At 67.0% G+C, this 55,975-nt stretch carries 56 protein-coding genes (1 of these 56 running past the window's edge); 19 read left to right on the plus strand and 37 right to left on the minus strand.

Features of this window, described 5'->3' with window-relative positions; genetic code table 11:
- Nucleotides 1–90: 90 nt before the first annotated feature.
- Complete coding sequence (locus tag ACGFNJ_RS15525) at nucleotides 91–753, plus strand: phosphate uptake regulator PhoU (RefSeq protein ID WP_393447671.1); 663 nt, start codon at nucleotides 91–93, stop codon at nucleotides 751–753.
- Nucleotides 754–787: 34 nt separating this feature from the next.
- Here ACGFNJ_RS15525 and ACGFNJ_RS15530 read toward each other — a convergent pair whose 3' ends face one another.
- Entirely contained in the window at nucleotides 788–1,699 is a 912-nt protein-coding gene (locus tag ACGFNJ_RS15530) for a LysR family transcriptional regulator (RefSeq protein WP_393447673.1), read from the minus strand.
- Between the two features lie 70 nt (nucleotides 1,700–1,769).
- Between ACGFNJ_RS15530 and ACGFNJ_RS15535 the strand changes: the two genes are divergently transcribed.
- Entirely contained in the window at nucleotides 1,770–3,083 is a 1,314-nt protein-coding gene (locus tag ACGFNJ_RS15535; protein WP_393447675.1) for a TDT family transporter, read from the plus strand.
- 139 nt (nucleotides 3,084–3,222) lie between these two features.
- Here the strand turns inward: ACGFNJ_RS15535 and ACGFNJ_RS15540 are convergent, their stop codons facing one another.
- Together ACGFNJ_RS15540 and ACGFNJ_RS15545 are read right to left on the minus strand one after the other, a co-directional pair.
- Complete coding sequence (locus tag ACGFNJ_RS15540) at nucleotides 3,223–4,086, minus strand: RNA polymerase sigma factor (protein WP_393447677.1); 864 nt, start codon at nucleotides 4,084–4,086, stop codon at nucleotides 3,223–3,225.
- A gap of 148 nt (nucleotides 4,087–4,234) precedes the next feature.
- A complete protein-coding gene (locus tag ACGFNJ_RS15545; RefSeq protein WP_393447679.1) occupies nucleotides 4,235–5,110 on the minus strand; it encodes a haloalkane dehalogenase in 876 nt (291 codons plus the stop codon).
- 695 nt (nucleotides 5,111–5,805) lie between these two features.
- Between ACGFNJ_RS15545 and ACGFNJ_RS15550 the strand changes: the two genes are divergently transcribed.
- On the plus strand, nucleotides 5,806–6,537 hold the full coding sequence (locus ACGFNJ_RS15550; RefSeq protein WP_393447681.1) for an HNH endonuclease family protein: 732 nt from the start codon (nucleotides 5,806–5,808) through the stop codon (nucleotides 6,535–6,537).
- Here the strand turns inward: ACGFNJ_RS15550 and ACGFNJ_RS15555 are convergent, their stop codons facing one another.
- Nucleotides 6,538–7,557 (minus strand): NAD(P)-dependent alcohol dehydrogenase, encoded by a 1,020-nt coding sequence (locus ACGFNJ_RS15555; RefSeq protein ID WP_393447683.1) that lies wholly within the window; start codon nucleotides 7,555–7,557, stop codon nucleotides 6,538–6,540.
- A complete protein-coding gene (locus tag ACGFNJ_RS15560; RefSeq protein WP_393447685.1) occupies nucleotides 7,554–7,997 on the minus strand; it encodes a hypothetical protein in 444 nt (147 codons plus the stop codon). Before ACGFNJ_RS15560 ends, ACGFNJ_RS15555 begins: the two co-directional genes overlap by 4 nt.
- A gap of 129 nt (nucleotides 7,998–8,126) precedes the next feature.
- Between ACGFNJ_RS15560 and ACGFNJ_RS15565 the strand changes: the two genes are divergently transcribed.
- Nucleotides 8,127–8,918, plus strand: a complete 792-nt coding sequence (locus ACGFNJ_RS15565; RefSeq protein WP_393447687.1) for a helix-turn-helix domain-containing protein — start codon at nucleotides 8,127–8,129, stop codon at nucleotides 8,916–8,918.
- 284 nt (nucleotides 8,919–9,202) lie between these two features.
- Here ACGFNJ_RS15565 and ACGFNJ_RS15570 read toward each other — a convergent pair whose 3' ends face one another.
- The 8 genes from ACGFNJ_RS15570 to ACGFNJ_RS15605 form a co-directional block, all read right to left on the minus strand.
- Nucleotides 9,203–10,123, minus strand: coding sequence for a LysR family transcriptional regulator (locus tag ACGFNJ_RS15570; RefSeq protein ID WP_393447689.1), 921 nt, complete (start codon nucleotides 10,121–10,123; stop codon nucleotides 9,203–9,205).
- A gap of 203 nt (nucleotides 10,124–10,326) precedes the next feature.
- The gene (locus ACGFNJ_RS15575) at nucleotides 10,327–11,892 is read right to left on the minus strand and encodes a hypothetical protein (protein WP_393447691.1); all 1,566 of its coding nucleotides are present in this window, start codon (nucleotides 11,890–11,892) and stop codon (nucleotides 10,327–10,329) included.
- Entirely contained in the window at nucleotides 11,877–12,644 is a 768-nt protein-coding gene (locus ACGFNJ_RS15580) for an ABC transporter ATP-binding protein (RefSeq protein WP_393447693.1), read from the minus strand. The genes ACGFNJ_RS15575 and ACGFNJ_RS15580 overlap by 16 nt, the downstream gene beginning before the upstream one ends.
- 67 nt (nucleotides 12,645–12,711) lie before the next feature.
- Nucleotides 12,712–13,917: an FAD-dependent oxidoreductase gene (locus ACGFNJ_RS15585; protein ID WP_393447695.1), complete on the minus strand. Its 1,206-nt coding sequence runs from the start codon at nucleotides 13,915–13,917 to the stop codon at nucleotides 12,712–12,714.
- 186 nt (nucleotides 13,918–14,103) lie between these two features.
- Entirely contained in the window at nucleotides 14,104–14,763 is a 660-nt protein-coding gene (locus tag ACGFNJ_RS15590) for a PadR family transcriptional regulator (RefSeq protein WP_393447697.1), read from the minus strand.
- An 82-nt stretch (nucleotides 14,764–14,845) separates the two neighbouring features.
- Entirely contained in the window at nucleotides 14,846–16,879 is a 2,034-nt protein-coding gene (locus ACGFNJ_RS15595; RefSeq protein WP_393447699.1) for a DHA2 family efflux MFS transporter permease subunit, read from the minus strand.
- 79 nt (nucleotides 16,880–16,958) lie between these two features.
- Nucleotides 16,959–17,906: a sigma-70 family RNA polymerase sigma factor gene (locus ACGFNJ_RS15600; RefSeq protein ID WP_393447701.1), complete on the minus strand. Its 948-nt coding sequence runs from the start codon at nucleotides 17,904–17,906 to the stop codon at nucleotides 16,959–16,961.
- Between the two features lie 78 nt (nucleotides 17,907–17,984).
- Nucleotides 17,985–18,269, minus strand: coding sequence for a hypothetical protein (locus ACGFNJ_RS15605; RefSeq protein WP_393447703.1), 285 nt, complete (start codon nucleotides 18,267–18,269; stop codon nucleotides 17,985–17,987).
- A gap of 101 nt (nucleotides 18,270–18,370) precedes the next feature.
- Between ACGFNJ_RS15605 and ACGFNJ_RS15610 the strand changes: the two genes are divergently transcribed.
- Nucleotides 18,371–19,006 (plus strand): TetR/AcrR family transcriptional regulator, encoded by a 636-nt coding sequence (locus tag ACGFNJ_RS15610; protein ID WP_393447705.1) that lies wholly within the window; start codon nucleotides 18,371–18,373, stop codon nucleotides 19,004–19,006.
- Here the strand turns inward: ACGFNJ_RS15610 and ACGFNJ_RS15615 are convergent.
- Nucleotides 18,991–19,629 carry a TetR/AcrR family transcriptional regulator gene (locus ACGFNJ_RS15615; protein ID WP_393447858.1) on the minus strand — a complete coding sequence of 213 codons (639 nt, stop codon included), beginning with the start codon at nucleotides 19,627–19,629 and terminating at the stop codon, nucleotides 18,991–18,993. The genes ACGFNJ_RS15610 and ACGFNJ_RS15615 overlap by 16 nt on opposite strands.
- A 168-nt stretch (nucleotides 19,630–19,797) precedes the next feature.
- Between ACGFNJ_RS15615 and ACGFNJ_RS15620 the strand changes: the two genes are divergently transcribed.
- The 4 genes from ACGFNJ_RS15620 (at nucleotide 19,798) to ACGFNJ_RS15635 (ending at nucleotide 23,231) form a co-directional block, all read left to right on the plus strand.
- Nucleotides 19,798–21,204, plus strand: coding sequence for a lipase family protein (locus ACGFNJ_RS15620; protein WP_393447707.1), 1,407 nt, complete (start codon nucleotides 19,798–19,800; stop codon nucleotides 21,202–21,204).
- A gap of 90 nt (nucleotides 21,205–21,294) precedes the next feature.
- Nucleotides 21,295–22,170 carry an oxidoreductase gene (locus ACGFNJ_RS15625; RefSeq protein WP_393447709.1) on the plus strand — a complete coding sequence of 292 codons (876 nt, stop codon included), beginning with the start codon at nucleotides 21,295–21,297 and terminating at the stop codon, nucleotides 22,168–22,170.
- A gap of 99 nt (nucleotides 22,171–22,269) precedes the next feature.
- Nucleotides 22,270–22,719: a transcriptional regulator gene (locus ACGFNJ_RS15630; protein WP_393447711.1), complete on the plus strand. Its 450-nt coding sequence runs from the start codon at nucleotides 22,270–22,272 to the stop codon at nucleotides 22,717–22,719.
- A gap of 212 nt (nucleotides 22,720–22,931) precedes the next feature.
- Nucleotides 22,932–23,231: a DUF3817 domain-containing protein gene (locus ACGFNJ_RS15635; RefSeq protein WP_393447860.1), complete on the plus strand. Its 300-nt coding sequence runs from the start codon at nucleotides 22,932–22,934 to the stop codon at nucleotides 23,229–23,231.
- A 57-nt stretch (nucleotides 23,232–23,288) separates the two neighbouring features.
- Here the strand turns inward: ACGFNJ_RS15635 and rdgB are convergent, their stop codons facing one another.
- The 10 genes from rdgB to clpS all read right to left on the minus strand — a co-directional run bounded on the left by rdgB (nucleotide 23,289) and on the right by clpS (nucleotide 30,443).
- Nucleotides 23,289–23,897, minus strand: a complete 609-nt coding sequence (gene rdgB / locus ACGFNJ_RS15640; protein WP_393447713.1) for an RdgB/HAM1 family non-canonical purine NTP pyrophosphatase — start codon at nucleotides 23,895–23,897, stop codon at nucleotides 23,289–23,291.
- Nucleotides 23,898–23,899: 2 nt separating this feature from the next.
- On the minus strand, nucleotides 23,900–24,670 hold the full coding sequence (gene rph / locus ACGFNJ_RS15645) for a ribonuclease PH (RefSeq protein WP_393447715.1): 771 nt from the start codon (nucleotides 24,668–24,670) through the stop codon (nucleotides 23,900–23,902).
- A 65-nt stretch (nucleotides 24,671–24,735) separates the two neighbouring features.
- Nucleotides 24,736–25,500 (minus strand): cyclic nucleotide-degrading phosphodiesterase, encoded by a 765-nt coding sequence (locus ACGFNJ_RS15650; RefSeq protein WP_393447862.1) that lies wholly within the window; start codon nucleotides 25,498–25,500, stop codon nucleotides 24,736–24,738.
- A 150-nt stretch (nucleotides 25,501–25,650) separates the two neighbouring features.
- Nucleotides 25,651–26,388, minus strand: a complete 738-nt coding sequence (locus ACGFNJ_RS15655) for a rhomboid family intramembrane serine protease (RefSeq protein ID WP_393447717.1) — start codon at nucleotides 26,386–26,388, stop codon at nucleotides 25,651–25,653.
- Nucleotides 26,389–26,514: 126 nt separating this feature from the next.
- On the minus strand, nucleotides 26,515–27,477 hold the full coding sequence (locus tag ACGFNJ_RS15660; protein ID WP_393447719.1) for a cysteine synthase: 963 nt from the start codon (nucleotides 27,475–27,477) through the stop codon (nucleotides 26,515–26,517).
- Between the two features lie 6 nt (nucleotides 27,478–27,483).
- Nucleotides 27,484–27,756 carry a MoaD/ThiS family protein gene (locus tag ACGFNJ_RS15665; RefSeq protein ID WP_393447721.1) on the minus strand — a complete coding sequence of 91 codons (273 nt, stop codon included), beginning with the start codon at nucleotides 27,754–27,756 and terminating at the stop codon, nucleotides 27,484–27,486.
- 33 nt (nucleotides 27,757–27,789) lie between these two features.
- Entirely contained in the window at nucleotides 27,790–28,212 is a 423-nt protein-coding gene (locus ACGFNJ_RS15670; RefSeq protein WP_393447723.1) for a Mov34/MPN/PAD-1 family protein, read from the minus strand.
- A 207-nt stretch (nucleotides 28,213–28,419) separates the two neighbouring features.
- Nucleotides 28,420–29,463: a P1 family peptidase gene (locus tag ACGFNJ_RS15675; RefSeq protein ID WP_393447864.1), complete on the minus strand. Its 1,044-nt coding sequence runs from the start codon at nucleotides 29,461–29,463 to the stop codon at nucleotides 28,420–28,422.
- A 37-nt stretch (nucleotides 29,464–29,500) separates the two neighbouring features.
- Entirely contained in the window at nucleotides 29,501–30,070 is a 570-nt protein-coding gene (locus ACGFNJ_RS15680) for a DUF2017 domain-containing protein (RefSeq protein WP_069163118.1), read from the minus strand.
- Nucleotides 30,071–30,092: 22 nt separating this feature from the next.
- On the minus strand, nucleotides 30,093–30,443 hold the full coding sequence (gene clpS, locus ACGFNJ_RS15685; protein WP_069163117.1) for an ATP-dependent Clp protease adapter ClpS: 351 nt from the start codon (nucleotides 30,441–30,443) through the stop codon (nucleotides 30,093–30,095).
- A gap of 93 nt (nucleotides 30,444–30,536) precedes the next feature.
- On the opposite strand from clpS, the gene ACGFNJ_RS15690 reads away from it, so the two are divergent.
- Entirely contained in the window at nucleotides 30,537–31,889 is a 1,353-nt protein-coding gene (locus tag ACGFNJ_RS15690) for a nicotinate phosphoribosyltransferase (RefSeq protein WP_393447866.1), read from the plus strand.
- Between the two features lie 189 nt (nucleotides 31,890–32,078).
- Here ACGFNJ_RS15690 and ACGFNJ_RS15695 read toward each other — a convergent pair whose 3' ends face one another.
- Nucleotides 32,079–32,267, minus strand: a complete 189-nt coding sequence (locus ACGFNJ_RS15695) for a hypothetical protein (protein WP_393447725.1) — start codon at nucleotides 32,265–32,267, stop codon at nucleotides 32,079–32,081.
- Between the two features lie 194 nt (nucleotides 32,268–32,461).
- Between ACGFNJ_RS15695 and pncA the strand changes: the two genes are divergently transcribed.
- The 3 genes from pncA (at nucleotide 32,462) to ACGFNJ_RS15710 (ending at nucleotide 36,002) form a co-directional block, all read left to right on the plus strand.
- Nucleotides 32,462–33,028 carry a pyrazinamidase PncA gene (gene pncA, locus ACGFNJ_RS15700; protein ID WP_393447727.1) on the plus strand — a complete coding sequence of 189 codons (567 nt, stop codon included), beginning with the start codon at nucleotides 32,462–32,464 and terminating at the stop codon, nucleotides 33,026–33,028.
- Nucleotides 33,029–33,084: 56 nt separating this feature from the next.
- A complete protein-coding gene (locus ACGFNJ_RS15705) occupies nucleotides 33,085–35,130 on the plus strand; it encodes an ATP-dependent DNA helicase (protein ID WP_393447729.1) in 2,046 nt (681 codons plus the stop codon).
- A 176-nt stretch (nucleotides 35,131–35,306) separates the two neighbouring features.
- Nucleotides 35,307–36,002, plus strand: coding sequence for a class I SAM-dependent methyltransferase (locus ACGFNJ_RS15710; protein ID WP_393447731.1), 696 nt, complete (start codon nucleotides 35,307–35,309; stop codon nucleotides 36,000–36,002).
- Nucleotides 36,003–36,151: 149 nt separating this feature from the next.
- Here the strand turns inward: ACGFNJ_RS15710 and ACGFNJ_RS15715 are convergent, their stop codons facing one another.
- From ACGFNJ_RS15715 to ACGFNJ_RS15740, 6 genes are all read right to left on the minus strand, one after another.
- The gene (locus tag ACGFNJ_RS15715) at nucleotides 36,152–36,802 is read right to left on the minus strand and encodes a hypothetical protein (protein ID WP_393447733.1); all 651 of its coding nucleotides are present in this window, start codon (nucleotides 36,800–36,802) and stop codon (nucleotides 36,152–36,154) included.
- Nucleotides 36,803–38,466: 1,664 nt separating this feature from the next.
- Nucleotides 38,467–39,234: an ESX secretion-associated protein EspG gene (locus ACGFNJ_RS15720; RefSeq protein WP_393447735.1), complete on the minus strand. Its 768-nt coding sequence runs from the start codon at nucleotides 39,232–39,234 to the stop codon at nucleotides 38,467–38,469.
- On the minus strand, nucleotides 39,231–40,592 hold the full coding sequence (locus tag ACGFNJ_RS15725; RefSeq protein ID WP_393447737.1) for a hypothetical protein: 1,362 nt from the start codon (nucleotides 40,590–40,592) through the stop codon (nucleotides 39,231–39,233). The genes ACGFNJ_RS15720 and ACGFNJ_RS15725 overlap by 4 nt, the downstream gene beginning before the upstream one ends.
- On the minus strand, nucleotides 40,592–41,002 hold the full coding sequence (locus ACGFNJ_RS15730; protein WP_393447739.1) for a hypothetical protein: 411 nt from the start codon (nucleotides 41,000–41,002) through the stop codon (nucleotides 40,592–40,594). Before ACGFNJ_RS15730 ends, ACGFNJ_RS15725 begins: the two co-directional genes overlap by 1 nt.
- A gap of 26 nt (nucleotides 41,003–41,028) precedes the next feature.
- Nucleotides 41,029–41,607 carry a DUF3558 domain-containing protein gene (locus ACGFNJ_RS15735; RefSeq protein ID WP_393447741.1) on the minus strand — a complete coding sequence of 193 codons (579 nt, stop codon included), beginning with the start codon at nucleotides 41,605–41,607 and terminating at the stop codon, nucleotides 41,029–41,031.
- A 154-nt stretch (nucleotides 41,608–41,761) separates the two neighbouring features.
- A complete protein-coding gene (locus tag ACGFNJ_RS15740) occupies nucleotides 41,762–42,157 on the minus strand; it encodes a RidA family protein (protein ID WP_393447743.1) in 396 nt (131 codons plus the stop codon).
- A gap of 184 nt (nucleotides 42,158–42,341) precedes the next feature.
- On the opposite strand from ACGFNJ_RS15740, the gene ACGFNJ_RS15745 reads away from it, so the two are divergent.
- The gene (locus ACGFNJ_RS15745; RefSeq protein ID WP_393447745.1) at nucleotides 42,342–42,578 is read left to right on the plus strand and encodes a hypothetical protein; all 237 of its coding nucleotides are present in this window, start codon (nucleotides 42,342–42,344) and stop codon (nucleotides 42,576–42,578) included.
- 119 nt (nucleotides 42,579–42,697) lie between these two features.
- Here the strand turns inward: ACGFNJ_RS15745 and ACGFNJ_RS15750 are convergent, their stop codons facing one another.
- Nucleotides 42,698–43,231 (minus strand): DoxX family protein, encoded by a 534-nt coding sequence (locus tag ACGFNJ_RS15750; RefSeq protein WP_393447747.1) that lies wholly within the window; start codon nucleotides 43,229–43,231, stop codon nucleotides 42,698–42,700.
- A 151-nt stretch (nucleotides 43,232–43,382) separates the two neighbouring features.
- Nucleotides 43,383–44,744 carry an NCS2 family permease gene (locus ACGFNJ_RS15755; protein ID WP_393447749.1) on the minus strand — a complete coding sequence of 454 codons (1,362 nt, stop codon included), beginning with the start codon at nucleotides 44,742–44,744 and terminating at the stop codon, nucleotides 43,383–43,385.
- Between the two features lie 138 nt (nucleotides 44,745–44,882).
- Here ACGFNJ_RS15755 and ACGFNJ_RS15760 point away from each other — a divergent pair, with 138 nt between their 5' ends.
- Nucleotides 44,883–45,566: a hypothetical protein gene (locus tag ACGFNJ_RS15760; RefSeq protein ID WP_393447751.1), complete on the plus strand. Its 684-nt coding sequence runs from the start codon at nucleotides 44,883–44,885 to the stop codon at nucleotides 45,564–45,566.
- A gap of 84 nt (nucleotides 45,567–45,650) precedes the next feature.
- Here the strand turns inward: ACGFNJ_RS15760 and glgP are convergent, their stop codons facing one another.
- The 3 genes from glgP to ACGFNJ_RS15775 form a co-directional block, all read right to left on the minus strand.
- Entirely contained in the window at nucleotides 45,651–48,245 is a 2,595-nt protein-coding gene (glgP, locus tag ACGFNJ_RS15765; protein ID WP_393447753.1) for an alpha-glucan family phosphorylase, read from the minus strand.
- A gap of 138 nt (nucleotides 48,246–48,383) precedes the next feature.
- On the minus strand, nucleotides 48,384–49,247 hold the full coding sequence (locus ACGFNJ_RS15770; protein ID WP_393447755.1) for an alpha/beta fold hydrolase: 864 nt from the start codon (nucleotides 49,245–49,247) through the stop codon (nucleotides 48,384–48,386).
- A gap of 76 nt (nucleotides 49,248–49,323) precedes the next feature.
- Nucleotides 49,324–49,776, minus strand: coding sequence for a VOC family protein (locus tag ACGFNJ_RS15775; RefSeq protein ID WP_393447757.1), 453 nt, complete (start codon nucleotides 49,774–49,776; stop codon nucleotides 49,324–49,326).
- A gap of 80 nt (nucleotides 49,777–49,856) precedes the next feature.
- Between ACGFNJ_RS15775 and ACGFNJ_RS15780 the strand changes: the two genes are divergently transcribed.
- The 4 genes from ACGFNJ_RS15780 (at nucleotide 49,857) to glgB (ending at nucleotide 55,357) form a co-directional block, all read left to right on the plus strand.
- Nucleotides 49,857–50,453 (plus strand): TetR/AcrR family transcriptional regulator, encoded by a 597-nt coding sequence (locus ACGFNJ_RS15780; protein ID WP_393447760.1) that lies wholly within the window; start codon nucleotides 49,857–49,859, stop codon nucleotides 50,451–50,453.
- A 68-nt stretch (nucleotides 50,454–50,521) separates the two neighbouring features.
- Nucleotides 50,522–51,163 (plus strand): LysE family translocator, encoded by a 642-nt coding sequence (locus ACGFNJ_RS15785; RefSeq protein ID WP_393447762.1) that lies wholly within the window; start codon nucleotides 50,522–50,524, stop codon nucleotides 51,161–51,163.
- 37 nt (nucleotides 51,164–51,200) lie between these two features.
- Nucleotides 51,201–53,201 (plus strand): maltotransferase domain-containing protein, encoded by a 2,001-nt coding sequence (locus ACGFNJ_RS15790; protein WP_393447764.1) that lies wholly within the window; start codon nucleotides 51,201–51,203, stop codon nucleotides 53,199–53,201.
- Nucleotides 53,201–55,357 carry a 1,4-alpha-glucan branching protein GlgB gene (gene glgB, locus ACGFNJ_RS15795; RefSeq protein ID WP_393447766.1) on the plus strand — a complete coding sequence of 719 codons (2,157 nt, stop codon included), beginning with the start codon at nucleotides 53,201–53,203 and terminating at the stop codon, nucleotides 55,355–55,357. The genes ACGFNJ_RS15790 and glgB overlap by 1 nt, the downstream gene beginning before the upstream one ends.
- A gap of 351 nt (nucleotides 55,358–55,708) precedes the next feature.
- Here glgB and ACGFNJ_RS15800 read toward each other — a convergent pair whose 3' ends face one another.
- On the minus strand, nucleotides 55,709–55,975 hold the 3' portion of the coding sequence (locus ACGFNJ_RS15800; protein WP_393447868.1) for a tetratricopeptide repeat protein. The gene runs 582 nt beyond the window's last position; the window shows 267 of its 849 coding nt (coding positions 583–849); its start codon lies off the right edge, out of view; its stop codon occupies nucleotides 55,709–55,711.

Genomic DNA, 55,975 nt, shown 5'->3' on the forward strand with positions numbered 1-55,975 from the left:
AAGCGGATTCGGCATCATATGCGTAGTCATTTCGGTGACCAGGAGGGGATTCATGGGTCTGGACACGGGGATATAGGCGAGAATTTGCGCGTGCGCACCCAGTTCACTCGCGAGCTCGTCGCGTTGACCAATGACCTGACGTTGATGTGCAGGCTCACCCACGACGCGGCCGAACGGGTGACCGAGGCGCTCATCGGCGCCGATCTCACGGCCACCTACGAGGTTTTCGCGCTCGACGAACGACTACAGACGATGTACGGCGCGTGCGAGGCACGCACCGTCGTGCTGCTCGCGTTGCAGGCGCCGGTGGCGCGCGATCTGCGGCACGTGGTCACCGCCATTCAGATCGCGACCGAGCTGTCCCGGATCAGTGGGCTGGTCAGCCGGGTCGCCGAGCAGGTGTACCAGAGTCATCCGGGACATGTTGCCCCGCAGACCATTCTGGAGATCCTCGCGGCGATGGGCAGGCTCGCGGCGCACCACACCGCGCTCAGCGGCCAAGCCGTCGCCACCGGTCATCAGGAACAGCTCAGCGAGCAGGATTCCGGGGTCACCGCGATGGATGCCCTGCACCAGCAACTGCATACGGTGCTCGCCGACCCCACGGTGGCGCAGCCGACCACAACGGCCATCGATATCGCGCTGCTCGCGAATCATCTGGAACGCTGCATGGATCACACCGCTCGTATCGACAGGCTGATCCGGTTCCTGGACACCGGGATTCCGCCGACCGCCCAGCCGGTCGACTCTTGAGCTCGCCCGCCACGACCCACCGTCCTGCCACAGGTCAGGTGGTGTCGCGGCGGGCGATGGCGTATAGGTCGTGGGCCGGACCGGTCAGTCGATCGCCCGTCGGCCAGACGGCGCGAAGGACGCGCTCCAGGTCGAGGCCGGTGACCGTCGGCGAAACCAGGGTGCCCGCAGCGATTTCGGGCGCGACGGCCAGTGAACTGAGCACGGCAGGGCCCGCACCCGAGGCGACGGCGGTCTTGATGGCGGTGGTGGAGGACAGTTCCAGCGCCACCTCGGGTGACCAGCCCTTGCGCACGCGAGTGACCGCGTTCTCGAACCAGGTGCGGGTGCCCGAGCCGGATTCTCGTTGAATCAGTGGGGTTTCCGCGAGTTCGTCCAGGGTGACGGTGCCGCGGCGGGCCCAGCGATGCGAGGGCGCCACCACGACGACGAGCCGGTCGCGCGCGACCTGATGCGCCGCCAATCCCGGGAAATGCTGCGGGCTTTCGATGAATCCGATCGCGGCCTTCCGGTCGAGCACAGCCTTGGCGACCTCAACGGAGTTGCCGGACTCCAGCGCGAGAGCGGTGCCGGGCGCGGCGGCGCGCAACTGCATCAGCCACCCGGGGAACAGGTACTCGGCGATGGTTTGGCTTGCCGCGACGCGCAGCTGCGAGTGCCGCTGTGCGCGCAGCGTGTCGATGCCCGCGTCGAGCTGTTCGGCCGCGTGCACCACACCGCGTGCCCACTCGGCGATCAGCGACCCGGCCGCGGTCGGGCGGGAACCGAGGGTGGTGCGCTCGAGCACCGGCATCCCGACGAGCTTCTCCAGGTACCGGATCCGCGAGGACGCCGAGGGCTGGCTGATGCCGTGTGCCTGTGCCGCGCGACCGAGGCTGCCCAGCTCGATGACCGAAAGCAGCAGGTCGAGCGCGGACAGGTCGGGGACACGCGGCGACAACGGCATAGAACGAGTCTATGCATGCATAGGAATGTGCCCGCTACCTGACACGACAAGTTGCGGCGACGCTGGAGACATGACCGCCACCGTGACCTTCGAACCCGCCGCATCGCGGCGTCAGGTCGGCGAGGTCGACCACCCCGCCGAGTCCCGGGTTCAGCGCGCTGAGGAGCGCCGCGTTCCCGGCAATCATGAGCAGCGCGCCCATGGTGAGAACGCGCGCCGCGCCCAGCGCAACAACGAGCGCCGCGCCCTGCGCAATGACGAACACCTCGCCCTGCGCAGCAACGAGCACCGCGCCCAGCGCAACGACGAGCAGAGCTCCCTGCGGCACCTCGGGCCGAACTGGTTCGCCGCGGTGATGGGCACCGGCATCGTCGCCAACGCCGCGGTCACCCTGCCGCTGCAATTTCCCGGACTGCGCGGCGCGGCCACCGTCATCTGGGTGCTGGCCGCTGCCGTGCTTGTCGCGGTGAGCGTGGCATGGCTCGCGCATCGAATCCGGTTCGCCGACACCGCCCGCGACCATCGCGAGCACCCGGTGATGTCGCAGTTCTTCGGCGCACCGCCGATGGCGCTGCTGACCGTCGGCGGCGGCACCCTGCTGCTCGGCAGCGACGTGCTCGGGACGCCCGCCGCGGTCGCGATCGACTGGGTGCTCTGGACCGCGGGCACCGCACTCGGCCTGCTGACCGCCTTCGCCATCCCCTACCGGATGTTCACCCGGCACCGGGTCGCGCCCGACGCCGCCTTCGGTGGCTGGCTGATGCCGGTGGTGCCGCCGATGGTGTCGGCGACCATGGGCGCGTTGCTCATCCCGCACACCCCTGCGGGCCAGCCACGACTGACCATGCTTGTGCTCTGCTTCGCCATGTTCGGTCTCAGCCTGTTCGCGGCGCTGATCATCATCGCGATGATCTGGTCCCGCCTCGTGCATCACGGCACTCCCCCGGCGGGCATGGTCCCCACGCTGTGGATCGTGCTCGGCCCGCTCGGCCAATCGGTCACCGCCGCAGGACTTCTCGCCACCGCGGCCCCGTCCGTGCTGCCGGGCAGCTACGCCACCGGCATGCTGGTCTTCTCGGTCATCTTCGGCATCGTCACCTGGGGCTTCGCCATGCTGTGGTTGCTGCTCGCGCTCGCCGTCACGGTAAAGACCGCCCGCGCAGGCGAATTGCGCTTCAACCTGACCTGGTGGGGCTTCACCTTCCCGGTCGGCACCTGCGTTACTGGCAGTACTGTCCTCTATACCCACACCGGGGCAGACCTTTTCGCGATCGTCGCGGTCACCCTGTTCGCCATGCTCGTCGGCGCCTGGGCAGTGGTCGCTACCCATACCCTCCGCGGCATCGTGACCGGCGCACTCCTCCACCCCGCGACCGCAACCTAGCCGCACGTCGCGCAGTCAACCGTTTGCGCGCATCGGCACCGCAGCGTCCCACAAACCCTGTCCACTATTCACAGAGGGTGCGGCCCCTGTGAATAGTGGCGAGTCTCTGTGTATCCGCCGGATCGGCAGGCACTGGCGCTCAGTCGAGGAGCGGGAAGCGTCCTGAGTTCAGCAGACCTACGATCGCGTCCATTTTCTGTTGCGGCGCAGCGTAATCGGGGTGGGACCGGAGCACTGCCGCCGCGTCGTGGAGCTGGATCATCTGCTCTTCGGCCTTGATGGCGGTGCGGCCGCCCGGCGTCACCGGATGGCGGGCGAAGGTCGGGTTGCGCGGATCGACCCGGCCCAGTTCGACCGCCTTGTCGACGCGACGCGAGCATCGGCAGAACGCCTTCGAATCGGCCACGCCACAGGTCGAGGTAAGAAACGTGCCGAGACGTTTCTTGGCGCGCTCCAAGCGCTTTCGATATGCCGCAGGGGTGATGTCGAGGATCCAGGCCGCGTCGGTGGAGGTCATCTCGAAAACATCGCCGAGCACGAACGCGACACGCTCGTCGCGGGCCAGGCATTGCAGCATGGCCTGCGAGCAGTTCAGCCGGACCTCGGTGGCGAGCAGCGTCGCCTCCGGGCCGCGATAGTCCTCCTCGGCAAGGCCGTCGGCCAAGCCCTCGCGGTAGGTGTCCAAGCTCAGTTGCGCCGCCTCCTGCGGTGTTTGCCGTTGCAGGTTCAGCAGATAGTTGACGCCGATCCGATACGCCCAGGTGGTCAGCCGCGCCTCGGCCCGCCAGGTGCCGAGATGGCCGAGCACCCGCAGCAGGATCTCCTGCGTCGCGTCCTCGGCTTCGGCGGGCCGCCACACCATGCGCAGCGCCAGCCGATACAGCGGATCCTGTAGCAGGCGCACCACATCGGCGATCGCGTCGCGATCGCCCGCCACCGCGCGCCCGACCAGTTCCCGCTCTTCGGCCAGGACCTGCTCGCCCGCTACCGCATCCACACTCATCCAGCCATCTTTCGATGACCGGTCGGTTCGTGCAAGGTGAATTCGCCGCGGCCGAGCCGCCCGGCGCGGCATGTGTCCGGGCGGCTTGCGGCAGTTCACCGCGGCAGCGTCGGTCGAGCCGATCGACACCGCGCGGCCGACGACCGCCTCAGGACGCTGCGACCGACGCATCGAGGAGCGCATGCTTGCGCAGCCAGCCCGCCACCGCGACCCCGATCTCGTCCGGCCGGTCCTCGGGCACGTGATGCCCGGCAGGCCCGATCGGCGCGACCTCGGCGCTCGCGAACGTGGTTGCTGCCCAGTCGATCGTCTCGGGCGACCCCATGCCGATTCCGTTCTCCAGCGCCATCAGCAGCTTGGGCACCTCGGGCGTCCGCGCCGCCCACTCGCCGTAGTTCCGCACGATCGCCACTACGTCCTCGGGCACCCCGTCCAGCGGGAATTCGCGCGGCCACACCAACATCGGCTTGCGGGATTCCGGGGTCGGGTAGGGCGCGCGGTAGACGTCGTGGTCCTCGGGCGACAGGTTCACCACACCGTGGGGCAGGTTGAATTCGATGAACGTATTCTCCGCCAGCACCATTCGCTCCCCCTCTGCGCTACGGAACTTCTGGAACAGCTCTTGGCCGAGCGGCGGGAGTTCGTCCCAGCGCATCGGCCGCAGGAAGGTCTCGACCAGGGCGATGCCGCGCACCCGGCTGGGATGACGGGCGGCGAAGTCCAGGCCGAGCGCGCCGCCCCAGTCGTGTCCGACGATGACCACCTGGTCCAGACCGAGCGCGTCGAACCACGCATCCAGGTAGCGGGCGTGGTCGACGAACCGGTAGCCGATATCGGGCTTGCCGGACTCGCCCATGCCGATGAGATCGGGTGCCAGCGCCCTGGTCTGGTCGGTGACGTGCGGAATCACGTTGCGCCACAGGTGCGACGAGGTGGGGTTGCCGTGCAGGAACACCACCGGGATCGCGCCGGTGCCCGCGTCGCGGTAGCTGAGGAACGAGTCGAGAACGTCGACGGTAGCCATGATCTGTCCTTTCGAGGTCCGGCGTTGTTGCCTTCACCCGGTTGGACACACCGATGCGCTCCGTTGTGACCGGCGAGAACGTGACGCTCGTCATGCATTTTGAGCGACCTCGTACGTCTCGCAGACACGTCGCCGAACCCGCTACCGCCCGGCATATCCGTATACATCTAGTAGGTACCCGTACGTATGACCCGCCAGTCTGAAATGAACCTGAGAATACGACCGAATCAAGACCATCGGCTTGCCAAGGCCGCGCCTCGTTATCTACTGTCCTAATACGTAACAAGCAGCGCGATCGAGACGGAGAAACACGGTGCACAGGCGAGAGGCGAATCCCCAGTCGCGGGACCAACTCTCGGCAGACACCGATCGAATTCCGATCCGCCCCTGATCATCACGAGCGAGCCCGCCCCGCTGCGCGGCCCGACACCTCGGGATCTCCCTCATCAATCCTGTGGCGTCGGCCAGTGCGGAATCGGACTAGACAACCCCTCCGCGTAGCCGCGCGAAGCCGGGCGCTCTCCCTCGTGATCACGCCACCCCCGAGTCGGCGCCGGCACGGCGACTCGGGGGTGGTGTCATGTCCAGCCCACTTGGCTGTGCGGAACGTCATACCCGGCAATCACTTCCATAACGTCGACCTCCGGTTACGTTGTCGCCCGTTATAGTTCAGGTGGTTGGCGTTAGGAAGTTCGATGAAGTTCACAGCACAGCGAATCGCCCTGATCGGGTTGGCCATCGCGACATTCATCGGAGCTTCTTACTATCTCGTCAATCGGGCCGAGAACCCGAAGGCCAGCGCCCAGTGCACGAACGGATCCGCGCCTGCCTGCGCCGAAGCACCGGCCAGCGTCCCGAGCCGCGAGGCGCTCACACTGCTCGACACGCTCCGGGTCGCCGGGCGCGCACCCAAAACCGGTTACAGCCGTGAGGAATTCGGTCCCGCCTGGTCCGACGATGTGTCAGTGCCCGGTGGCCACAACAAGTGCGACACCCGCAACGACATCCTGCAGCGGGACCTGACCGAGGTGACCTTCAAGGACAACAGCAAGTGTGTCGTCGCCACCGGCACCCTGAACGACCCCTACACCGGCAAGACCATCCACTTCGTCCGCGGCCCGAAGACCTCCGACGATGTGCAGATCGACCACGTCATCGCGCTGTCGGATGCCTGGCAGAAAGGCGCGCAGCAGCTTTCGGCCGACCGCCGCCGCGACCTGGCCAACGATCCGCTGAACCTGCAGGCCGTCGACGGGCCGACCAACCAGTCCAAGAGCGACTCCGACGCCGCGACCTGGTTGCCGCCGAGCAAGGGTTACCGCTGCGCGTACCTGACCAGGCAGATCCAGGTCAAGGCGACCTACACGCTCTGGGTGACTCAGGCCGAGAAGGACGTCATGGCACGGGAACTCAGCACCTGCCCGTGATCACGGCATGGTGACAACGACCTTGCCGAACGGGTTGCCGTCGCGGAAGTGCCGGTAGGCCGCCACCGCCTCGTCGAGCGGAAAAGTGCGATCGATGACCGGTCGCAGCCGATGGTCGGTGATGGCCCGGTTCATCGCCTCGAAGTCGGTCCTGCTGCCGACGGCGATCCGACGGATCGCGAGATACGGCCCGACAAACGGATTCTCGAACTGCTGACCCTCCGGCAGCTCGGTCGCGCCGATCATGGTGATCATCGCGTTGTAGCCCGCGGACCGCACCGATGTCGCCAGCGTCGGCAGCCCGACCGCCTCCACCACGTGTTCAACGCCGTGATCCTCGGTGAGCTCCTGCACTGCGGCGTCCCAGTTCGGGGTCACGGTGCGGTCGATGACCTCGTCCGCGCCGAGCTTGCGCAGTCGCTCGGCCTTGTCCGGACTCGAGGTGATCGAAATGACCCTGGCACCCAGCATTTTCGCGTGCTGCACGGCGAACAGCGCGACCGTCCCGCTACCGACGGTCAGCACCGACGCGCCGGGCGCCACCGGCACCGGCTTCGTCAGCGCCGACCAGGCGACCACGCCTGCGCAGGTCAGCGTGGCCGCTTCGATATCGGTGAGGTGCGCAGGCACGTGCACCACCGAATCCTGCTCGAGCACCGCATAAGTCGCGAGCATCCCGTCGAAGGTGGCGCCGTACTGCTCGACCACCTGAGGCAGCCGCTGCGGTCCGTCGATCCACCGGACGAAGTAGGTACCGGTCACCCGGTCGCCGAGCGCGGCCCGAGTCACGCTGTCCCCGACCGCGATCACCTCGCCGACACCGTCGGAAAGCGGGACGATCCCCGGTGTGGCGGGCAGCGGATAGGTGCCGTCCATCAGCATCAGATCCCGCCGGTTGAGCGAGGCCGCCCTGACCCGGATCACCACCTGATTCGGCCCCGGCCGCGGAACTTCTTGCGGCACAGTGGTCAAGCCGTCGAGGTCATGCCTCGGCTCCAGCCGGTAGGCGATGCCACTCATCGCACGCCCTCGATGAACTGGTGGTCGGTCAGGATGCGTCCCTCGTCATCGAGGCCGATGACGTCGAAACCGCCGCCCGCGATCGAACCGTCGGCCTTCGTCACCATCGTCCAGGTCACACCGATGAGTCCGGCGGGCAGCCGGGTCGCGGCAGGCACGGCGAACGCGTATTCGCCTGGCTCGATGAACATCTCGAACGCGCGGGTCACCCTGCGATCCAGCGCGTCATGGCCGCGCACCTCCAGCGCGGGCAGCGCGAACTGCAGTTTCTCGACCTGCTCGCGCATCTCCACCGGCGGGTCGACCAGGGTCTGGGTCGCGGTGGGCGCCCAGAGTTCGCGGATCTGCTTGCGCCTGGCCGCCGCGTCCGACTCGTTCCACAGTGCGGCGAACTGCTCGGCGAAGCGGGCCAGTTCGGTGTCGTTCAGTTGCTTGCTCATGGGACAGAGTTTTGCGAGCGCGGCGATTCCGCGCGATTCCCGGCAGGGAATAGCCGAATCGCGCCGCGGCTGCTTGCTCATACCCTCCACGGAATAGCGCGGCCGTCGGTGCGCGGCCAGACTGAACGCATGACAACGGTGATCGAAGCCACTGGGTTCGCCCGCCAGCTCAAGCATTGGCGCACGCTGCGCCGGGTCAGCCAGCTCGACCTGGCGATCAAAGCGGACACCACGCAGCGGCATCTGAGCTTCCTGGAACAGGGGCGTTCGCGCCCCGGCCGCACGATGGTGGTGCGACTCGCCGAATCGCTCGATCTGTCGCTGCGAGAACGCAACGGGCTGCTGCTCGCGGCAGGCTTCGCGCCCGCCTTCCCCGAGTCCACGTTGGACACACCGGAATTGGCGCCCGTGCGGGAGGCATTGCGGAGCATCCTCGACGGCCACCAGCCCTACCCCGCGCTGGTCGTCCGGCCGCACGGCATCCTGCTCGCCGCCAACGCGGCCTTCGAGGTGCTCACCGAGGGCGCGGCACCCGAACTGCTGGAACCGCCGGTCAACGTGCTGCGCCTCGCGCTCCATCCGGACGGGCTCGCCCGGCGGGTGATCAACCTGCCGGAGTGGGGGCGCCACGTCACCGAGGCGCTGCACGCCCGCGTCGCGCGCAGTCCTGATCCGGTACTCGACGAGCTGATCACCGAGCTGGAAACCTATCTTCCCCAAGCCGATCCGGGCCCAGACCACCTCGGCTTCGCGGTGCCGCTGCGACTGCGCAGCGACGACGGCGAACTGCGACTGATCACCACCCTCACCTCCTTCGCCACAGCCACCGACATCACCCTCGCCGAGCTGCACCTGGAAGCATTCCTACCCGCCGACGCGCAAACCGCGGAAATCCTGCGCACCCGCGCCGCGCGCACCTGACCTCCGAGGACACCGAATCGCGCTCCCTGCGTGACGGAGACGGCACCGACTGCCTGAACCTGTACTGCCGCACGGTATTCGAGATCCGTCGCACCGAATCGCGCCCGACATTCGGTGCCGGTGTCGAAGTCCTAGTCGGATACAGCCGGGGCTGGACCGTGGCCTGGCAACGGGCGCGGAGCCGATATCGGGGTTGTCTCGGCTATGACGACAACGCGGCCGGGCGGCGAACCAGCCTCTGGGGGCACAGGCTGGGACTTCGACACCGGCTCTAGGCTTGCCGACTACCAGATTCGGGCCGCAGCGCGCAGTGTTGCGAACACTAGGTCGACGTGGGGGCGGGTGCGTGTGCCGGGGCGGCGGACCAGGAAGCCGGTGTTGATCGGCGGGTCAGGCGGCTCGAGCAGGGCCGCCAGTTTGCCCGAATCGAGTTGTGCCGCAACGAGGTAGCGCGGCAGCACGCTGATGCCCGCGCCTGCCGTCACCGCGGCGGCGACCGCGCGCAGGTCCGCGACGACCACCGACGCCTCGCCGATCAGTCGGATGCCGAACACGTGGCGCCAATACCGTCGCAGAATCGGTAGATCGCCCGCGTAGCTGACCAGCGGCACCCCGGCAAGCGCGCCGGGGCCTGCCGCCTGCAGCCTCGCAGTATCGATGCTTGCAGCCACTTCGGGTGCGGCGACCAGGACGAACTCCTCGTCGGACAGCGGCTCGGCCAGCACGGTCCGGCCTCGCGGCCGCATGGTCGACACCACCAGGTCGTAGGTCCCTGCGCGCAGTCCGGCCAGCAGATCCTCTGAGAGCCCGGCCGTCACGGTCAGCCGCACGCCACGCTCGATCAGCGGCGCGAGCGCGGGAAGCGCCTGCACCGCAAGCATTTCCGCGGGCCCGGCGAGCCGGACCGGCGGCTGCGGCACCGACTCGGTCGCCACGGACCGCCCGGCGACGGCAGTCAACGCATCCAACGGCTCGGCGATCCGCGCCGCCAACTCGGCCGCCGCCGCGGTCGGTGCGACCCCACGCGGCAACCGCTCGAACAACCGCCCGAGCCGCTTCTCCAATGCCTGCAACTGCGCCGTCACGGTCGGCTGAGACACCCCGATCAGCCGCGCACCAGCGGTAATCGACCCCGCCCGATACACAGCCAAAAACGTGCGCAACTGATTCAGATCCAAGCTGCCATCAGAATCCCTATCGCTCACCCCACCACCCTATTACTCCCCCGATCCGCCCTCGCTGCCCGTTCGAACCGGCCCACGAACCGAACAGCAGCTGGACGCGGCAGACGACCTGGTCCCTCGTGGGATCCGCACCCCTTCTACCAATCCGCACCGGTTATGGGCCTCCAGAACAGGTGCGGATCCCAAGAAGGAGTGCTGATTTCAGGAACAGCGTGCGGGTGGAGTCAGCGTGCTCGGACTGCTTCGAGGAGTTCGGGGCCTTGGGTGGCGAGGCGTTGCTCGGCTAGGCGGGCGCCGAGGAGGGCGGCGGTGATGCCCAGCGCGATGCCGACCGGGAGGGCCAACCATTCGATCAACTTCAGGTCGGTGAGGCGGCCGATGATCAGGATGATCAGGACCGGGAGCACCGCGAACATCTGACCGAAGACCATCGCCACCTGAATGAGTGCCTTGGCGCAACCGGGATTGCCTGACCCGGAGAACGGATTGCCGGTGCGCGGCGGCATGGGGTACGGCGCGATCACCGAGAGAATCAGTGCCGAGCAGACGCCGGTGCCGAGGGCCGCGGCATGCAGCGACAGCACCCACGGATACATGCCCCAGCGGCCGAGTGCACCGGGCAGGATCAGGGTGACCAGCAGCGTTGGCACGCCGATGACCACAAGCATGGCCAGCAGCCTGCCGCGGACATCCGCGCGCGCCGCACCCGGCGTGACGAGGGTCTGCCAGACGGCGGTGCCGTCGTAGCCATAGAGGTTGGCCCCGGCCAGCGCGGCGAACAGTGCCGAAGTCACACCGGCGAACGGCACACCACCGGAACTCCCGCCTTGGAAGACGGGGAACACCGGCATCATGATGCCGACCACGAGGATCGGCACCAGGGTGGCCCGACGACGACTGTCCCGCCACCACGCGTGCAACTCCTTGATCGCCACGGCGCCGGTCGGACCGGTTTGCCGCACCCGGCTGAGCAGGCCGGCGCCCGAGGTGCCCGCCGTCGAGTTCATCGGGGTGGCGAGCCTGCGCGCGAGCAACACCGACCACGCTTGCCACAGCCCGAGTGACAGTGCGGCGAGGCCGAGGATGCCGAGCAGCGCGATCAGCCAATTCCCTTGCGCCGCAGCCTCTACCGCAGCAGGCGCCCAGCCGAAGGGCAACCAGCGCAGCGCTGTCGCCGCCGCGGGCGGCACGTCCTGCAGGACGCTGATGTGCGAAAGCAACCAGCTCGCTGGGTAATACGCCAAGCCGAGCAGTCCGGCGAGCAGCACGCCGATGTCTTTGCCGCGCCGCGATCGCATGGCGGCGCCGACCCAGGCCAGCATCACCCTGGACAGCAGCACCACGAACACCAGCTGCAGCACCACCCCGACCGCGGCGACCAGCGTTGCCGCCCAACTCAATTGCGCAGCGAGCACGATAAGCCCGCCGAAGGCGATCAGGTTCACCACCGGCGCGGCGCCGGCGAACGACGCGGCCAACAGCCCGGTGGCCAGCTGGCGATTGCTGAGCGGCAGCAGTCGCAGATGTTCCGGCTGCACCGTCTCGTCGCTGCTGCCGATCAGCACCGGCCCGCACAGCCAGCCGAGTGTCCACACGCCGTACACCGTCGCGGCAACGGTGATCGCGCGTGACACGTCACCGTCACGCACCGAGAACCCGATCAATACCGCTGTGATGAGCGCGAAGACCAGCCCGACCACGATGCCGAGCACGAACGTGACGCCTTGCCACCCGTTGCGCAACGCGCGCTTGCTGAGCAGCAGGCGCATCCGGATCAGGACGCCAACCACGACAGCCCTTCTTCCCCGCCGACGCGCCCGCCGACCAGCCGGACGAACGTCTCTTCCAGCGTGGTCTCGCCGCGCACCTCGTCGAGGGTGCCCGCGGCGACCACCCGGCCCGCGGTGATCACCGCGACCCGGTCGCACATGTTCTCCACCAGCGCCATCACGTGACTCGACAGCACCACCGAGCCGCCCGCCCCGACGAAGCGCTGCAGGATGGTGCGAATCGTGCCCGCCGACACCGGATCCACCGCCTCGAACGGCTCGTCGAGCACCAGCAGTTTCGGGGCGTGTAGCAGCGCGGTCGCGAGGCCGATCTTCTTGCGCATGCCCGCGGAGTAGTCGACGACGAGAGTGCCTTCGGCACCGGTCAATTCGAAGACCGACAGCAGTTCCTCGGCCCGCTCGCCGACGGTGCGCTCCGGCATACCGCGCAAAAGCCCGGTGTAGGTGAGCAATTCGCGTCCGGTGAGCCGTTCCGGCAGCGCGAGCCCGTCTGGCAGCACCCCGGCCAAGGTCTTGGCGCGCACCGGGTCCGCCCAAACATCAGCGCCGAAGATCTCGGCGTGTCCCGCGTCCGGGCGCAACAGCCCGGTGGCCATCGACAAGGTCGTCGTCTTGCCTGCCCCATTCGGGCCGACCAGACCGAAGAAGGAGCCCGGCGGTACCGCCAGGCTCACGTTGTCGACGACCCACGGCCCGCCGAAGCGTTTACACAGGCCGGTCAGGTGCAGTGCGGGCTGGTGGTCGGGTTGCATTGTCCCCCCGTGTCCTCTCGGATCGATGTTCTCCAAGGGTACGGACCACCAGCCCGCGCGGTTCGAATCACACCGTGGCGAGTCCTGCCTGCACCGGCGCGTCCCAGTCGATCCGATAGCGCTGCTCGGCACCCATCGTCTTCTCCTGATTCATCATCTTGATGAACAGGGGTGCCGCGAGCGCCATCATCTTGCGCGCCACCGGACCGAGTGTCTTGCTGTGGTTGGCCTTCGCGGCACGAGCCGCGACGCCTTCCACCCGACTCCGGCGCAGCTGCTCATAGGCAGCGAACGCCGCTGTCGGCGTTGGCATGTCGCGCAGGCAACGCGCCACCTGGATTGCGCTCTCGATGGCCAGCGACGCGCCCTGACCGGAACTGTTGGACGGCGCGTGCACCGCGTCGCCCACCAGCACCATGCGGCCGCGAGACCAGTGCGGCACCGACGGCATGATGTGCAGTGCGCCGGTCACCTCCAACTGCTCCTCGGTGGTGCGCCTGGCGAACTCGCCGCCGGGTGTGTCGTCACCGTAGATCTCACGCAGGATGCCGAGCCAGTGCGACTTCGGGATCTCCCGTGCGGCGGTGAGCGACAGGTACTCCTTGTGCGGCAGGTTCGCGCCCCACATCACGCGGCCGTCACCGACCGAGCCGTACAGGTAGTAGGCCTGTTTGCCGAAGGCGAACGTCATCGATTCCGGCGCGACATCGCCGTCGTAGTCGTCGATGATCGCGCCGAAGCCGAGCATGTTGAGGTATTCGGGTCCCGGCGCGTTCGGATCGATCAGGTCGCGCACGGTCGACCGGATGCCGTCGGCGCCGACCAGCACGTCGGCGGTGGCGGTGCTGCCGTCGGTGAACCGGGCGGTGATGCCCGACTCTTCCTCGACCACGTCGACCAGGCGCTTGTTGTACTCGAAGGGCACACCGGCAGCGACAGCGTGATCGTGCAGCACCCGGTGCAGTTCGCCACGATCCACCAGTTGCAGCGGCGGCAACTCGGGCAGGCCGGGCACCGAGACCACCTTGCCACCGATCGACAGATTCATCGTCGAGATCGGCAGCGCGATATCGCGGACCGGATCACCGGCCCCGATGACATCAAGGGCGGCAATGCCGTTCGGCGCGAGCGCGAGCCCGCTGCCGATGTTGTAGGACGAGCCGGGGTAGGCCTCGTAGACGCGGGCGTCGATGCCCGCCTTGCGCAGTGCGGTCGCGGCGACCGGTCCGGCGATGCCGCCACCGATGACGAGCGCGGTACGTGTTTCAGACATGGGTGTCTCCAAGAATGTGCGATACGGGTTGTTGTTCGAATCCCCGAACCGACCCGTGCACCACGCACCCAGTTATCCTGTGGTTGCCAGCCTTGTAGCCGGGTGCGCGCATGCGGGCGCGGTTCGAGACTGTTCAATCGGGCTCGGCGGCGGTGTTGCCGCACCCCGCCGAGTCCGGTCTCGAGATCAGGATGGTTCCGGTCTGGTCATCCCCCTCTCCACGGAGGCGATGACGTCCGCGATCGGAATGTCGTCGGCGTGTATCTGCCGCCACCAGTCCACGCCGGGGAAGGTGCCCTCGGTGAGTTCCGCACGGAACGAACGAGCCCATGCCACTTCGGCTTCCAGCATCGCGATCCCGTATTCGGACTCGATGACGAACAGCCTGGGCAGTCCTGCGGCGACGGCTTCGGATGTTTCGGCGCGCGCGCCGTCGATCGTCCGACTCAGCGCATCGATGCGCTGGCCTAGCAGTTCGATGACCTCATCGGGAGGCAGCACCGAGAGTATGGAAAGTCCAGCGATGAACCTGGTCGACTCCCATTCCGGGACGGCGACCAATTCCCTTGTCCAGTCGGCGAGTTCGGCACGCCCGGTCTCGGTGATCTGGTAGATCACCCGCTCCGGCCGCGCGCCGTCGCGCTCGCTGCCGACGATCTCCAGGTAGCCGACCTTCTCCAGGTTCTGCACCACGGTGTAGAGCGAGCCCCATTTGATGGCCATGTCGTGCTCTTTGCCGCGATCCTTGAGCGTCTGCGCGATCTCGTAGCGGTGCTTCGGCCGGTCGATCATCACGGCGAGCACCGCCAACGCGAGCAGGTTGTTCACCTTGCGCTTCGTGGCCATCACACCTCCTTACTCGTCTACGAATATACGTGGACGAGTATTGCGGACGCAAGGGGCTACCGCGAGCCGATACGGCCGGATTTCAGACGCGGGCGGACTCGTGCTCGCGGGCCGCTTCCTCGAGCAGCTTGGCGGCAATGTTGTCCAGCGCCTGGTCGAACAGGGCGCGATCGGCAGGGTCGTCGTTGTTCCAGTCGTCGAGCCTGCTGTCCAGCCAGCGGCGCCACGCCGCCTTGACGCGATCGAGCTCGGCTCGACCGGAATCGGTCAGTCGCAGCGCCCGGCCGTCGTCGACGAGGTAGCCCTTGTCGGCCACTCTGCGATAGATCGGCTCGAGCACATCGTCGGGCAGCTTGTGCGCCTGCGCGACCGAATCCAGTGTGGCCGTGGCGTTTACCCGATCGCGCAGATATACCTGACCGAGCGCCCACGCCTCGCCCCTGCTGAGCGTGCTGCCCGCGTCCGCGAGTATGCGCGGCCCGATGGGACCTTCGGCATCGGCTTTGCGCATGGATCCGGCGATGGCCCGTTCCAGGTGCACCACCCGGTCGGCCGAATTGGGCACCGAAAACCCTTCGCCCACATCGCCTGCGCTCGCCTTGGCGCTATCGCGCAGCGGCACTTCTTTGAGGAACCAGGCGACCACGAAACCGACGAGTGCCACCGGAACCACCCAGATGAAGACGTGATCGATCGTTTCGGCGTAGGCATCGATGATGGGCGCCGACACCGCCTCGGGAACCGCTTGCAGCAACTGTGGATTCGCCGCAACCTCGGGCGGAACCACTCGCGCCTGAACCAGCGCCGCACTCAGATTGGGGCCGATCTCGTTGCTGTACAACGTGCCGAAAATCGCGGTGCCGAAGGTACTTCCGAGAGTGCGGAAGAAGGTGACACCCGAGGTGGCGGTGCCGAGCTGCGCGTAAGGCACGGTGTTCTGCACGACGATGGTGAGCACCTGCATGGTCAGGCCGATGCCGAGACCGAGCACGAGCATGTACAGCGACTCCTGCCAGAAGCCGGTATTGCGGCCCATGGTCGACATCAAATACAGGCCGAGCGCCATCACCAGCGTGCCGACGATCGGGAAGTAGCGATAGTGGCCGGTCTTGCCGACCACCTGCCCGGACAGGATCGACGTCACCAGCAGCCCGACGACCAGCGGCAGCGAACGCACGCCGGACATGGTCGCCGAAACCCCGTCCACGTATTGCAGATACGCCGGCAGGTAGGTCATCGAGCCGAGCATGGCGAAGCCGCAGATGAAGCTGAGGATCGAGCAGACCGTGAACACCCGGCTGCGGAAAAGCCCCATCGGCAGCATCGGTTCCGCGGCGCGCAACTCGATCACCACGAACGCCGCGAACAGCAGCACCGACGCCGCGAACAGCCCGAGGATCATCGACGAGCCCCATGGGTACTCCTGCCCGCCCCATTCGAGCCCGAGGATCAACGTCGAAACCGCAACGGCGACAAGCCCGATGCCCGCGTAGTCGATGATCGGCTTGATGGCCGCGCGCACCCGGGGAATGGTGCGGGCCGACATCACGATCATGATCACCGCGATGGGCACGTTGACGTAGAAGCACCAGCGCCAGCTCGCGTGGTCGGTGAACAGCCCGCCGATCGTCGGCCCGATCACCGTGGTGACGCCGAAGACCGCGCCGAGCGCGCCTTGATACTTGCCGCGCTGCCGCAACGGGATGGTGTCGGCGATGAGCGCCATCGCGGTGACCATCAACCCGCCGCCGCCGAAGCCCTGGATGCCGCGCGCGATGATCAGCATCGTCATCCCGTTCGCCAGGCCCGCGATCATCGAGCCGACGATGAAGATCAGCGCGCTGAGCTGGAAGATCAGCTTGCGACCGAACAGGTCGCCGAGCTTGCCCGCCAGCGCGGTCGCCACTGCTTCGGCGAGCAGATACGCCGTGATCACCCAGGCCATGTGCCCGGCCTCGCCGAGGTCGGCGACGATCGTCGGCAGCGCGGTCGACACGATCGTCTGATCGAGCGCCGCCAACAGCATGCCCAGCACAATCGTGGCGAACACCACATTGACCTTGGCGCGACTGAGCGGTTCCTGGACTTTCTCGGCGACATCGACTGCACCGGTCATTGACTCAGTATGGTCCGATTCCGCTGAGCTGTCCGTCCAGCGACACGCCAGCATCCCCGCGTCGCGCAGTGAGGTCGGCTCAGCCGAGCAGCCCCTCGAGCACCTTGGCCCGCCCCGGTTGCCGCAGTTTGGCCATCCCCTTGGCCTCGATTTGGCGGGCTCGTTCGCGGGAGACGCCGTAGGTCTTGCCGATCTCGTCGAGCGTCTTCGGTTCGGTGCCGTCCAAGCCGAAACGCAGCGCGATCACCCTGGCTTCCCGCTCGGTCAGTCCGGCGAGCACCCGGTTGAGCTGGCCGCGCACGGTGCCCGCGAGCACCGCCTCGGCCGGGTCCGGCGCCGTGTCGGGAATGAGTTCGCCGATCTCTGCGGCGTCGTCACCGAGCGGGGTGTGCAGCGAAACCGGTTCGCGCGCATGGTCCAACAGCTCGCGCACCTTCGCCGGGGTCAGGTCGAGCTCGGCGGCCAGCTCCGCGGGCGTGACCTCGCGGCCGAGTTGCTGCGCCATCGCGCGCTGCGTGCGAATCACCCGGTTCAGCACGTCGACCACGTGCACCGGGATACGGATGGTGCGGCCCTGGTCGGCCAGCGCGCGCCCGATCCCCTGCTTGATCCACCACGTGGCGTAGGTGGAGAACTTCAGGCCGCGACGGTGGTCGAACTTGTCCACCGCGCGCATCATGCCGAGGGTGCCTTCCTGCACCAGGTCGAGCAGCGACATGCCCGTCGGCGTCGGGTAGCGCTTGGCGATCGAAACGACCAGGCGCAGGTTTGCCTCGACCATGTGGGCCTTCGCGCGTTGCCCGTCGGTGACCTGGCGACGCAGCGCACGACGTTCGGCGACACCGAGTTCGGCGTCGTCGGCAAGTCGCGCGGCGGCCAGCGCGCCTGCCTCGATCCGCTCGCCGAGTTCGAACTCCTGGGTCGCGGTCAGCAACGGTGTGCGGCCGATGAGCCGGAGATAGTCCTTGACCTGGTCGTCGCTGACGGTGCCCGCGAGCCGGGCCGGGTGAGTGGTGCAGTACTGCATGGGCGAGTCCTTCCGAAGGGGGCGAACCGGCCGCCGACGCGTGCGCGCCGACGACCGGTGGGAGTGCTGCTCGATGCCTCAGCCGCGACCGGGAATCCGTCGCTGGTACTGCGCCTTGGCACGGAGGGCCTGGTTGCGCGGCAGCCCGACGCCCTTTCGTTCGATCCGTGCGGTCACGGGAAACCCGTTGCCGCGGCGATGCTTTCGGTTCGGCACCGGCGCTGCTCCCGGCGGCACGAGGCGGCCGAGGACGGCTTCGGTGGTGGTCTGCGCGGTGGTCTTGTCGGCCATGGTGGCTGGTCCCTTTCGGTCGATGGTGGAGCTGGTGCTGGCCGGGGTTGCCTCGACAAGTCCGAAATTCATACGCGGTGACGCTCCTTCGTTCTGAGTACGAGGACAAACTTAGATCAGACCTAAAAATATGTCAAGCATAAATTTTGGTCGATATCAGCTATGGTGATGCCATGGACACAGAGACGCTGGGGCTTCGAGACCGAAAAAAGCTCCAGACCAGGGAGAACATCTCCAACCAAGCGACCAGGCTCTTCCTCGAGCACGGCTTCGACAAGGTGACGATCGCCGACGTGGCGGCCGCCGCCCAGGTCGCCAAGATGACGGTGACCAACTACTTCCCGCGCAAGGAAGACCTGGCCCTGGACCTGCACGACGTCTTTGTCGACCAGCTCGCCCGCGTGGTCCGCGAGCGCGAGCCCGGCGAATCCGCGCTGGCCGCACTGCGCCGCGCGTACCTGACGGCGGCGGCCGAGCAGGACCCGGTGGTCGGCTTCTCCGGCCCCGAGTTCGCCACGCTGATCAACGACAGCCCGGCCCTCGTCGCCAGGCTCCGCGAATTCCACGACGAACGCGAACAGCTGCTCGCCGCGACCCTCGCCGCCGAGACCGCTACCACGGCAACGGATATCGCGCCGAGGGTGGCCGCGGCCCAGCTCGGCGGCGTGCACCGGGTGCTGTTCGACGAGACGATGCGCCGCACCCTCGCCGGCCAGTCGAACGACGAGATCGCCACGGCCATCACCGAATACATCGGCGTCGCGTTCGACGCGCTCGCGCCGTCACTCGGGCACTACTCGGTGCGCTGATCCGGCATTTCCAGCAGCGACAGCGCGATCGGCACCAGCAGTTCCACCAGCAGGTCCGCGGCCGGGCGCGGATCGGCAAGCACCCATTCGTGCGTCAGGCCGTTGATCGCGCCGATGAGCGCGCTTGCGCCCCAGGCACTTCCACCACGAATCCGAGCGCCGGGCGCCACTGCGGGCACCACGACGGAGTCGAGCAGCGCCGCCCAGCTGTGCCGCCGCTCGCGCCGGTGCCGCTCCATCCGGTCGCTGACGCCGACCACCTCGATGAAGGCGACCTTGGCGCGATACGGGTCCGAGCCGATCGACCCCGAATACGCCGACACCATCGCGGTCATCGCGGCGGTCATGTCGTAGCGCGGATCGAGGTCGGCCAGCGCGGCGAGCACGGCCGCCGCCGCGTCGTCCTGGATCCGATCGTAGGCGGCGACCAGCACGTCTTCCCTGGTCTGGAACTCCTCGTAGAACTGCCGCTTGGACAGGCTTGCCGCGGTGCAGAGGTCGGCGAGTGAGCAGTTCGCGTAGCCGCGTTCGGCGAAGATCCTGGTCGCCGCGACCAGGAAGCGCTGACGGCGTTCGGCCTTGCGTTCGGTGACGGCACGTCCGCCGTATTGCCTGCTCACCATCGTCACGCTTCCACCGTAGACGAGCGGGCGCGCAGCGGCCGTGACCAGGCGAGAGACACCTCTCACTGACCGCTGGTTGTGATCCGCGTCATGACGTTGCATACTCGACCACAGTCTGAAACCAACTGGGCTCACATAGCCGTGGCCCTGCACCAACGAGGTTGTTCTGTGGTCACACCGCGCAAGCACGCATCGAAGCTGCTGATAGCCCTCGCCGTGGTGGCGGCCGGGCTACCCTTCGCCCTCACCGGAGCGGCCGCCGCCGAACCGGGCACTCCCCCGGTGCAACCCGTGTTGCCGTTCCCGATTCCCCCGCTGCCGCCCGGCTTCGACCCGGCCTTCTACCGCCCAGCGCCGCAGACCTACGCGAATCTGGCACCGGGCCAACTGATCGCGGCCAGGCAGGTGCATGTGGCGAACCTGTCGCTGATCCCGGTCAACGTCGACGCCTGGCAGCTGTCGTACCGGTCCACCAACACCCGCGACGAGCCCATTGCCGCGGTGGCCACCGTGTTGAAGCCGCGCGGCTATATGCCCGATCGGCCGCTGTTCTCGTATCAGATCGCCGAGGACTCCACCGGCAATTACTGCATGCCGTCCTATCAGCTGCAGATGGGCTCCATCCCGGCGACGATCACCGGCTCTGTGCTGGTCGCCGGACAGTTCCTGGAGATTCAGGCCGCGCTCGCCCAGGGCTGGGCCGTGGTGGTGCCCGACCATCAGGGCCCCGATTCCGCCTATGCCGCAGGGCCTTTGGCTGGACGGATCACGCTGGACGGCATCCGCGCGGCGGCAAGCTTCGACCCGATGCAGTTGTCCGGCACCGCAACTCGCGTCGGCCTGATGGGCTATTCCGGCGGCGCCATCGCGACCGGCCATGCGGCCGAACTGAAGCGGAGTTACGCACCGGAGCTCAACGTCGTCGGCGTCGCCGAGGGCGGCATCCCCGCCGATCTGTCCGCGGCATTGCGGATGGCCAACGGCAACCTCTCCGCAGGACTGATCTTCGCGGGCACGATGGGCGTCGCGCGTGAGTACCCGGAGCTGCGAAAGTTCCTCGACGACAACATGAACGGCCTCGGCAAGCTGATGATGGCGGCCAAGGAGCAGTTGTGCGCGAGCTACCAGTCGATCTTCTTCCCGTTCGCCGACAACATCGGCATGCTCGGCAAGAACCCGTTCGCCGATCCGACGGTCCTCGCGGTGCTGGACAAGACCAAGATGGGCAAGGCGGTGCCGGACATGCCGATGTTCATGTACCAGTCGAACCCGGACTGGCTGATCCCCGTCGGTCCGGTCAACGATCTCGTCGGCTGGTACGCGCAGGATCCGAATGCCCGCGTCGAGTACACCCGCGACCACTTCAGCGAGCATCTGACACTCGACCCGATCGGTGCGCCTCGGGCCTTGCTGTGGCTTAAGGACCGCTTCACAGGCTTGCCGGTCGCGCCAGGCGTCCGCACTATCGACGCCGGTTCGATGCTGCTCGATCCGGCCACTTGGCAGGTGTGGAGCGAGACCGTCGGGACCACGCTCGCGGCTGCCTTCCAGCAGCCCATCGGCAGTGGTCGGTGAGTGGCGGTCATCACACTCTGTCTGAGACACTTTGGCTAGGATTCGAGTGGATCTCTTCCCTCGGAACTTACTCAAGAGTAAGGTTGTCTCATGGCGTGGAAACCTACTGAAATCCCGGATCAGACCGGGCGCACCTTTGTGATCACCGGCGCGAACGGGGGATTAGGCGCTATCACGACCGAGGTCCTCGCGGCCAACGGCGCAACGGTCGTCATGGCCTGCCGCAACGCGGAGAAGGCCAAGGCCGTCGCCGACGCGATCCCCGGCGATGTCCGGGTGGCCGAGCTGGATCTGTCCGATCTGGCCTCGGTCCGCAAGTTCGCCGACGCACAGGGCGAGTTCGACGTGCTGATCAACAACGCCGGGCTGATGAACGTCCCGTTCTCGCGCACCAAGGACGGCTTCGAGACCCAGTGGGGCGTCGACCACCTCGCGCACTTCGCGCTGACCGGCCTGCTGCTCGACCGCATCACCGACCGGGTGGTGACACTGGCCAGCATCGCGCACCGGCAGACGCCGAAGCTGTGGGTCGACGACCTCAACTACGAGCACCGCCGCTACCAGCGCAACCTCGCCTACGCGCAGGCCAAGCTGTCCAACCTGATGTTCGCGCGGGAACTACAGCGCAGGCTGACCGAGGCAGGCTCGGACAAGCGCTCGTACGCGGTACATCCCGGCGTGGCGGCCACCGACCTGTTCTCCAGGACCGAGACGCCGATCGACAAGATCATCAAGCCGTTCGTCGCGCTGGTCGGGCATGCGCCGCGTAAGGCCGTGCACTCCACGCTGTTCGCGGCCACCATGCCCGACGCCGACCCACAGGTCTACTGGGGTCCGCGCCGGTTCTTCGAGACCCAGGGGCCGGTCGCCGCAGCACCGTCCAGCAGGCTGTCGAAGAAGCAGGACCTCTGGAAGCGGCTCTGGGAAGAGTCCGAGCGCTTCACGGGCATCACCTACAAGTTCTGACCTCGGCGGTCCCGCCTGCGGGGAGGCGGGCGGGACGCTGAAGGGACAAGGCCCACCTGCCTCCTACGGATCGTGTAGTAGACGAGTACCGTAGTAGCCGTGTCCGCTTCACCTCGCCGCTCGGCACACAATCGGCCGGCCCTCATCGCGCTGGTGATTGTCGCGACGCTCGGCTGCCTCGCGTTGGCCTGGTGGCAGTGGGAGCGGTTCGAATCATCCAGCGGCACCGGCCAGAATCTGGGCTATGCGCTGCAGTGGCCGTTGTTCGCGGCCTTCGCGGTGTTCGCCTATTTCCGGTTCGTGCGGCTGGAGCGGGAATCCGAAGAAGCCGAAAACCCGAGTGGTACCCCGAGGCCTGCCTCGAAACCTGTTGCGCCGCGTGAGATTCCGGCAGGCATCCTGCCCGATCGCCCGAAAGCGGTGCGCGACGAAGACCCGGTACTCGCCGAGTACAACAGGTACCTGGCCGCACTGCACGCCCGAGACATCGATGATCAGGTCCGTGAGGCGGGTCTGCGCGCCCGCGACACCGAGAGGAGCGCCGGTTGACAACCCCCGGGAGTCCCACCGACAGCAGTTCGGCGATCGAGGCCGCGGAAGCGGCCGAGGAGCACATGCTGCACGCCAGCGACGCCACCGTGGCCTCGGCCGAGGGCGGCGCTCTCGCCGCCGCGGCGGCGACCGCGGCGCTGACCAACAACGCGACATCGTTCGCCGAGGAGGAGGCAGCGCAGAACACCAAGTTCGCGCCGACGGACAAGATCAAGTCCGCGCTGCTGCGCTACCGCGTGCTCGCGTGGATCACCGGTCTCTGGCTGCTGCTGCTCACCGGCGAGATGATCGCCAAATACGGCTTCGGCGTGCACACCCCGAACTGGATCGCCGTCGTGCACGGCTGGGTGTACTTCGTGTATCTGCTGTGCACCGCCGACCTCGCGGTGAAGGTGCGCTGGCCCGCACCGCGCACCCTCGGCACGCTGCTCGCAGGCACCATTCCGCTGCTCTCGTTCTTCGTCGAGCACGTCAACGCGAAGCAGGTCAAGCAGAAGTTCCTCGTCTAGACCGCCACAAACGTTCCCGCACACCGGATTCGGTGTGCGGGATTTTTGTGTCGCAGGTCAGTCCGCGAGCTCGGCCAGTGTGGGCAGCAGTTGGGTCAGCGCGCGACCACGGTGCGAGACCGCATCCTTCTCCGCAGGCGTCAGCTGGGCCGCCGAAGTGTCGCCGCCCTGCGGGATGAACAGCGGGTCGTAACCGAATCCGCCGTCGCCCAACGGTTTCCGGCCGACCGAGCCTGGCCATTCGCCGCGAACCACGATCTCGGGTCCGCCGGGCACGACCAGCGCGCAGGTCGAGACGAACCTGGCGCCGCGCCGCTCGTCCGGCACATCGCCCAGCTGCGCGAGCAGCAACGCGTTGTTCGCCGCGTCGTCGCCGTGCCGCCCGGACCAGCGCGCGGACAGCACGCCGGGCATCCCGTTCAACGCGTCCACTTCGATGCCGGAATCATCTGCGACACAAGCCAATCCGGTCGCCGCGGCGCCGTCGCGGGCCTTGGCGAGCGCGTTCTCCTCGAACGTCGCGCCGGTCTCCGGCGCCTCGTCGTAGGCGGGCACGTCGTCGAGCCCGACGATCTCGATCCCGGCGACCCCCGCGTCGGCGAGGATGCGCCGCAGCTCGTTCAACTTCTTCGCATTGCGGCTGGCGACCAGCACCCGACGTGCCACGACTACTTCTTCTTCGACTCGGACGGCTCAGGGAGCACACCCGGATACGGCAGCGCCAGCGCCTTCTTCTGAATCACGAACAGCTGATCACAGCCGGCCAGCGCGGAGTCGAGCATCTTGTCCAGGGTGGAACGCGGGAAGGTCGCGCCCTCGCCGGTGCCCTGGATCTCGACGAGTGTTCCGGTGTCGGTGGCAACCACATTCATGTCGACCTCGGCGCGCGAATCCTCTTCGTACGGCAGGTCGAGACGCACCCGACCGTCGACGACGCCGACGCTCACCGCGGCGATCGCGCAGGAGATCGGCTGCGGGTCGGCGAGTGCGCCCGCCGCGGCCAGGTAGGTCACCGCATCGGAGAGCGCGACATAGGCGCCGGTGATGGCGGCGGTCCTGGTGCCGCCGTCGGCCTGCAGCACATCGCAGTCGATCGCGATGGTGTTCTCGCCGATGGCAGCCAGGTCGATGCACGCACGCAGCGAACGGCCGATCAACCGGCTGATCTCCTGGGTACGACCGCCGACCTTGCCTTTCACCGATTCCCGGCCGCTGCGGGTATGCGTCGCGGCGGGCAACATCGCGTATTCGGCGGTGAGCCAGCCGAGCCCGGAGTCGCGGCGCCACGGTGGCACCCCCTCGGTGACGCTCGCGGTGCACATCACCCGCGTCTGGCCGAATTCCACCAGCACCGAACCTGCCGGATGCGTGGTGAAGCCACGGGTGATTCGGACCTCGCGGAGTTCGTCGTCCGCCCTGCCATCGGCTCGTCTAGACACGGGCACAGCCTAGGGGATGGCAGGCGACGCCGACGGGGTGGGGAAGAACTAGCCCCGATGACCGGTCAGAGGTCGAATGTCTCGCCCGGCGCGACGGCGTGCACCGGCCCGGAGAACTGCGCCTTGGCCTCGGCGATCACGTCTTCGCGCGACGTCCACGGCGGAATATGGGTGAGCAGCAGCTCTTTCACGCCTGCCTCGGCGGCGATCATGCCCGCCTCGGTGCCCGAAAGATGAATGCCGGGTGGCCGATTCGCCGGATCGTGGGTCCAGGAGGCCTCGGCCATCAGCACGTCGGCGCCCTTGGCGAGCTCGCGCACCGAATCACACATCGCGGTGTCGCCGGTGTAGACGAAGGTGCGCCCGGCGGCGGTGGTGATGCGCAGCCCGTAGGACTCCGGCGGATGGAACATCCGGCTGGCCGACACGGTGTGGCCAGGCCCGAACGCGACCTTTTCGCCGGCGATCCACGGTTGATGGTCGATCACGTCGGACCAGTCGTCGCATTCGCCGCCGACCTCGGCCGAGGCATTGCCGATCCGCACCGCGCTGTCCGACGGCCCGCGCACAATCGCGCGGCCGACCGGCGGTGTCGGGTGGTAACGCCGCCAGACCAGCAGGCCGGGCAGGTCGAGGCAGTGGTCGGCGTGCAGGTGGGTCAGGAAGATGTCGACCTCACCCGGGTCGGCATGGCGCTGCAACGCGCCGAGCACGCCAGGGCCGAAATCGATCACGACCGGCCGCATATCGGGCCCGGTCAGGAGATACCCCGACGCTGGGGAGTCCGGGCCGGACACGCTGCCCGAGCACCCGAGGACGGTTAGGCGCATTCCCCCATGCTGCCACGCTGAATTGTCACTCATGACACCACCTCGCTAACGCGCGCCGCTGCCCCGTGCGACAGCGCGGCTGCGTCCATTGTTCGCTCGCCCGGCCAGGTCGAGAGACCTATTCCCCATATTTCCCGGCGGGCCGCCCGATCACCGTGGCGACGCAATGACGCGAGCCCGATCCGCGCGACGGTGTCGTCGTTCATCACCAGAGAGTACCCAGCCGGCAAGCAGTCCACCCACCGCCCCGAAAAGGTGTCCCTGCCAAGAGATTCCGGGTTGACCCGGCAATACGCCCCACAAAAGCGACCCGTAAACCGCCAAGACGACGAGTCCGACGACGATCTGGCCGACATTGCGGGCGAACCAGCCGCGCGAGATCAGGAACGTCAACCAGCCGAACACGAGCACCGACGCGCCGAGGTGCACGCTGCCCGATGCGCCGGTCAGCCAGGTGCCGATACCGGCGACCACCCAGATGATCGCGGTCGCCATCAGCCCGCGGCCGATGCCTGCGAGCAGGGCGAGGAAGCCGAGGACGAGCACAGGCAGGGTGTTGCCGACCAGATGCGCCCAGTTGGCGTGCAGGACCGGTGCCCACAGAATGCCCCAGAGCCCGTCGGCGTCACGCGGGTGGATGCCCGCGTTGTTCAGGTCGTTGTTGTCGAGGTAGTCGACGCCCTCGATGCCGTACAGCAGCCCGACGAAGCCGGCGATGAGCAGCCCGGCGCGCAGCCACAGTTGTTTGATGGCGGCGAAGTTGTCCGACCTCGGCTTGGCGGGAACACCGGGCGTCGGGCCTGGCGCCTTCGCGCCGGGATTGCCCAGTTGCGCGCGGATCTGCGCGATCCGGTCGGGGTCGAATGATGAACCGATGCCGCCGGCCATCGCAGCCTCCTCGTCGAGCAGAAGATCCGACGGTCACGCATCGGCGTGCGCGCCGTCGTCCTGCCCCTCCGAGCGTACCGGCGCGGATGCTGACCAGGCAGCACTTGCGCGCGGCACGCGCCGAGGTCACGCCCAGAGCTGCCCGTCGAGGCGGTCCTCGGCCTCTTCGAGGGTGCCGTCGTAGGCCCCGGTCGACAGATACTTCCAGCCGCCGTCGGCGACCACGAACGCGATATCGGCGCGCGTGCCCGCCTGCACGGCCTTGCGCGCGACACCGAGGGCCGCGTGCAGGATCGCACCGGTCGAGATGCCTGCGAAGATGCCCTCTTCGAGGACCAATTCGCGGGTGCGCTTGACCGCGTCGTACGGACCCACCGAGAACCTCGTGGTCAGCACCGACTCGTCGTACAACTCGGGAATGAAGCCCTCATCGATATTGCGCAGCCCGTAGACCAGCTCGCCGTAGCGTGGCTCGGCCGCGACGATCTCGATGCTCGGCACCTTCTCGCGCAGGAAACGACCGGTGCCCATCAGCGTGCCCGTGGTGCCGAGACCCGCGACGAAGTGGGTGATCTCGGGCAGATCGGCCAGGATCTCCGGGCCGGTGGTCTCGTAATGCGCCAGCGCGTTCGCCGGATTGCCGTACTGGTAGAGCATCACCCAGTCCGGGTTCGCGGCCGCAATCTCCTTGGCCAGCGCCACCGCCTGATTGGACCCGCCCGCGGCCGGGGAATCGATGATCCGCGCGCCGAACATGGTGAGCAGCTGCCGCCGCTCCACCGAGGTGTTCTCCGGCATCACGCAGACCAGCTGATAGCCCTTGAGCTTGGCCGCCATGGCGAGGGAGATGCCGGTGTTGCCGCTGGTCGGTTCCAGGATCGTGCAGCCAGGCGTGAGCAGCCCGTCGACCTCGGCCTGCTCGATCATCCGCAGTGCAGGACGATCCTTGATGGAACCGGTCGGATTGCGGTCCTCCAGCTTCGCCCACAGCCGCACATGCTGCTCGCCGTCCCACCGCGGAGACAGGGTGCGCAGGCCGACCAGCGGAGTGTTGCCGAGGGTCGCGATCAGCGATTCGTAGCGAGCCACGGATCGTCAGCCGCCCGCGACGGCAGGCAGGATGGTCACGCTCGCCTCGGCGGGCACCTCGGCGTCGAGACCGCCGGTGAACCGCACGTCCTCGTCGTCGACGTAGATGTTGACGTAGCGGTTCAGCTTGCCGTCCTTGAGCAGCCGCTCGGCCAGGCCTGGGTGGTTCGCCTCGAGGTCATCGATCAGGGCGGCCAGCGTGGCGCCCTGCGCCTGCACGCGCTTCTCCCCTCCGGTCAGGCCACGCATGATGGTCGGGATGGACACGGTTACCGGCATGAGAACTCCTCGGTTTCACGAACAGGCATCGGTTCAGACGGTTTCGTAGGCGGCGACGACCTGCACCGGCTCCTCGGTGACCACGCCGTCGACGATCCGGTAGCTGCGCAGCTCGTGCTGCTCCGGATCTCTGGTGGAGATCAGCACGTAGTGCGCGAACGGCTCGGAGGCATAGGACACGTCGGTGCGGCTCGGGTAGGCCTCGGTGGCGGTGTGCGAGTGGTAGATGACCACCGGCGTCTCGTCGGCGTCGTCCATGGCACGCCAAACCCGCAGCTGCTCACCGGAATCGAAGCGATAGAAGGTGGGCGAGCGCTCGGCGTTGACCATGGCGACGAAGCGCTCCGGTCGATCCGAACCCTCCGGTCCCGCGATGATGCCGCACGCCTCGTCGGGGTGATCGGCACGCGCGTGCGCCACCATTGCCTCCACGAGGTCGGCTCTGATCACCAGCACTAGTCGAACCCTTCCCGCAATGCCGACCCATCGCAGTCGACAACGAGTCAGAATATTCGGCTATTCCCCCGGGCACCGCGCCGGTCCTGGTTCGGTGCCGTTGACCCGGCCGCTTCGGTGGTGGTCGGCGTGTCGCGGACCCGCGGAATCGAGGGGGTACTGATATAGGCATCGCGCGAGAAGCCACCTACACCAGTACCCCCTCGATCAATGCGGGAAGAGGTCCCGGTACGCGGGGATCCCGGCGACTGCCTTGGCCGACAGGATCGCGTCGACGATCGCGCGTTCCACGCAGACCGCTGCGGCCGTGCAGACCTCGTCGATCAGCATCAGATCCGGTGGAAAGGACGGCGGCAGCGGGAAGCTCGCCGACCACGGCGCGGTGCCCGTGCTCACCGCGAAAATGGTGTCGCCGTCCAGCGGTGAATGGGCAGGGCGGATCGCGCGGGCCAAGCCGTCGTGCGCCGTCGTCGCCATCCGCTGGCAGCCCATCGGATCCAGCGGCGCGTCCGTGGCCACCACGCCGATCGTCGTGTTGAGCACCGTGCCCTTCACCGCGAGCGCGTTGGCCTGCGCCAGCTGCGCCGCGGTCCCTGGACGCAGTCCGAAGTGTTCCGGGCCGTCGGTGCCGACGCCCCACGGCAGCCCCGTGCGTGGATCGAACACCGAGCCTGCGGGATTCGCCACGATCAGCGCGGACACCGTGACGCCGTCCTCGAGCACCACGCTCGCGGTGCCGACGCCGCCCTTGATCGAACCGGCCCGCGCACCGACGCCTGCCCCGACCACGCCGCGCTCGAAGTCCACCGCCGCGGCGGCCGCGGCGCGGTAGCCGAACTCCGGGGTCGGCCGAATGTCCCACGCGCCCACCGGAAGATCGAAGATCACCGCGGCGGGCACGATCGGCACCACTAGGTTCGCGTTGGCAGGATCCATCGGGATCCCTTCGGCGTGTTCCTCCAGCCAGCGCAGCACCCCGTCAGCCGCGCCGAGGCCGTAGGCGCTGCCACCGGTGAGCAGGATGGCGTTGGCCTGACGCACGGTGTTGGACAGGTCGAGGACGTCGGTTTCCCTGGTGCCGGGTCCGCCGCCGCGCACATCGACGGCCGCGTTCGCGCCGCCGGGGGCGTAGACGACGGTGCAGCCGGTGGCCGCGCCGGTGCCCATGGTGGCGTCCGCGTCGAGCACGTGGTGGTGGCCGACCAGCAGACCGGAGACATCGGTGAGCGAATTACGTTGTCCTGGATGCACTTTCACCGATTCACTCCTGACGTCAGGTTTCCGGAACTCAGGGTGCCAGCGCCTGCAGCAAGGAATCCTGCATCCAGGTGAGCCAGTGGTACACGTCCAGATGCGGGCCCCGCGGATCGTCGGGGCCGAGATGGTCCGGTGTGTCCGCGTCGATGCCGAGCACCGTGCCCAGCGCAAGCCGCACATCGGTCAGCGCGGTCAACCAGGCGTCGGCCTGCTCCGGGGTGAGCACGATCTTGCCGCCCGAAGACGGCAGCGTCTCCAGGATGACACTGCCCGCGGCCAGCTTGGCGTCGATGATCTCCGGCTCGTGCAGCCCGCGCAGCGCGCTGTTCAGATCGGCGCGCTCGGCATCGGGGGAACCGGGTTCATTGCGATGGAAATCCGGCAGCAGCCTGCGCAGCCGCGGATCGTCCGGCGGCGTGGTGTTGCCGGTGCGCAATCCGGTCAGCGCGGCCAGCTCGTCCTCCGGTGCGGCATCGGCTCTGTCGGTCAGCAGTCCGGAGACCGCGCCGACCAGCGAGCGCAGCACATTGGCCTCGCGTGCGTCCATCTCGGACCGCAGTTTGAGACCGCTCAGCGAGTTCTTCCTGCTCCACTTACGCACGGCGTCAGGGTAGTCGTCCTGGTCAGTCGTCCCGCTGCATGGTCGCCCAGAGCCCGGCGGCGTGCAGCCGCTGGACGTCATGTTCCATCTTGTCCCGCGAACCCGAGGAGACGACCGCCTTGCCCTCGTTGTGCACCAAGAGCATCAACTCGGTCGCCTTCGCTTTGCTGTAGCCGAACAGCTTCTGGAATATGTAGGCGACGTAGTGCATGAGGTTGACCGGATCGTCCCAGACCACCGTGACCCACGGGCGATCCTCCGCCTCCAAGATCTCGGTGTATTCGACCGCCTCGGGAGTCGCCTGTGCCGCGGACAGTGTCGCGTCCACGGCGTCCACCACGACGCCGCCTTCGACTATGTTGCACAAGGCCATAACGTCTAGGGTACGGCCCGACTCCGAATGAGCAACACCCGTTCCGCCCGGATTCGCGCATTTCCCGGCCCCATGGGCGGGCACGCGCCTATGATGCGCGGCCTCGCTGTCTACAGTGGGCTGGTGGACATCCGCGACGGCGTCAGCACAGCCCTCCTGACCGACCAGTACGAGCTCACCATGCTGGCCGCCGCGCTAGCCGACGAATCCGCCCACCGGCACTGCACCTTCGAGGTGTTCGCCCGCAGGCTCCCGCACGGCCGCCGCTACGGCGTCGTCGCGGGCACCGGCCGCGTACTCGACGCGCTGGAGCATTTCCAGTTCGGCGCCGCCGAGCTGGCTGTCATCGCCCATTTCCTGCCTGCCAAGACAGTGGACTGGCTGCGCGACTACCGATTCAGCGGTGACATCGACGGCTACACCGAGGGCGAGCTGTACTTCCCCGGCTCCCCCATCCTCTCGGTGCGCGGCAGCTTCGCCGAATGCGTCGTGCTCGAGACGCTGATCCTGTCGATCCTCAACCACGACAGCGCGATCGCCTCGGCCGCGGCGCGGATGGTGAGCGCGGCGGGCGGGCGTCGCATGATCGAGATGGGTTCGCGGCGCACCCACGAGCTCGCCGCGCCGTCCAGCGCACGAGCCGCGTATCTGGCCGGTTTCGACGCCACCTCGAATCTCGAGGCGGTGCGCCGCTACGGCGTGCCGGGGGCAGGCACCAGCGCGCACGCGTTCACGTTGCTGCACACCGGGGCGGCAGGCGACGGCGACGGCGAACACGAGGCGGTCGCATTCCGCAGCCAGGTCGACGCGCTCGGCATCGGCACCACCCTGCTGGTGGACACGTATGACATCACCAGGGGCGTGGCGACCGCGATCGAGGTCGCAGGCCCCGAACTCGGTGGCGTGCGTATCGATTCCGGCGACCTCGGCGTGCTGGCCAGGCAGGTGCGCGACCAGCTGGACAGCCTCGGCGCGACCAAGACCAGGATCGTCGTGTCCGGCGATCTCGACGAATACGCCATCGCGGCGCTGCGCGCGGAACCGGTCGACGTGTACGGCGTCGGCACCTCGCTGGTGACCGGCTCCGGCGCGCCGACCGCAGGCATGGTCTACAAGCTGGTCGAGGTCGACGGGGTGCCGGTCGCCAAGCGCAGCAGCCACAAGGAGTCGCGCGGCGGAACGAAGAAGGCGATCCGGCTGGCCAGGCCCACCGGGACGATCATCGAGGAGATCGTCTATCCGGCGGCCGGTCCCACACCCGCGGTCAACGGCTACGAGGCGCGCGAACTGCTCGTTCCGCTGGTGCGGGAGGGTAAGCCGGTCGCGGACCTGCCGACACTGTCCGACAGCAGAGACCAGGTTGCGCACGGGTTGATCAGCCTGCCGTGGGAGGGACTGAAGCTGTCCGCGGGCGAGCCTGCCGTGCCGACTACGTTCGTGAGCTGAGCGTCAGCGAAGCGAACCGAAGACACAGCGCGCCCCAGCGCGTGACGGAGCTGAGCGTCAGCGAAGCGGAGTCATGCGCTGAGCGTCAGCGAAGCGGAGTCATGCGCTGAGCGTCAGCGAAGCGAACCGAAGACACAGCGCGTGACGGAGCTGAGCGTCAGCGAGGCGGAGTCATGCGCTGAGCAGCGGTCAACGCTGCTTGGCGTAGCGGTTGAACAGCACAAGCCCCATCGTGAAGAGGATCGCGAACAACGCACCGCCGACGGTGAATCCGAGCCAGCCGCCGTCGGTGTTCGGGCGGTCGCCGAGCAGGAACGAGACGGCGAGATACGCGGTGGTGCTGATGATCACGGCGAGCGCCAGTTTGGTGCGGGACATGAGGTACTCCGTGCTGAGTGCTTGGGCGGTATGCGGGGCGGCCCTCGGATGAGAGGGGCACCAAGTAATCAGCGGACGGCGGCGCGATGTTTACAGTCCGGTCCGCGCAATGTCACCCCGGCCGAGCGCGACGGCCCGCCGCACGGGCGGCACAATGCACATCAGCACACAGTTCACTCCGCGGGAGGTCACCCATGACCCGAGCCCTGATCATCGTCGACGTCCAGAACGATTTCTGCGAGGGCGGCTCGCTCGCCGTGACGGGCGGCGCCGCAGTCGCGACACGGATCAGCGACCATCTCGCGACCACCGAGTACACGACGATCGTCGCGACCCGCGACTTCCACATCGACCCCGGTGATCATTTCTCCGCGCACCCCGACTTCGTCGACTCGTGGCCGCCGCATTGCAAGGTCGGCACGCCGGGCGCGGACTTCCACCCGAACCTGAACACGGCCGCGGTCGCCGAAATCTTTTCCAAGGGTGCGTATTCCGCCGCCTACTCCGGTTTCGAGGGCACCGCTGAGGACGGCACCGCGCTGGCCGACTGGCTGCACGACCGTGGCATCAATGCGGTCGACGTGGTCGGCATCGCCACCGATCACTGTGTCCGCGCCACCGCGCTGGACGCCAGGATCGAGGGCTTCACCACGCGCGTGCTGCTCGACCTGACCGCGGGAGTGGCGCCCGACACCACCGACGCCGCGCTGGAGCGGATGCGCACCGCGGGCGTCGACCTCGAAGGCAGCATCGGCGGGTAGCGGGCTCCCCCGCCAGGCCCTCGGTCGGTGTCGGTGCCGAGCAGTACGCTGCTCGGGTGCCCGAACTCCCGCCCGTCCCCGAACTTTTGGCCACCGCCGTCCAAGCGCTCGGCGGGAAAGAGCGCGTCGGGCAGGTGACGATGGCGACGGCAGTCGACCACGCCATCGACACCAAGGAGCATTTAGCGGTGCAGGCAGGCACCGGCACCGGCAAGTCGCTCGCCTATCTGGTGCCGAGCCTGCGGCACGCGGTGCGGACCGGCCGCACGGTGGTGGTGTCGACCGCGACGATCGCGCTGCAACGCCAGCTCGTCGATCGCGATCTGCCTCGGCTGTCCGAGGCGCTGAGCAAGCCGCTCGGGCGGGCGGCGAAGTTCGCGATCCTCAAGGGCCGCAACAACTATCTGTGCCTGAACAAGATCAATAGCGTGATTCCGGACGAACCGGCCGAGGCCGAGCTGTTCGACGCCTTAGCGATCTCCCGGCTCGGCAGGGAGGTGCAGCGGCTCAACGAGTGGGCCTCCGACACCGAGACCGGCGACCGCGACGAGATCGTGCCCGGCGTCACCGACCGCGCCTGGCGGCAGGTGAGCGTGTCCTCGCGGGAATGCCTCGGCAAGTCACGCTGCCCGTTCGGCCAGGACTGCTACGCCGAACGCGCCCGCGCCGAATCGGCGCAGGCCGACGTGGTCGTCACCAACCACGCGCTGCTCGCCATCGACGCGATCAGCGGCATCCAGGTGCTGCCCGAACACGATGTGGTGGTCATCGACGAGGCACACGAGCTGGTCGACCGGGTCACCGGCGTCGCGACGGCCGAGCTGGCCTCCTCGGCGATCAGCGCGGCCGCGCGCCGGTGCACCAAGCTCATCGACGAACAAGAGGTGGACCGCCTCGAAGGCGCCGCCGAAGCCTGGCACGAGGCGCTGGAGGACCTGCCCGCCACCCGCTGGGAGCGACTGCCCGACGGCATCGCGCCGGTGCTCGCCCTCGTCCGCGACGCGGCATGGAACGCACGCACCGCGCTCGCGCCGCAGGGCGGAACCACCCAGCAGGGTGATCCCGAGAGCGCCGCCGCCCGCACCCAGGCGCTGGCCGCGATCGACGAGGTGCACGACAGCGCGGTGCGCGCGCTCACCGCGTTCGACGAACCGGATCCGGCGAATCGGCGCGACGTCATCTGGCTGTCCGCCGACGAGATGCGCGGCGTCACCCGGCGGTCGCTGCGGATGGCGCCGCTTTCGGTGGGCGGGTTGCTGCGCAGCAGGCTCTTCGGCACCGCCACCGTGGTTTTGACCTCGGCGACGCTGCAGATCGGCGGCTCGTTCGACGGTCTCGCGATCACCTGGGGGCTGCCCGCGCAATCGTCGGCGCGCGGCGACACCGGCACCGCCAACGGCGCGGAGGCGCCCTCCGACGCGGACAAGGTGCGCTGGAGCTCGCTCGACGTCGGCTCGCCGTTCGACCACGCCAAGTCGGGCATCCTGTACGTCGCCAAGCATCTCCCCGCGCCGGGGCGTGACGGCCTCGCGCCCGCCTACCTGGACGAGATCGAGCGGCTGATCACCGCGGCGGGCGGGCGCACGCTCGGGCTGTTCTCCTCGATGCGCGCGGCCAAGGCGGCGACCGAAGCGCTGCGCGAGCGACTCGACACGCCCGTGCTGTGCCAGGGCGACGACTCGACCGGTGCGCTGGTGCGCAAGTTCGCCGACGATCCGGAGACGTCGCTGTTCGGCACGCTGTCGCTCTGGCAGGGCGTCGATGTGCCGGGCCCCTCGCTCAGCCTGGTGATCCTGGACCGCATCCCGTTCCCGCGCCCCGACGACCCGCTGCTCACCGCGCGCCAGCGCGCGGTGGAATCGCGCGGCGGCAACGGGTTCATGGCGGTCGCGGCCAACCATGCGGCGCTGCTGCTCGCCCAGGGCACCGGCCGATTGCTGCGCAGTGTCGACGACCGCGGCGTGGTCGCGGTCCTGGATTCCCGGCTGGCCACCGCCCGCTACGGCGGATATCTGCGGGCATCGCTGCCGCCGTATTGGGAAACCTCCGATCCCGAGGTTGTCGTCAAAGCGCTGAAAAGGCTCACCGCAAACGCAGTGTGATACCGCACACATTGGGGTCGCGCATAGTTCCGAACAGAAGTAAATTAACAGTGGTACTTCGGTGAACCCCAATTCCCACCGAATGTATCGGCGGTCCCCGCGCCAAGCCCTGCACGCGGCGCGGGGACACCACCGAATTCGCTTCACGCCAGGTCGATACATGAGACCGTTTTCGGATGAAGCACCCTGCACCCGATAATGATCTTTTGGGCGAATTCCTCATCAGCGCAAGATCATTCACCGAATATCGCGCCATATTCGCGCTCTCCGACGCCGACCTGCACGGCCGGATTCTCGACTGTCCCGGCGGGGCAGCGAGTTTCACGGCCGAAGCGAGTGCACTCGGCGCCACCGTCACCGCCGCCGATCCCGTCTACGCCCGCGGGCCCGACGACCTGCGGCGCCTGGCCATCACCGAAACCGATCGCGGAAGCAGCTGGGTGACAGCGCATTCCACGAGATACCGGTGGGACTGGTACGGCAGTGCGCACCGGTTCCGTGCCATGCGGCACGCGGCGGCCCACCGATTCGGCGTTGACCTGATCGAACATCCGAACCGCTATGTCGCCGCCGAGCTGCCGTCACTGCCCTTCCCCGACGACAGTTTCGATCTGGTCCTCAGCTCCCACCTGCTGTTCACCTACGCCGATCGGCTCGACGCCGACTTCCACCTCGCGGCCATGCTGGAGCTGGCCCGCGTTTGCGTCGGCGAAACCCGGCTGTACCCCCTGGTCGACCACATCGGTCGCCAGCTGGGCGACCTGGTCGCCTACCTACGAAAGGAACTCGAAGACAAAGGCATTCGGACCAGCCTCCGCGAAACCAGTTACGAATTCCATCACGGGGCGCACACCGTGCTCGTGCTGAACTGACTGCCGGCTGTGCGTCACCCCGCGGTCTGGATGTACTGAAGGTATAGAGCCCGCGCTATACACGCGGGCCCTATTGTCGGCTTCGGCCTGTTATTCATTGCGCGGCAACCGGATCGGATGATGGTCCGTCACCGCTGGGTTGACCGGAATTACGGACCGACGGTGATCGGCTGCGAGGGATCGGTCGTGTTGTTCAATGCGAACGTGGCCGATGTCGTACCCGACGTAGGCCTCGGGCACGCAGCATCGCCGCTGGCCTTGATCGGCACCGTGACGTTGGTGGCCTTGACCGTCGAGGGATTGCCGTTGGTGAAGACGCCCGCCACTGTCATGGGCCCGTCCGGCGAGAGCACGGCGGTGCAGGACAGCGAGCCGCTCGTCTTCAGCGTCACCCCGGCCGCAGGAGCCAACAGGCTGCCCGCGATCGGCGACCCGTTCTGCACCGACACCGCCCAGGCACCGGAGGTGGTGACCGTGGCTTGGACAACGCCGGGCAGGTTGGTCGTGCAGTCCTTGATGCTCGGCGCCGCGATCGGCAGCGACACCGCGCCGCTCGCGTTGTGGTTGCCCGGCGCCGCGGGCACGGAACCAGTGGTGGTAACCGTGTTGCAGGTGACCGTCACGAGGCCCGCCTTGAAGACGATCGGACCCTGGTTGGTTGCCGTGACTGCGGCTCCGGCCGGGGTGACCGTGGTCGAGCCTGCGGGGGCACCCTCGGCCGCGCCGCCGACCGCCATGGTGACCGCGGTACAGCTCATCGCGGCAACCGCCACCCGCGCGAAAAACAGCTTGCTCGCCATTACATACTCCTCAGGGAATGCGATAATCGAAAGAACAACCCGACAGCGAATCAAACAGGGGCTGTCGAATAAAAACGTTACGAACGATTCTTCGTTTCAGCAATGGTCCATGATCAGGCATTATTCTGCGTAATGTATCCAGTTGAACGACCTGCGTTTGCGATGAAAAGGCGAGATACACTGAGAGATTTTGAATTCCAGCGATGCAGTTCAATTCTTTCAATATTGTTCCAAATGGAAGGATGATGTGATAGCATTGAATACGTGGCGTGTGTAACTTTTTGACGCTGTTGCCGCCTCGCCGACAAACCTCGCCAGATGGCACATCCCGACGCCTCGGCGAAACTCTTCGATCTGCAACAATTCCGGCGTCAGCGCAACCCGATGAGCATTACGCGGCGCCGATGTTCGACATCAGCAAGCAGGACTCGACACCGAATATTTGTCGGTGACAAGTCATTTAAGCCGTGCTCGCCACAGCAATGTGAGATGCGTCACATGCGACCCATTTCGGCCAATTGGCGCACGAGTTACCGGGGCTGATTTCGGCCAGCCACCCGCGAACACCGACACCGCGAGGAAGAGCGCCTGCGTGCATTGGGCGCATGCGCCGAACTACTGCCCGACGCCGCGATACGGCACGTCATCGACGTCGAACCACGACTACGCCCGCCACGGTGCGGCCATGCACGACTCTTCCTATGGAGTGCGCGGATCGGCCTGAAACTGGTTCCCCGCAAGGGGCTTTCATCGCCGGCCACCACGCCTGGCACCGACCTGACCGCACCGATGAGCGCGAAGGCGCGGTTGCGTGCGGGAGAGATGCTCGACGCCTCGCCACCAACTCCGCCTGGGTGATCTACGCGGATCGCAGCCGAAAGATCCTGATGGGAACCGGGTTTGGGTTTCGATGTCGCCAGGACCGAGATCCAGCTCACCTCCAGACGCCCGTGAAGCGCTGGCAGGCTACAGGTTTGAGCACTGCGACTTCCGCTTCGACGCAGCGGCACCCATACATGACATGGCCACAAACCCCGCGAACCACGATCAACTAGAGGCGCATGCCAACCCGTCGGTAAGCATCGACGCAGGCCAGCAGGCCACCGACCAAGATTCGGACAAAATATGCCATATAGTATGTCAAGTTACAGCAACGTGATCTAGGTCACATGCGACTGTGACCATGGCGTGGCTCACTTCCGTGCTCTAGCATTTCCACACGGAATCGTGATCGCGATTCAAACAAAAGCTCATCACACAATGATGAAAGATGGGGACTGAAATGGAATCCGGCTCGTCGACATTTATTTTTCTGCTGAAGATCTTCGAAGCTCTGCTTGGGTCCGCTTAAGCTACGACTTCCAGTCCGACTACTCGCCGAAATCGTCGGGTCAGCCGCTCGGGCCGATGGCATCGTTGTCCGATCTGGCGACCATTGGCTCCGGGCTCTGACCTCCATTCCAGATGAAGTTCGGCGAGGCAATAACACACCGGTGGCGACCGCGGTGCGGTGCGCGCTCGATCGACCGGAAACGTCGAGCCCGAATGGCCACCGAATTCGGACGCACATTCCACCGCACCACGATTGACCGCCGCCCCCTCTGTGATCGGGTTCGCGAGACTTCGCCACGCCCCTCGAAACCGCACGTGCGCCGCGTAAGCGACTACCAGCTGTGCGCCACCGCACGGTAGGTGGCCTGGATGAGGACATGCAGCTGACGCTGAATCTCCTCCGCCGGCCCCGGCGTCAGCGCGAACTCGTCGGCGTCGCGGTTGTGCAGCAGGTAGCGGCCGTCCGCAGGCAGATAGTCCAGCCAGTGGAAGCCGCGGCCGTCGGTGGTCGGTCTGCTGTCGATCGCACCGCCGGCGAAAACCCCGACCTCGCCGAGCCCGGAACGCGGGCGCCGCACGATGCGGTTGAGCTGTTCGGTGTGCGACAGGCGGGTCGGATGCTTGGCATATTCGACCCTGGTCAGATCCGAACGGCGACCGTTGATCGCCGGATATCTTCCTGGCGCACAATTCGGCAGTTGCGCGGCGAGCTGCGCGGGCAATGCTTGCGGCGGACAACGGATCAGAATGATGTCGCGGCCGTATTCCTGTGTGGGGCCGGGTAATTGGACCGCAATGGTGGCCGACTGGCCGGTCATTCCGGCGTGCACGCGCACCACCTGATGAAAGTCGCGGCCGTAGAAGCCATGCATCTCGACCCGAACTCGCGGCTCCAGCAACACATTCAACGCGGCGAACAAATCAGGAGCCGCGAAACTCGACAGCTTCTGTGCAGCCTGCGCGCGCACCCGCGCATAGTCCTCGTAGGCTTCCACGCCCTCGACGGTGTAGCGCAATGGGTACGGCAACCGGTCACGGCCGAGCGCCTCCAGCGCCACCTCGAACATCAAACCGTCCAGGCGCCAGCGGGATTCGTTCATCCGCCGATGACTCCGCCCGGCGGGAGCGCGGGCGGCTGCGTGCCGAGCAGCTCAGAACCGCGATCGTAGATGAGGTAATCCGGGGTGGTGTGCTCGTCGTCGTCATCACCCTTGCCGCGAGCCCCGGGTGCACCCATGCCGCCGACACCGGAGGCGCCCGCTCGGCCCGTTGCGCCCGCGCGGGACGCGGTGGCCGCGGCGGCGGGGGTTGCGGTCGGGGTCCCTTTACTCGGCACGCTCGTGCCCGGACCCGCAGTTTTGCTCGGGGAACCGGGGACACCGGAGCGAGTGCTCGGGGTGCCCGGGGTGACGGTGGACGGGGTGTTCGTCGGCGTGTTTGTCGGGGTGTTGGTGGGTGTGGACGGGGTGCGCGACTTGCTCGGATCGTCGGTGCTGGTGGTGCTCGCCGGAGTTGTCGACGCGGTGGTCGTGCTCTGCTTGTCCGTCGTGTCGTTCGGATTCGTGGTCGCGTTGTCCGTGGACTGCTTGGTGGTGTCGTCGGACTTCGTCTCGTCCGAAGTCTTCTTGGTCGGGTCGTCGGTGGTGCCGGACGGATTGTTCGACGTCGGACCACCGGGGCCGCTCGTACCTGGGTTGGATCCCGGATCGCCAGTCCAGCCCTTGCCCACCGTGCTGGTCGGCTCAGGCAGGATCGGCGTGATGCCGTCGACCTCGTTGACGCCGGGACGGTAGTTATCGATCATGACGCGGCGGGCGTCGCTCTCGGCTTCTTGGGCGCGGTAGGTCGGACCTTTGACAGCGTTCTGGAACGGCAACTTGTCGATGAGCTTGTCACCGGTGGTGTAGTTGTCCGGCTCCGGTACCGACCCTTTGGCCTGAGCCAGGTGACCTTGGGTCAAATCCAGGCCGTGGCCGACCATTTGGAAGGAGGCCGCGAGCTTCTTAAAGGTCGTGGAGAACTCTTTGGTGGCATCGATCGCGCTACTGCCCGACTTGCCGTTCCAGAGCTCGGAGATGGACTGTGTTACAGCGTTAGAAAACTCATCGACCGCGGTCCTGCCGTTCGTCGCCAACTTGCGCCAGCCGTCCGCCAGGGTGTTGATCGCACCCGGATCCACTCCTTGGAGCGCGTCGTAAATCTCTTGGTGTGACATCGTCTCAAACGGGTCTTGCACCGTGATGGCGCGACCGTCGAACGTAGTGCTGCCGTACTCCGAGAGAAGCGACGCCCATTCGCCGTTGACGTCCGCGCGATCCTGATCCCACCTCGACTTTTCGTCGGTGGATTGCTGCTGGTCGTCATGCTTGTTCTTGTCGGCTTCGCGCCGCGAGTTAGTGATCGGGCTCGCAGCGACCCGACTCACGTCCTCGAGCCAGCCAGGGAATGACAGCCCCATTACGAATCCCCCGTGTTCAGTTTCGAGTACTGGCTAGCAGCAGACTGGTCGGACTCAGTCAGTTTGCCGATGGCGAGCTTGTAGGTCTCGCTCATCAAGGTGACGACCTCGATGCTCTGTTTCAACCGGTTGACGGCCGAATCGTCCCCCGCAGTCGCCTTCTTGGCGAACTTGTCCCGCAAAGCTTCAGCCGACTTCAACGTCCCGAAGCCAGCCTGGTGCTTGAGATCACCTGCGAAGTCCAACATCGTGTCGAGTTTGGTACGCATCTGATCAGCGTGATTGGCCAGGGCAGTTCCGATCTGCTCGTCCAGACGCAGCTCGCCATCCTCAGCCTGTTTCTTCAATGCCTGCCAGCGAGTCACCGCGGCTTCCATCTGGGCGTTTTCGCTCTGCTCAGACTCCGACATCGTCCCTCCTCACGAAACATCAACCGTCACTTCGGCAAAAAAGGTTCGAGTTCCTTTGCATGCCGAACAGCCAGATCACAAGGGGGCGACTGTGGTAACGACGCCCGCTCGCTATAGCGCCACCCGACAGTGACTTCGAACATGCCTTGCGCTGCAGGGAGACTGACGTAACACCGAAGCTTGTCGGTGTCGTCCTTGTCCTGATAAATCAGCGCCGACCGAGAGCCGACCTGTACATCACGCAATCCCGTGAGCTTGTCGTTCTTCCGCGCGTCGGCCTGCGTGTAGGTCATCGACGACACCGTGACGAAGTACGGTCCCTCGGTGGAGGTCCACTTGCAAATCCGCGCGGTAACCCCACCTGTCGGAGCGTCTGTGACGACAGTCTTCGACGCAGGATCCACCCGAGTACCCCGCAACGCCTCATCAGACAGCTCCGTGCACGGGTTGAAGATCTTCTGCTCACCGTTGGTCGGGCTCCCGCTCGTCGGCTTCGGATCCCCATCCTTCGACGGCGAACACCCCGTGACCAGCCCGGCCACCGCCACACCAGCCAGCACCGCCCCCATCACGACCTTCGCCGGCACAACCATGGCGGTTCGCATATTTCTCCTGACTCCGGATCAGACACCCCGTCACAGGATAGGACGCACAAGATCCCCGTTCGGTTCCAGTCCAAAACAAACTGCTCCAATTGGACCGTTCCACCCCGGTCACCGGGGACCTGGCACGCGTGCGAGGCCCCCGGCGGCACCGCGGTCAGCCGCGCATCGCGACCGCGTCCACCTCGAACTGCATCCCGGGCAGCGCCAGCGCGGCGACCCCGGTCAGCGTCTGCGTCGGCGGACGCTCACCCCAGATCTCGGCAACCTTCTTCCCGATGACCGCAAGCTTTTCCAGGTTGTGCTCGACGATGAAGGTCCGCAATTGCGCGACCTCAGCAAAGTCGAGACCGACTGAGCGCAACGCGATCCCGAGATTCGCAAACGCATTGTCGACCTGTGTAGCGAAATCGTCGCTGGTCGTATGCCCCTCGGCATCCGAATCGTATTGCCCCGCAATAAACACCAGCTCACCACTCACCCGCGCCACATGGCTGTACCCAAACCCCGTGGGATCGTGCAGTTCCGGCGGATTGCTGATCTCGATGCCCATCATCGTCTCCTTGTCACTCAACTCAGCACAACAAGACAACGACGACGCAGCATCCCCGACTGTGACATGACAACGATCACCGGCACGACTGCCATACAGCTGCCATGAATCGGCGCACACGCGTCGCACTGGGCGATATCGCCGTACGGTCGAGCTACGATTCATCGCTTCATCGGGAGGGAAAATGAAAGCGAAATCTACTGCTGCCGTGGTCGGTATCGCTGCCGCGATGTTCCTCGGCATCAGCGTCACGGCCAGCGCGAACCCGCCTACCCGTCCCGGGGTCAGATTCGTCGGTACCTATCCGACCGAGAAGGCATGCTGGGCAGCGGCCGCAGATGAGATGGGCCGAGACCCGACACACATCAACTACGAATGTGCCCTCACCCCACGAATCACCTGGAACTTGTGGATCTGGTGACAGCGAGACGAGTCCTGAGCTCCGAACAGGTACGGGACTTAGCGTGATCACCGAGTGTGACAAAAGGCGGTGCGGCGACCCAACAGGTCGCCGCACCGCGTGAGTGGCGGATCAGGAATTCAAAGCACCCATTTGAAGACCAGCGTGAGCACTGCGGCCGCCACGGCGAGGACGACAGCACCTACACCGAGTACGAAACTTTGCCGCTGCCACGGCCGACCAGCATCGAGCGAGAACCTGCCCGCACCGATGAAGGCGAACCCTGCGCCGACCGTGCCGAAGAGCAGCGGCAATTCCCAGCCGCCGATCAGGCCCTTCGACCATATGGCGACGATCGCGTTGATCATCGTACCGAGGATGATCGCACCGGCCAGCGGCGTCAGCAGACCCACGACGAGCATCAGGCCGCCGACGAATTCGCTGAGCCCAGCGAGGGTGCCGAAGATTTTGCCTGGGTTGTAGCCCATGCCGTCGAAGCCCTGGGTGGTTGCAGTCCAGCCGTAACCGTTGAACCAGCCGAAGAGTTTCTGGGCGCCGTGTGCAGCCATCATCCCGCCGAACACAACGCGGATGATCAGGAGTCCGATGTCGGCGGTGACACCGTCCAGTTCAGGATTGGCGGTCGTTCGTTCGAGTACTGATTTCGTGGTCATGCTGGTCCTCGTCCCTGCAAGTCGATTCCATACATCTGGGCTCTATCAGCCTCGGTGATTAATCGGACTACGGTCCAATTGCCACTCGAGTGGTGCCAACTTCCCGAGACCTCTTCCTATTCCGGTACTACGATTTCGCCCTGACCTGGGTTCATTCTGCCAGGAAGAAGAAATAGCCCAGGAACACGACGAGCAGTGCCCACATCGCCGGATGGACCTCTTTGATCCGGCCCTTGGCGACCATGACGATCGGGTAGAACAACATCCCCATGGCCAGGCCATTCGCGATCGAGTAGGTCAGCGGCATCATCACGATCGTGATGAATGCGGGCACCGAATATTCAAGCCGATTCCAGTCGATCTCGCCGAGTGACCGCGCCATCAGGACGCCGACCACGATCAGCGCAGGCGCGGTCACCTCCCCGGATCCCGCGACCACCGCGAAGATCGGATAGCAGAACATGGCGACCAGGAACCAGCCCGCGGTGGCGACCGCGGTCAGCCCGGTGCGCCCGCCCGCGGACACCCCGGCCGTGGATTCGACATAGGCGGTGGTGGTGGAGGTGCCGATCACCGCGCCTGCCATGGTGCCGACGGAATCGGCGGCCAGCGCGCTCGCGGCGCGCGGCAGCTGCCCCTTCTCGTCGAGCAGACCGGCCTGGTTGGCGACGCCGATCAGCGTGCCGGATGCGTCGAAGAAGTCGACGAACAGCATGGTGAGGATGACGACGGCCATCTGCCCGGTGAAGGCGTCGGGCAGATGGATGATCGCCTGACCGAAGGTGTGCTCCAGGCCTTTCGGCGCCGCGACGACACCGTTCGGCAGGTCGACCAGCCCACTGATGATGCCGACCGCCGCGGTCAGCACGATCCCGTACAGCACCGCGCCGTGCCAGCCGATGACGAGGAAGACCACGGTCACGACGAGCCCGAACAGCGCGAGCAGGGTGGTGCCCTTGGTGAAATCGCCCAGCGTGACGAGGGTGGCGTCGCTGTTCACCACGATGCCCGCGTTCTTCAACCCGAGGAACGCCACAAACAAGCCGATGCCTGCGCCGACCGCCAGCTTCATCTGCATCGGGATCGCGTTGAGGATCCGTTCGCGCACCTTGGTGACGGCGAGCAGGAAGAAGATGACGCCGGAAAGGAGGGTGCCCGACAGCGCGACCTGCCACGGAATTCCCATGCCGAGCACGACGGAGTAGGCGAAGAAGGCGTTGAGTCCCATGCCTGGCGCGAGCGCGATCGGATACTTCGCCCACAGTCCCATGACGAGGGTGCCGAACACCGCGGCGATGGCGGTCGCGGTGAACACTGCCTGCATCGGGATGCCCTTGGCGCCGAGCGCGCCCTCGTCGCCGAGCACCGACGGGTTCACCGCGAGCACATACGACATGGCCAGGAAGGTGACCGTGCCCGCCATCAGCTCGCGTTTCATGGTCGAACCGGTCGCGCTGATGCCGAAGAACGCGTCGATGCGACCTCGAGGCTCGGTCGGTGCGGCGGTGGCCATGGGCGATCTCCAGTCGGGAAATGGTACGGGCGTGCCCAGGAACGGTAGCCGACGGTTTACTGAATCAGACAACTCGGCTCAGCGGTAGCCATCTCAGACAGTTTGTCCTACGCTGACTCCGACAGAGGGGAACTAAAGGTGCGCAATAGTTTTCGTGATCCCGGCATCAAAGACGGCGAACTGTCCCGCTACGTGGTGACCATCGGTGATGCCCCTGCGGAGTATCGGGCGTCGTCGTTGGTCGAGCACGACGGTGACGACCGCTACCGGACAAACCTGAAGGTCGACCTGCCCGACGACTTCACAATGGAAGTCACCCAGGTCTTCGACCGCAGCGGCGGCGCGCTCGCCACCGTGAGCTACGTCGCGGAGAGCAAGCTGGGCGAGACTCTCGTCAGTCGCGAGGAGGGCAACTTCGCGGGCACCTCGCACCTGCAGTTCGGTGGCAAGGTCGAGCCCTTCCCGAGCCCGCTCACCTCGCTACTCGGCGGTGCGACCACCTTTCGCGGTCTCGACTTCCGCAAGGGCGCGAAGGCGACGATCAACCTGTGGCTGGCGTACTCGGTCCACTGGCCGGTGGAGGTCAGGGTGGACAAGCGCACCACCGTCGAGGTGCCCGCCGGGCGCTTCGATGCCTGGCAGGTGAAGGCGAAGCCGAGCTTCGCCCACATCAACGGCCTACTGGACAAGGTGATCCACGGGATACTGCCCGCGTTCACGCTGCACTTCGAGGCGGAGTCGCCGCATCGACTGATCCGGTTCAGCTTCCCGACCGGCCCACTGCCGTGGGACCCGAAGGGCCTGATGCAACTCAGCGACTAGCAGCCGCACACCTGCCGAGTTCGCGCACACCGACTCGCCGCACCGACACGCGTGCGCCTGTCAAAGCGTGTGCGGCGCTGATGCTTACGCGCTGGGCGCCGCCACCAGGCCGAGTTCGGCGTCGCTGGCGAGCAGTTCATTGTGCGGAAGCACCCGCACGGTGTAGCCGACGGCACCGGACAGCGGGACGGGCGTGTCCACCGCGAAAAGCTCTGCACCGGAATCGGATCCGGTGTGCGTCATCGCGACGGTGGTCACGTCGGACAGGTCGTCGGACGGCGACACCCGGCCGAGCACCGCCTGCACGACCACGTCGGACACCTGAAGACCACCCAGATCGATGCGCGCGGACAGCGACAACCGAGCGCCGATGATCGGGGTGTCCGGTAGTCCCGCACTGTCCACCTGGATCACCTTCACCGACGGCCACGCCGCTTCGACGCGACGTCGATAGTCGGCGATGCTGCGCGCGACCGCGAACTCGTCGGCCGTCGCCCGCTGGTAGGCGTCGGCGGCCGGCGCGTAGTACTCGACCGCGTAGTCGCGAACCATCCTGGAGGCCAGCACCTTCGGGCCGAGGGTCTGCAGGGTGTGCCGCACCATCTCGACCCAGCGCACCGGCATCCCGGCGGCGTCGCGGTCATAGAAGCGGGGTGCGACCGTGCGCTCGAACAGGTCGTAGAGCGCGGCGGCCTCGAGATCGTCGCGGCGGTGCTCGTCGGTGACGCCGTCGGCGGTCGGGATGGCCCAGCCGTTCTCGCCGTCGAACATCTCGTCCCACCAGCCGTCCCTGATGGACAGGTTGAGCCCGCCGTTGAGCGCGGACTTCATGCCGGAGGTGCCGCACGCCTCCAGCGGGCGCAGCGGATTGTTCAGCCACACATCGCAACCCCAGTACAGGTACCTGGCCATCGACATGTCGTAGTCGGGCAGGAAGACGATGCGATGGCGCACCTCGGGATCGTCAGCGAAGCGGACCACCTGCTGAATGAGCGCCTTGCCTCCGTCGTCGGCGGGATGGCTCTTGCCCGCGACCACCAGCTGCATCGGGCGCTGCGGGTCGAGCAGTCTGGCGCGCAACCGTTCCGGGTCACGCAGCATCAGAGTGAGCCGTTTGTAGGTCGGCACCCGGCGCGCGAAGCCGACGGTGAGCACGTCGGGGTCGAAAACGCTGTCGACCCACCCCAATTCGGCCTCCGCGGCGCCGCGATCCAGCCAGGACGCGCGCACCCTGCGACGCACCTCGGTTACCAGGATGGCGCGCAACGCATTCCGGGTCGACCACAGCTCACCCAGGTCGACGTCGCGCAGCCGCTCCCAGCCGCGCGCCTCCTCGACGAGCTCGGCGCCGATGTGCTCGCGCGCCTTGTCGAACCATTCGCGCGCAGCCCAGGTCGGGGCGTGTACGCCGTTGGTGACCGAGCCGATCGGCACCTCGGCCGCATCGAAACCGGGCCACAATCCGGCGAACATGGCGCGGCTGACCTCACCGTGCAGTTTCGATACGCCGTTGGCGCGCTGGGCAAGTCGCAGACCCATATGCGCCATGTTGAAGACCGACGGATCGGCTTCGCGCCCGAGTGCCGCGATCCGATCCACGGAAAGACCTGGCAGCAGGGCGGATTCGGATTCGCCGTGCGCGCCGCCGAAGTAGCGGCGCACCATCGGCATCGGGAACCGGTCGATGCCCGCAGGGACCGGGGTGTGCGTGGTGAACACCGTTCCGGCCCGGACCGCGGCCAGCGCGGTGTCGAAATCTTGTCCGGCGGAGACGAATTCACGGATCCGCTCGACGCCGAGGAAGCCTGCGTGGCCTTCGTTCATGTGGAACACGTCGGGGTCGGGCAGGCCGTTCGCGGTGGTGTAGGCGCGCACCGCGCGCACGCCGCCGATCCCGGCGAGGATCTCCTGCCGGATCCGATGCTCCTGATCGCCGCCGTAGAGCCGGTCGGTGACCGCGCGCAACTCCGGATCGTTCTCGGCGATATCGGAATCCAGCAGCAGCAGCGGCACCCGGCCGACCTGCGCGATCCACACCCGCGCCCGTAGCACCCGCTGATCGGGCATCGCCACGTGGATGAGCACCGGCGCGGCTTCCGCATCCGACCCGCCGTTGGTGGAGGTCAGCAGCCGCAGCGGCAGCCCTTGCGGATCGAGGTCGGGGTAGTGCTCGGTCTGCCATCCGTCCGCGGACAGCGTTTGCCGGAAATAGCCGGAGCGGTACAGCAATCCGACGCCGATCAACGGCAGCCCCAGATCGGAGGCGGCCTTCAGATGGTCGCCCGCGAGGATGCCGAGACCACCCGAATAGTTCGGCAACACCTCGGTCACACCGAACTCCATGGAGAAGTACGCGATCCCGCGCACCCCTTCCTCCCCGGCCCTGCGCTCGAACCAACTCGGCGCGGCGAGGTACGCGCGCAGGTCCGCAGCGGCGGCGTCCACTCGGCGCACGTACTCCGGGTCCGCGGCCAGTTCGTCCACACGGGCGGCAGGCACTTCACCGAGCATCCGCACCGGATCGTGCCCCATCTCCAGCCAGCGCCGCTGATCCATTTCCGCGAACAGATCCTGGGTCGGCGGATGCCACGACCAGCGCAGATTGGTAGCGAGCTCGGCCAGCACCGCCAGCCGCTCTGGCAGATGGGCACGGACGGTGAATCGACGCAATGCCTTCACCCGGCGAACACTACCGAACAGCGACCGTCTCGGCCGCCCTGCGGTGCGGCGGGCAACACGCCGTGCACGGGCGCGAGGACCCGGTTCACCATGGCGATTGCCGACTACCCCGCCGGCGAGTGCTCGGCTACCGCCACGTCATGCAAAGAATCGGCGTAGTTCGGCGGCGACGAGCTCGGGCTTCTCGTCGTTGAAGGATGCGGTGTGGCCGACATCGGGTAGCGTGACGCGGACCACGTCCGGCAGCATCGCCTGCAGCCGATCCAGCGCCGCAGCCAGGAAACCAGCGCTGCGACTGCCGCCGAGCAGAAGGACGTCGGGGCGCAACCCGGCTAGCCGGTCCCACACGTTCGCGCTGCCGCGGACCACCTCGATGTCGTAGCGGACGGTCGGCACCAGATCGCGCAGTGCGGTGCGCCCGTCGCCGCCCTTGTCCAGACGCAAAGCCAGAGCTATCGCAGGCACCAGCAGGAACCGAGGTACCGAGGCGAGGAACCCGCGGTCGGCGGTGCCCTTGAAGACGGTCACCAGCGCGGCCGCCAGTTGCTTCCTGCCGAGCTCACGCAGATAGCGCGGTGCCCAATGCAGCGACAACTGCGCGCCATCGACGACCAGCGGCGGCTCGTACAGCGCGAGCTTGTCGATCCGCGGAAACGCCAACGCCGTGCACAGCGCGATCGCCGCGCCGGAGCTCAACCCGAACACGTTGGGCGCGTTCGTTTCCCGGACCAGCGCGGACAGGTCGGCGATCTCGGTCTCGATGCCGAAGTTCGGGCCGAACGGACCGCTCATGCCGCGCCCGCGCCGATCGGGCACATACACCGTGAAGTCGGCGGCCAATGCCAGGGCCAGCCCCTCGAACAGCTCCGAGGTCATCATCGCGCCGTGCACGAGGACCAGCCCTGGCCCGTGCCCGATCCAGCGGTAACCGATCAGCGTGCCGTCATCGGACCGCACGGCATCACGCTGAAACTCCGCGGCCACCTGCGTTTTTCCACTCATGTACGCAGCATGACCCGCACCGGTTGCGCCACTCTTGCACCACACTGTCACCGATGCGCCGCCCCCGGCTCCTGCGTTACTCCCCTGATGTGCCGCCGAACTTTTCGGCCGCGTACTCGTCGCTGAACTGTTCGACATACGCACCGGCAGGCGGGATTTCGGTGATCACGTCGATCAGGACGCCGCTGGGGTCGGCGATGATGAAGTGGCGCTGACCGAATTCCTCGGAGCGGATTTCCAGTTCGGCCTTGTGACCGCCTTGGACGACGAGACGCTTCCACTCGGCGTCCACGTCGTCCACCTCGAAGTTCAGCAGCAGGCCCTGCACCGGCTTGCGATAGGCCTCGGGAACCGTGGGGTGGGTGTAGTCGAGCAGCGCGAGCTCGTAGGTGACGTCGCCCTTGCGCCGCAGGCTGATGTACCAGTCCGCCTCGAAGGTGATCTCGAAGCCGAACCACTGTGTGTAGAAGTCGCGCGCCGCCGCGATCTCGGGGGTGCCGATGACCGGGTAGAAGCCGCTCAGTTTCAACTCTCTCGCCTTTCACATACCGTTGGTATGCGAGCTAAAGTAGTTGGCATACCGCTGGTATGTCAACAGGAAGGTGGTCGATGCCGAGCAAGATCCGCACCCAGCAGCGGGAGGAGACCCGGCGCAGCCTGCTGCGCGTGAGCAGGCGCTTGTTCGCCGCGAAAGGTTATGCGGCCGTTGGCTTGTCGGAGATCGTCACGGACGCCGGGGTGACCAAGGGCGCGCTGTACCACCACTTCGACAGCAAGTCGGAGCTGTTCGCCGCGGTGCTGGAGCAGATACAGCACGAGGTCGGCGAACGAGTGCTGGCCGCCGCCGACGCGGTCGCCGATCCATGGGGCCAGTTGGTCACCGGCTGTGAAACCTTCCTGACCACCTGCCTGGATCCGGAGATCCAGCGGATCATGCTGATCGACGGGCCCGCCGTGCTCGGCTGGCACGAATGGCGAGCGCTGGACGCGGCCGCCTCCGGTCGCCACCTCGGCGACGCCTTGACCGTGCTGATCGAGGAAGGCGTGATCGACCGCCAGCCGGTCGCGCCGTTGACGCACCTGTTGTCCGGCGCGATGAACGAAGCGGCGTTGTGGTTGGCCACGTCGACCGACCCGCACGCGCTTGCCGATGCCACTGCGGCGTTGCGACGACTGATGTCCGCCTTACGGACCACAACGGACTAGCTGGACACCCTCCCGAACCTGGGAAAAATACAGTCGCGGAGGGAAGTTCGCCGTGACAGGATCGCGAGATGCCGCACTGGGTACAGGTTCTCCCCCAATTCCTGCTGGCCTCATTGATCCTGGCCGCGTTACCCGGACCCGCGACGGCCCTGTTCCTCCAACGCTCGGTGCGCGATGGCCGCAAAGCCGGGCTTGCCGCGGTGGCAGGCAACGAGATCGGCGTGCTCGGCTGGAACATCGCAGGCGGCGCCGGTCTCTCGGTGCTGCTGGTCGCCAACCAGTTCATGAACACCGCGCTGCATGTCATCGGCGCGGTGGTGCTGATCTGGCTCGGCATCCAGGCGTGGCGCGGAGCGCGCAGCGACGACGAGTTCGGCAGCACCATGACCAAGCTGCTGCCCTCGGGACGCACCCCCGCCGCGGCCTTTCGAGCGTCGCTGATCTCGATCGCGGCCAACCCGAAAGCGGCCGTCTTCGGACTGACCATCCTGCCGCAGTTCCTGCCGTCCACCGGGCCGGTCCTGCCCACCGTCGTCATCCTCATCCTGATCCAAACGGTGGTCGACACCGCGTGGTGCGTCGGCATCGTGCTCGCCGCGGACCGCGCGGGCAACTGGCTCCGCCGCACCGGTGTGCGGCAACGGGTGGAACGCGCACTCGGCGCGATCCTGGTCGCGCTCGGCCTCGGTCTCGCCGCGGACGCGCGCTGATCCCGTGCGTTGCCCGTCCTGACGGTAGGTTGGTCCCGTGACCGGCCGGATCGCTATCGATGACACTGCACCGTCCATCGCGGGCGGTCGGCCCGCCAAGGCCGTCGTCGGGGAGGTTTTCCCGGTGCGCACGGTGGTGTGGCGGGAAGGACACGATGCCGTCGCCGCGACGCTGGCGGTGCGCGCGCCCGGCTCGTCACGGCCGATCCGGATCCGGATGACGCCCGATCTGGAGCCGGACGTGTTCAACGCGATCTTCACGCCGAACCTGCCCGGCACCTGGACCTACCGCATCGAAGGGTGGAGCGATCCGATCGCGACCTGGCGGGCCGCCGTCGAGGCGAAGCTTGCGGTCGGGCAGAACGCGGCCGATCTGGCCAATGACCTGGAGATCGGCGCCAGGTTGTTCGAGCGGGCCGCGCAGGCCGTGCCGAAGACACCGTTCGAGCGGTTGCGCGCTGCCGCCGCCGCGCTGCGCAGCGACGAGCAGCTGCCCGCCAGGGTCGCGCCCGCGTTCGCCGAGGAGATCACCGAGATCTTGCGCGCAACCCCGTTGCGCGACATGGTGACCCGCGGCCCGCAGCACACGGTGCTGGTGGAACGCCAACGCGCGCTGTACGGCTCGTGGTACGAGTTCTTCCCCCGCTCGACCGGTGGCCGGGACAAGGCGGGCAAGCCGGTGCACGGCACCTTCGCCACGGCGGCAAAGGAATTGCCGCGCATCGCCGCCATGGGCTTCGACGTGGTCTATCTGCCGCCGATCCATCCGGTCGGAGAGGTCAATCGCAAGGGCCGCAACAACACATTGGTCGCCGAACCGGACGATGTCGGCTCGCCGTGGGCGATCGGCTCGAAGGACGGCGGGCACGACGCCGTGCATCCGCGGCTCGGCACCGAGACCGACTTCGCCGAATTCGTCGACACCGCCGCACAACTCGGCCTCGAGGTGGCGCTCGATCTGGCGCTGCAATGCGCGCCGGACCATCCGTGGGTGGCCGCGCATCCGGAATGGTTCACCACCCTGCCCGACGGCACCATCGCCTTCGCCGAGAACCCGCCCAAGAAATACCAGGACATCTACCCGGTCAACTTCGACAACGACCCCGACGGGCTGTACGCCGAGGTGCTGCGCGTGGTCCGGCATTGGATCGCGTTGGGCGTGAAGATCTTCCGGGTCGACAACCCGCACACCAAGCCTGCCGACTTCTGGGAATGGCTGATCGCGACGGTGCACGACACTCACCCCGACGTGCTGTTCCTGTCCGAGGCGTTCACCCGCCCCGCCCGGTTGTACGGGCTCGCGCGCCGCGGCTTCACCCAGTCCTACACGTATTTCACCTGGCGCGTGGCGAAGTGGGAGCTGACCGAGTTCGGCAACGAGCTGGCCGCCAAGGCGGACGAGGCGAGGCCGAACCTGTTCGTGAACACCCCCGACATCCTGCACGAAAGCCTGCAGCATGGCGGGCCAGGCATGTTCGCCATCCGCGCGGTGCTCGCCGCCACCCTGGCGCCGGCGTGGGGCGTGTACTCCGGATTCGAGCTGTTCGAGCATCAGGCCGTGCGGCCCGGCAGCGAGGAATACTTGGATTCGGAAAAATACGAGCTGCGCCCGCGCCCGTTCGCCGAGGCACTGGCGCGCGGGGAATCGTTGGAGCCGTGGATCACTCGGCTCAACGAGATCCGCCGCCTGCATCCCGCCCTGCAGCAGTTGCGCTGCATCCACTTCCATCACGTCGACAACGACTCGCTGATCGCCTACTCGAAGATCGATCCGGTCAGCGGCGACGCGGTGCTTGTCGTGGTGAACCTGAACCCGTTCGGCGCCGAATGGGGCATGGTGTCGCTCGACCTACCCGCCATCGGACGCGAATGGCACGACCGTCCGGTGGTGTACGACGAGGTCAGCGGCGAGGAATACCACTGGGCACAAACGAATTACGTGCGGCTCGATCCGTCGACCGCGGTCGCGCACATTCTCGCGCTGCCGCCGGTGTCGCAGCAGGCTCGCACCGAACTCGCGTATCGGAGCACCTTCTGATGCGCCGCCGTGATCTGATGCTGCTCGCCGCGGGCACACACGCCGACCCGCACACCGTGCTCGGCGCACACCCCCATCCGGACGGCACCGAGGTGAGCGTGCTTCGCCCGCACGCAGATTCGGTGGCCGCGCGGGTCGGCGGGGTCGACCATCCGCTGAAGTCGCTTGGCCACGGGATCTTCGCAGGAGTGCTGCCCTACCCCGATCTGATGGACTACCGCATCCTCACCAACTATCCAGGCGGGCAGACCATCCTCAGCGCCGACGGCTACCGCTTCCTGCCGACGGTCGGCGAATTGGACCTGCACCTGATCGGCGAAGGCCGCCACGAACACCTGTGGGAGGTGCTCGGCGCGCATCCGCGCCGCTACACCACCCTCGACGGCGAGGTGTCCGGCACCTCGTTCGCGGTGTGGGCGCCGAATGCGCGCGGGGTCACCGTGTTCGGCGACTTCGACCGCTGGGGTGGACACACCGCGCCGATGCGCTCGCTCGGCACCTCCGGGATCTGGGAGGTTTTCGTGCCCGGCGTCGCACCGGGCACCAAATACAAGTTCCGGGTGCACGGCGCCGACGGCCGCACCGTCGATCACGCCGACCCGATGGCGTTCGCGACCGAGCTGCCGCCCGCCACCGCGTCGGTGGTGACCGAGAGCAAGCACGTGTGGCACGACCAGGCGTGGCTGGATACCCGGGCGAGCACCGATCCCGCCCGCGCGCCGATGAGCGTCTACGAGGTGCACCTCGGTTCGTGGCGGCCCGGCCTCGGCTACCGCGAATTGGCCGACCAGCTGGCCGATTACGTGCGGGCGGCGGGCTTCACCCACATCGAGTTGCTCCCCATCGCCGAGCACCCGTTCGGCGGTTCCTGGGGGTATCAGGTCACCTCGTATTACGCGCCGACCGCGCGCTTCGGCACGCCGGACGACTTCCGTGCCTTCGTCGATCGACTGCACGCCGCGGGCATCGGCGTGCTCCTGGACTGGGTGCCCGCACACTTCCCGCGCGACGAATGGGCGCTGGCCCGCTTCGACGGCACCCCGCTGTACGAGCACGCAGATCCCCGCCGCGGCGAGCAACTCGACTGGGGCACCTACGTTTTCGACTTCGGCAGGCACGAGGTCCGCAACTTCCTCGTCGCCAACGCGCGCTACTGGATCGAGGAGTTCCACATCGACGGCCTGCGCGTCGACGCCGTCGCCTCCATGCTCTACCTGGATTACTCACGCCCCGAAGGGGGTTGGGAGCCGAACGTGCACGGCGGGCGGGAAAACCTGGAGGCCGTCGACTTCCTGCAGGACCTCAACGACACGGTGCACCGCCATCATCCCGGCGTGCTCACCATCGCGGAGGAATCCACCAGCTGGCCCGGCGTCACCGGCGGCACCGACGTCGGCGGGCTCGGCTTCACCATGAAATGGAACATGGGCTGGATGCACGACACCCTCGGCTTCCTGGCCCGCGATCCGATCCACCGCTCCTGGCACCACAACGAGATCACCTTCTCGCTGGTGTACGCGTGGAGCGAGAACTTCGTGCTGCCGATCAGCCACGACGAGGTCGTGCACGGCAAGGGCACGTTGTGGACCAGGATGCCCGGCGACGATTTCGCCAAAGCCGCTGGGGTGCGGGCACTTCTGGCTTACATGTGGGCGCATCCCGGCAAGCAGCTGCTGTTCATGGGCCAGGAATTCGGCCAGTTCCGCGAGTGGTCACACGACCGAGGACTGGACTGGGCAGAGCTGGAAAACCCACTGCACCAGGGGATCACGACCGTCGTGCGGGATCTCAACACGGTCTATCGCGACCGTCCCGCGTTCTGGACTCAGGACACCACGCCGGGCGGCTACTCGTGGATCGAGGCGAACGACCAGGCCAACAACGTGCTGGCGTTCCTGCGCTACGGGTCGGACGGGTCCGTCGTCGCATGCGTGTTCAACTTCTCCGGTTCGGTGCACGGCGAGTACCGGGTCGGCCTCCCGTTCGCCGGGCAGTGGACCGAGATCCTCAACACCGACGCCGCCGAGTACGGCGGCTCCGGCATCGGAAACATGGGCGCCGTCAAGGCCACTGACGAATCGTGGCACGGGCGTCCCGCCTCGGCCGCGATCGCCTTGGCGCCCAACAGCGCGGTCTGGTTGGCCCCGAGCAGCTGACGCCCGGATAAGCCGTACGGCCAGGATTCAGTGGCCGGACGGCTGAAAAGAACAGCCGGGTGGCTGGCGCTGGGCCGAAAGCGACCTATCGGCTCGGCCGGCTCGCCCGATCTGCCCGCATCGTCCGATCCCCCGACCTGGACCGTCCCTGCGCGCCAGTCGAATCCGCACCCCTCCTGCGAATCCGCACTCTCTCCGTGGATCCGCACTGGTTCTGGGCCTCCGGAACCAGTGCGGATCCACAGAGTAGGTGCGAATCTCAGCCCTCAGCAGCACGAGACCGCCCAATTCAGCAGCAGGCCGTTGGCGTTCGGAAACCTGCGAGGAAGCCCGGTTCGACCGGGCCGTCGGTCAGTAGAGCGCGGCGGCGAGCTTGCGACGGGCCGCGACAACGAACGGCTCGGCCTGGTCGAACAGCTCGAAGAGCTCGAGCAGCCTGGTGCGCACCTTGGTCCGGTCATCGCCCGCAGTGCGCTTGACGGCCCCGATGAGGCGGTCGAACGCGGCCTCCGGCTGCTGGTTCATCATCTCGACGTCGGCGGCGTCCAGCGCGGCGTCCACGTTGGCGGGATCGGCGTCGGCGGTCGCGATCGCGGACTCCGGAATGCCCTGCGCGCG

This window comes from Nocardia sp. NPDC049149 (assembly GCF_043197455.1).
Taxonomy (GTDB): Bacteria; Actinomycetota; Actinomycetes; order Mycobacteriales; family Mycobacteriaceae; genus Nocardia.

What these genes read in the sequence shown, in the direction of transcription:
- ACGFNJ_RS15690 (WP_393447866.1), top strand. Translation starts at nt 30,537, where the DNA reads ATGCGCGGCCTCGCTGTCTACAGTGGGCTGGTGGACATCCGCGACGGC.
- ACGFNJ_RS15615 (WP_393447858.1), bottom strand. Translation starts at nt 19,629, where the DNA reads ATGGTGAGCAGGCAATACGGCGGACGTGCCGTCACCGAACGCAAGGCC.
- glgB (WP_393447766.1), top strand. Translation starts at nt 53,201, where the DNA reads ATGCGCCGCCGTGATCTGATGCTGCTCGCCGCGGGCACACACGCCGAC.
- ACGFNJ_RS15585 (WP_393447695.1), bottom strand. Translation starts at nt 13,917, where the DNA reads ATGTCTGAAACACGTACCGCGCTCGTCATCGGTGGCGGCATCGCCGGA.
- ACGFNJ_RS15560 (WP_393447685.1), bottom strand. Translation starts at nt 7,997, where the DNA reads ATGAGCAAGCAACTGAACGACACCGAACTGGCCCGCTTCGCCGAGCAG.
- ACGFNJ_RS15555 (WP_393447683.1), bottom strand. Translation starts at nt 7,557, where the DNA reads ATGAGTGGCATCGCCTACCGGCTGGAGCCGAGGCATGACCTCGACGGC.
- ACGFNJ_RS15715 (WP_393447733.1), bottom strand. Translation starts at nt 36,802, where the DNA reads ATGGCGAGCAAGCTGTTTTTCGCGCGGGTGGCGGTTGCCGCGATGAGC.
- ACGFNJ_RS15710 (WP_393447731.1), top strand. Translation starts at nt 35,307, where the DNA reads ATGAAGCACCCTGCACCCGATAATGATCTTTTGGGCGAATTCCTCATC.
- clpS (WP_069163117.1), bottom strand. Translation starts at nt 30,443, where the DNA reads ATGGCCTTGTGCAACATAGTCGAAGGCGGCGTCGTGGTGGACGCCGTG.
- ACGFNJ_RS15665 (WP_393447721.1), bottom strand. Translation starts at nt 27,756, where the DNA reads ATGCCGGTAACCGTGTCCATCCCGACCATCATGCGTGGCCTGACCGGA.
- ACGFNJ_RS15750 (WP_393447747.1), bottom strand. Translation starts at nt 43,231, where the DNA reads ATGACCACGAAATCAGTACTCGAACGAACGACCGCCAATCCTGAACTG.
- ACGFNJ_RS15755 (WP_393447749.1), bottom strand. Translation starts at nt 44,744, where the DNA reads ATGGCCACCGCCGCACCGACCGAGCCTCGAGGTCGCATCGACGCGTTC.
- ACGFNJ_RS15565 (WP_393447687.1), top strand. Translation starts at nt 8,127, where the DNA reads ATGACAACGGTGATCGAAGCCACTGGGTTCGCCCGCCAGCTCAAGCAT.
- ACGFNJ_RS15655 (WP_393447717.1), bottom strand. Translation starts at nt 26,388, where the DNA reads ATGGCCGGCGGCATCGGTTCATCATTCGACCCCGACCGGATCGCGCAG.
- ACGFNJ_RS15650 (WP_393447862.1), bottom strand. Translation starts at nt 25,500, where the DNA reads ATGCGCCTAACCGTCCTCGGGTGCTCGGGCAGCGTGTCCGGCCCGGAC.
- ACGFNJ_RS15595 (WP_393447699.1), bottom strand. Translation starts at nt 16,879, where the DNA reads ATGACCGGTGCAGTCGATGTCGCCGAGAAAGTCCAGGAACCGCTCAGT.
- ACGFNJ_RS15740 (WP_393447743.1), bottom strand. Translation starts at nt 42,157, where the DNA reads ATGGGCATCGAGATCAGCAATCCGCCGGAACTGCACGATCCCACGGGG.
- ACGFNJ_RS15730 (WP_393447739.1), bottom strand. Translation starts at nt 41,002, where the DNA reads ATGTCGGAGTCTGAGCAGAGCGAAAACGCCCAGATGGAAGCCGCGGTG.
- ACGFNJ_RS15545 (WP_393447679.1), bottom strand. Translation starts at nt 5,110, where the DNA reads ATGGCTACCGTCGACGTTCTCGACTCGTTCCTCAGCTACCGCGACGCG.
- ACGFNJ_RS15540 (WP_393447677.1), bottom strand. Translation starts at nt 4,086, where the DNA reads ATGAGTGTGGATGCGGTAGCGGGCGAGCAGGTCCTGGCCGAAGAGCGG.
- ACGFNJ_RS15735 (WP_393447741.1), bottom strand. Translation starts at nt 41,607, where the DNA reads ATGCGAACCGCCATGGTTGTGCCGGCGAAGGTCGTGATGGGGGCGGTG.
- ACGFNJ_RS15780 (WP_393447760.1), top strand. Translation starts at nt 49,857, where the DNA reads ATGCCGAGCAAGATCCGCACCCAGCAGCGGGAGGAGACCCGGCGCAGC.
- ACGFNJ_RS15770 (WP_393447755.1), bottom strand. Translation starts at nt 49,247, where the DNA reads ATGAGTGGAAAAACGCAGGTGGCCGCGGAGTTTCAGCGTGATGCCGTG.
- ACGFNJ_RS15785 (WP_393447762.1), top strand. Translation starts at nt 50,522, where the DNA reads ATGCCGCACTGGGTACAGGTTCTCCCCCAATTCCTGCTGGCCTCATTG.
- ACGFNJ_RS15745 (WP_393447745.1), top strand. Translation starts at nt 42,342, where the DNA reads ATGAAAGCGAAATCTACTGCTGCCGTGGTCGGTATCGCTGCCGCGATG.
- ACGFNJ_RS15535 (WP_393447675.1), top strand. Translation starts at nt 1,770, where the DNA reads ATGACCGCCACCGTGACCTTCGAACCCGCCGCATCGCGGCGTCAGGTC.
- ACGFNJ_RS15600 (WP_393447701.1), bottom strand. Translation starts at nt 17,906, where the DNA reads ATGCAGTACTGCACCACTCACCCGGCCCGGCTCGCGGGCACCGTCAGC.
- ACGFNJ_RS15605 (WP_393447703.1), bottom strand. Translation starts at nt 18,269, where the DNA reads ATGAATTTCGGACTTGTCGAGGCAACCCCGGCCAGCACCAGCTCCACC.
- ACGFNJ_RS15580 (WP_393447693.1), bottom strand. Translation starts at nt 12,644, where the DNA reads ATGCAACCCGACCACCAGCCCGCACTGCACCTGACCGGCCTGTGTAAA.
- ACGFNJ_RS15720 (WP_393447735.1), bottom strand. Translation starts at nt 39,234, where the DNA reads ATGAACGAATCCCGCTGGCGCCTGGACGGTTTGATGTTCGAGGTGGCG.
- ACGFNJ_RS15725 (WP_393447737.1), bottom strand. Translation starts at nt 40,592, where the DNA reads ATGGGGCTGTCATTCCCTGGCTGGCTCGAGGACGTGAGTCGGGTCGCT.
- ACGFNJ_RS15550 (WP_393447681.1), top strand. Translation starts at nt 5,806, where the DNA reads ATGAAGTTCACAGCACAGCGAATCGCCCTGATCGGGTTGGCCATCGCG.
- ACGFNJ_RS15610 (WP_393447705.1), top strand. Translation starts at nt 18,371, where the DNA reads ATGGACACAGAGACGCTGGGGCTTCGAGACCGAAAAAAGCTCCAGACC.
- pncA (WP_393447727.1), top strand. Translation starts at nt 32,462, where the DNA reads ATGACCCGAGCCCTGATCATCGTCGACGTCCAGAACGATTTCTGCGAG.
- ACGFNJ_RS15695 (WP_393447725.1), bottom strand. Translation starts at nt 32,267, where the DNA reads ATGTCCCGCACCAAACTGGCGCTCGCCGTGATCATCAGCACCACCGCG.
- ACGFNJ_RS15530 (WP_393447673.1), bottom strand. Translation starts at nt 1,699, where the DNA reads ATGCCGTTGTCGCCGCGTGTCCCCGACCTGTCCGCGCTCGACCTGCTG.
- ACGFNJ_RS15590 (WP_393447697.1), bottom strand. Translation starts at nt 14,763, where the DNA reads ATGGCCACGAAGCGCAAGGTGAACAACCTGCTCGCGTTGGCGGTGCTC.
- ACGFNJ_RS15625 (WP_393447709.1), top strand. Translation starts at nt 21,295, where the DNA reads ATGGCGTGGAAACCTACTGAAATCCCGGATCAGACCGGGCGCACCTTT.